General features: G+C 72.3%; 26 protein-coding genes (1 of these 26 running past the window's edge). 16 read left to right on the top strand and 10 right to left on the bottom strand.

The window, feature by feature from the left end; all coding sequences use genetic code 11:
• Both U8525_RS12430 and U8525_RS12425 read right to left on the bottom strand, forming a co-directional pair.
• On the bottom strand, nucleotides 1-631 hold the 5' end (the start) of the coding sequence (locus tag U8525_RS12430; RefSeq protein ID WP_374265100.1) for an FHA domain-containing protein. Its footprint begins 890 nt before the window's first position; only the first 631 of its 1,521 coding nucleotides appear in the window; it begins with the start codon at nucleotides 629-631; its stop codon lies off the left edge, out of view.
• A 2-nt stretch (nucleotides 632-633) separates the two neighbouring features.
• On the bottom strand, nucleotides 634-2,916 hold the full coding sequence (locus U8525_RS12425) for a thioredoxin domain-containing protein (RefSeq protein WP_374265418.1): 2,283 nt from the start codon (nucleotides 2,914-2,916) through the stop codon (nucleotides 634-636).
• A gap of 279 nt (nucleotides 2,917-3,195) precedes the next feature.
• On the opposite strand from U8525_RS12425, the gene U8525_RS12420 reads away from it, so the two are divergent.
• Nucleotides 3,196-3,972, top strand: a complete 777-nt coding sequence (locus U8525_RS12420; protein ID WP_374265098.1) for an RNA ligase family protein — start codon at nucleotides 3,196-3,198, stop codon at nucleotides 3,970-3,972.
• 56 nt (nucleotides 3,973-4,028) lie between these two features.
• On the opposite strand, the gene U8525_RS12415 is transcribed toward U8525_RS12420, so the two are convergent.
• Nucleotides 4,029-6,584: a hypothetical protein gene (locus tag U8525_RS12415; protein ID WP_374265096.1), complete on the bottom strand. Its 2,556-nt coding sequence runs from the start codon at nucleotides 6,582-6,584 to the stop codon at nucleotides 4,029-4,031.
• Nucleotides 6,585-6,839: 255 nt separating this feature from the next.
• Here U8525_RS12415 and U8525_RS12410 point away from each other — a divergent pair, with 255 nt between their 5' ends.
• The 4 genes from U8525_RS12410 (at nucleotide 6,840) to U8525_RS12395 (ending at nucleotide 12,507) form a co-directional block, all read left to right on the top strand.
• The gene (locus U8525_RS12410; RefSeq protein ID WP_374265094.1) at nucleotides 6,840-9,644 is read left to right on the top strand and encodes a tetratricopeptide repeat protein; all 2,805 of its coding nucleotides are present in this window, start codon (nucleotides 6,840-6,842) and stop codon (nucleotides 9,642-9,644) included.
• A gap of 134 nt (nucleotides 9,645-9,778) precedes the next feature.
• The gene (locus U8525_RS12405; protein ID WP_374265416.1) at nucleotides 9,779-11,041 is read left to right on the top strand and encodes a sigma 54-interacting transcriptional regulator; all 1,263 of its coding nucleotides are present in this window, start codon (nucleotides 9,779-9,781) and stop codon (nucleotides 11,039-11,041) included.
• Between the two features lie 58 nt (nucleotides 11,042-11,099).
• Nucleotides 11,100-12,029 carry a hypothetical protein gene (locus tag U8525_RS12400; protein WP_374265092.1) on the top strand — a complete coding sequence of 310 codons (930 nt, stop codon included), beginning with the start codon at nucleotides 11,100-11,102 and terminating at the stop codon, nucleotides 12,027-12,029.
• A gap of 13 nt (nucleotides 12,030-12,042) precedes the next feature.
• Nucleotides 12,043-12,507: a DcrB-related protein gene (locus U8525_RS12395; RefSeq protein WP_374265089.1), complete on the top strand. Its 465-nt coding sequence runs from the start codon at nucleotides 12,043-12,045 to the stop codon at nucleotides 12,505-12,507.
• A 22-nt stretch (nucleotides 12,508-12,529) separates the two neighbouring features.
• Here the strand turns inward: U8525_RS12395 and U8525_RS12390 are convergent, their stop codons facing one another.
• From U8525_RS12390 to U8525_RS12380, 3 genes are all read right to left on the bottom strand, one after another.
• Nucleotides 12,530-13,801 (bottom strand): hypothetical protein, encoded by a 1,272-nt coding sequence (locus U8525_RS12390; RefSeq protein WP_374265086.1) that lies wholly within the window; start codon nucleotides 13,799-13,801, stop codon nucleotides 12,530-12,532.
• A 25-nt stretch (nucleotides 13,802-13,826) separates the two neighbouring features.
• Nucleotides 13,827-14,921 carry a hypothetical protein gene (locus tag U8525_RS12385; protein ID WP_374265085.1) on the bottom strand — a complete coding sequence of 365 codons (1,095 nt, stop codon included), beginning with the start codon at nucleotides 14,919-14,921 and terminating at the stop codon, nucleotides 13,827-13,829.
• A gap of 217 nt (nucleotides 14,922-15,138) precedes the next feature.
• Complete coding sequence (locus U8525_RS12380; protein ID WP_120525713.1) at nucleotides 15,139-15,408, bottom strand: GlsB/YeaQ/YmgE family stress response membrane protein; 270 nt, start codon at nucleotides 15,406-15,408, stop codon at nucleotides 15,139-15,141.
• 237 nt (nucleotides 15,409-15,645) lie between these two features.
• Here U8525_RS12380 and U8525_RS12375 point away from each other — a divergent pair, with 237 nt between their 5' ends.
• From U8525_RS12375 to U8525_RS12360, 4 genes are all read left to right on the top strand, one after another.
• On the top strand, nucleotides 15,646-16,515 hold the full coding sequence (locus U8525_RS12375) for a JmjC domain-containing protein (RefSeq protein ID WP_374265414.1): 870 nt from the start codon (nucleotides 15,646-15,648) through the stop codon (nucleotides 16,513-16,515).
• Nucleotides 16,516-16,889: 374 nt separating this feature from the next.
• Nucleotides 16,890-17,255, top strand: a complete 366-nt coding sequence (locus U8525_RS12370) for a group 1 truncated hemoglobin (RefSeq protein ID WP_374265083.1) — start codon at nucleotides 16,890-16,892, stop codon at nucleotides 17,253-17,255.
• A 20-nt stretch (nucleotides 17,256-17,275) separates the two neighbouring features.
• Nucleotides 17,276-18,271 carry an FAD-binding oxidoreductase gene (locus U8525_RS12365; RefSeq protein WP_374265081.1) on the top strand — a complete coding sequence of 332 codons (996 nt, stop codon included), beginning with the start codon at nucleotides 17,276-17,278 and terminating at the stop codon, nucleotides 18,269-18,271.
• 1 nt (nucleotide 18,272) lies between these two features.
• Nucleotides 18,273-18,725 carry an Rrf2 family transcriptional regulator gene (locus U8525_RS12360; RefSeq protein ID WP_374265079.1) on the top strand — a complete coding sequence of 151 codons (453 nt, stop codon included), beginning with the start codon at nucleotides 18,273-18,275 and terminating at the stop codon, nucleotides 18,723-18,725.
• A gap of 22 nt (nucleotides 18,726-18,747) precedes the next feature.
• Here U8525_RS12360 and U8525_RS12355 read toward each other — a convergent pair whose 3' ends face one another.
• Together U8525_RS12355 and U8525_RS12350 are read right to left on the bottom strand one after the other, a co-directional pair.
• Nucleotides 18,748-19,275: a YbhB/YbcL family Raf kinase inhibitor-like protein gene (locus tag U8525_RS12355; protein ID WP_374265077.1), complete on the bottom strand. Its 528-nt coding sequence runs from the start codon at nucleotides 19,273-19,275 to the stop codon at nucleotides 18,748-18,750.
• 1,091 nt (nucleotides 19,276-20,366) lie between these two features.
• The gene (locus tag U8525_RS12350; RefSeq protein WP_374265075.1) at nucleotides 20,367-24,164 is read right to left on the bottom strand and encodes a carbohydrate binding domain-containing protein; all 3,798 of its coding nucleotides are present in this window, start codon (nucleotides 24,162-24,164) and stop codon (nucleotides 20,367-20,369) included.
• Between the two features lie 180 nt (nucleotides 24,165-24,344).
• Between U8525_RS12350 and U8525_RS12345 the strand changes: the two genes are divergently transcribed.
• The 4 genes from U8525_RS12345 to U8525_RS12330 all read left to right on the top strand — a co-directional run bounded on the left by U8525_RS12345 (nucleotide 24,345) and on the right by U8525_RS12330 (nucleotide 31,148).
• Nucleotides 24,345-27,416, top strand: coding sequence for an aminotransferase class I/II-fold pyridoxal phosphate-dependent enzyme (locus U8525_RS12345; protein WP_374265073.1), 3,072 nt, complete (start codon nucleotides 24,345-24,347; stop codon nucleotides 27,414-27,416).
• A gap of 328 nt (nucleotides 27,417-27,744) precedes the next feature.
• The gene (locus tag U8525_RS12340; RefSeq protein ID WP_374265071.1) at nucleotides 27,745-28,971 is read left to right on the top strand and encodes an acetamidase/formamidase family protein; all 1,227 of its coding nucleotides are present in this window, start codon (nucleotides 27,745-27,747) and stop codon (nucleotides 28,969-28,971) included.
• A gap of 134 nt (nucleotides 28,972-29,105) precedes the next feature.
• Nucleotides 29,106-29,693 carry an SRPBCC family protein gene (locus U8525_RS12335; RefSeq protein WP_374265069.1) on the top strand — a complete coding sequence of 196 codons (588 nt, stop codon included), beginning with the start codon at nucleotides 29,106-29,108 and terminating at the stop codon, nucleotides 29,691-29,693.
• A 249-nt stretch (nucleotides 29,694-29,942) separates the two neighbouring features.
• Nucleotides 29,943-31,148, top strand: coding sequence for an IS110 family transposase (locus U8525_RS12330; protein WP_374265067.1), 1,206 nt, complete (start codon nucleotides 29,943-29,945; stop codon nucleotides 31,146-31,148).
• Nucleotides 31,149-31,165: 17 nt separating this feature from the next.
• On the opposite strand, the gene guaA is transcribed toward U8525_RS12330, so the two are convergent.
• Nucleotides 31,166-32,719, bottom strand: a complete 1,554-nt coding sequence (guaA, locus tag U8525_RS12325) for a glutamine-hydrolyzing GMP synthase (RefSeq protein WP_374265065.1) — start codon at nucleotides 32,717-32,719, stop codon at nucleotides 31,166-31,168.
• Between the two features lie 124 nt (nucleotides 32,720-32,843).
• Between guaA and U8525_RS12320 the strand changes: the two genes are divergently transcribed.
• The gene (locus U8525_RS12320; RefSeq protein WP_374265063.1) at nucleotides 32,844-33,428 is read left to right on the top strand and encodes a hypothetical protein; all 585 of its coding nucleotides are present in this window, start codon (nucleotides 32,844-32,846) and stop codon (nucleotides 33,426-33,428) included.
• A 92-nt stretch (nucleotides 33,429-33,520) separates the two neighbouring features.
• Here U8525_RS12320 and guaB read toward each other — a convergent pair whose 3' ends face one another.
• Nucleotides 33,521-34,978 (bottom strand): IMP dehydrogenase, encoded by a 1,458-nt coding sequence (guaB, locus tag U8525_RS12315; protein ID WP_374265061.1) that lies wholly within the window; start codon nucleotides 34,976-34,978, stop codon nucleotides 33,521-33,523.
• Between the two features lie 165 nt (nucleotides 34,979-35,143).
• On the opposite strand from guaB, the gene U8525_RS12310 reads away from it, so the two are divergent.
• Together U8525_RS12310 and U8525_RS12305 are read left to right on the top strand one after the other, a co-directional pair.
• Complete coding sequence (locus U8525_RS12310; protein ID WP_374265059.1) at nucleotides 35,144-37,357, top strand: TIGR02266 family protein; 2,214 nt, start codon at nucleotides 35,144-35,146, stop codon at nucleotides 37,355-37,357.
• A 136-nt stretch (nucleotides 37,358-37,493) separates the two neighbouring features.
• Nucleotides 37,494-57,671: non-ribosomal peptide synthase/polyketide synthase (locus tag U8525_RS12305; protein WP_374265057.1), on the top strand; the 20,178-nt coding region annotated here is incomplete at its 3' end.

The raw sequence follows: 57,671 nt of genomic DNA, 5'->3' as shown, positions 1-57,671 counted from the left end.
CAGCCGCCTCGTCGTCCGAAGACGCGTCAGCCGCCTCGTCCTCATCCGACGCTTCGTCGTCAGCCGCCTCGTCGTCCGAAGACGCGGCCGCCGCTTCGTCCTCATCCGACGCTTCGTCGCCGGCCTCCTCGCCCTCATCGGAGGACGCATCACCGGCCTCCTCACCCTCATCGGAAGACGCGTCGTCGTCGGAGTCCTCCTCGTCCGACTCCTCCTCGTCATCGGACGCGACCGGCACGTCGCGGGGCTGCACGACCGCATCCACCGAGGTGAGGACCTCCTGCATGCGGGCTCGCGCCTGGGCGGCCTCGTCCACGCGGGCTCGGGCCTTCACGGGCTCGGACGCGGCCACGGCCGGCGCGCCCCCCTTCACGGGTGCGACCGGGGTGGGGGGCACGGCCGGACGGGCGCTGGGCTCCGGAGGCCGGGGCGCTGGTGTCCGCACGGGCTCGCCCGCGCCCGTCACACCGAGCGCCACGGGCGTCGGCGCCACATATCCGTTCTGCCGCGCGAGCATGAACAGGGCCTGCGCCACCAGGGCGTCCCGGTCCACGCCCAGGTCGTGGCTCATCTGCTCCAGCGCCCGCCACAGGGGCTCCGCGACCTCGATGGTTTCACGAATCCGATTCATGACTAGCTGCCCCTCAGATTGCTCTGCCACGGAGAGACGTGATCCGGGTCATTGAGCCAATAGAACATCGCCTGCGTCTCCGCGTACTGCCGCTCCGCGATGGACACCAGGTTCGGGTGCAGGTCGCCCAGCGCGACGCCCTCGAACAGGAAGCCCTGGCCGGGCTTCGTCGCGCTGGCGTCTCCCCGGAACTTGCGGTCCCGGCTCTGCCACAGCCGCTGCGAGGCCTGTCCCACCGCCTGCCCGTAGTCCGCGGGCGGCGCGACGCGCGCGGGCATGCGGAACGTCGTCTCCCCGCACGACCACAGCAGCCACGACAGCGCGCTCCAGTCCCCGCGCAACATCAGCGTCAGGTCCGCGAGCCCCAGCTCCAGGTCGACCGTCTCGTCGACCTCCACCTGCTCGTCCTCGTCCGACTCCAGTTCGTGCTGCTTCAGCTCCACCGGCCCCTCGCCCAGGAGGCCCGACAGGTCCGGCGGCAGCCAGGACACCGAGGCGCCGGGCTTGAACCGCTGAAGGAGCGCGCCGCGGATCGCCTGGAGCCGCGTGGCGTACTTGCGCACCACCTGCTGGATGGCCTCCAGGGGCTGCGCGGGCTTCTCCGGGAGGCCGTCATAGGTGCAGCGCGGCGGCTCCTGGCCCGCCCAGAAGTCGAACCGGGGGAACAGCGCCCGCGCGTACGTGGCGAGGAACGTGGAGGTGTCCGGCTCCACCTCCGCGAGCCCCTCCGCGTCCTTCCGCACCTGCTCCGCCACGCCCAGGTTCAACAGGATGAGGCCGCGGGTGAACAGGTACGCCTCGCGCTCCGGCGCGAGCAGCATCGCCGCGTGCAGGAAGTCCAGCGCCGCGCGAGGCCGATCCGTCTGGTCCAGCAGCACCGCGTAGGCCCGCAGCAGCGTGGCGGCCTCTCCGCCGCGCATGAGCGCGTCCGCCATGGGCGCCCACGCCTGGCCTGCCTCCTCCACCACCTCGTCCGCGACCGCGCGCGCGGAGTCCTGCGTCCGAGGCAGCGTCAGCTCCTCCAGGCCCTCCTTCAGCGGCTGGACGTCCAGGGACGTGGCGCACGCGCGCGCCGTGGCCAGCAGGGCCTCGCGGTAGCGCCGGTCCGCGCGGGCCTCCTTCGCCAGCTCGCGCCAGCCCTCCGCGCTCCGGGCGAGGTTGGAGAACACCGGCGAGCGCGCCAGCGTCCGCTCATCCATCGCCCGGCCCAGGTCGCGCGTGAGCAGCACCGCGCGCTGGGCGTCCAGCAGGGACCACGTGTCACACGCGAGGTCGCCCTCCGCCCGGCCCACCTCGAAGTGGACGCGGAAGTCCGCGTAGGCGCCCTCCGCCCGCGACTCGTAGCGCCCGTGGCGCAGGCCGTCCGCGAACTCGGCCTCCCAGAGGAGCTGGCCCTGCGCGTCCCAGAAGCGGGTGAGGCCGTGGCGCTCGCCGTCCGCGTTGAGCGTCACCTTCGCCCACTGGTCCAGGTCCTCGCGCAGCTCGGCGTCCTCCGGCAGGTGGGCCGGGCGGGTGGGGTAGGGCTCGCCGGTGGAGGGCACCACGCGCTGGCCCTCGCCGTCGTAGTGCAGCACCTGCCGCACGGTGCCGTGCGCGTAGTGCATCACCGTCCGGCGCACGCGCTGGCTCACGCCGCCTTCGTGCATGCGCTCGGTGGTGAAGTGCTCGGAGGCCGTCCAGGTGCGCGGGCCGTGGAGCTGGCCCTGCTCGAAGGTGCCTTCCTGGGACACCGAGCCGTCCTCATGGAAGCGCTTGAAGGGGCCGTGCGGCGTGCCCTGCTTCATGACGCACTCGTTGCAGAGGGTGCCGTCGGCGCGCCAGTACCGCCACGTGCCGTGGGGCCGGCCCTGGGAGTCCTTCGGGCCGAAGGACCACTCCGCGTCGCCGTCGTCCCAGGTGGCGCCCTCGGGGACGCCGGAGGGGCGCCGGCCCGCCTCGGTCTGCTCGCGGTTGGCGGCGCGGCGCTTCTCCTCCGCGACGTCCACGGCCCGCAGCGCGCCCAGGAGCCGGTCCAGCGCTTCGGGGGACAGCGCCTCGGAGACGCGGTGGACCTCCAGTCCGTCCTTGAACGCGACGAGCGTGGGGAAGGTATCGATGTCCAGCGGCTCGGCCACCGCCTCGTGCGCCTCCGCGTCGAGCCGCGCGAAGCGGATGTCCGTGAACCGCGCGGCCGCCTCGGCGAAGACGGGGGCGAACGCATGGCAGGGCTCACACCACGGCGCCCAGAAGTCCACGACGCACATGCCGGGCTTCCGGGTGACTGCCTCGTAATCCTCCGGGGTCAACTCGACCGGGACGCCTGCCAACGGGGACTCCTGCTCAGGGGGAGGGCAGATAAGAGGGGCGGAGGGGACGCGCGTCAACCCGCGCGTCACGGGGAAGCAGGCTCCCGTCGGGGCCGGGCGGGGGGCGGGCGCGCGACGTCGGAGCTGGCGGACCTCCTCTTCGCCGCCGCCGACTCCGCCTCACGGCGACCCGGGCGTCAGGCCCCGGAGAGCCCCTGCGTCGCGCGAGCCTCCCGGGGGCTTCTGCTACGGTCGCCCCTCCTACCCCGAGGCCGCGCCATGACGTTCTCCGTTCGCACCGCCAACCTGCGCACGCTCAACTCGCTGACGAAGTACCCGTCCATCCCCACGTACCACACGCTGGGCGACAAGGGCCGGCTGGCCGAGCCCGCCATCGCGTTCGATGGGCCCGTGGTCGGCACGGAGAAGGTGGACGGCACCAACGCGCGCATCGTGTTCCTGCCGGATGGCACGTACCTGCTGGGCAGCCGCGAGGAGTTCCTCTACGCGAGCGGGGACCTCATCGGGAACCCGGCCCTGGGCATCGTGGAGCACCTGCGCCCGGTGGCGGACGCCCTGCTCGAGAAGCGGCTCGACGCGGGCGGCATCACCGTCGTCTTCGGCGAGGTGTACGGCGGAAACGTCACCGCCCACAGCAAGCAGTACACGGCCGAGAAGCGCGTGGGCTACCGCGTCTTCGACGTGGTGCGCCTCACCGACCCCGAGCCCCCCCTCACCTGGTCCGCGGAGCGGATCGCCGGCTGGCGCGAGTCCGGCGGCCAGCCCTTCGTGACCGAGGACGCGCTCCAGGCCTTCGCCCGCGAGCACGGGCTGGAGACCACGCCGCGCATCCTCGAGCAGGACGGCGCCGCGCTCCCCAAGGACCTGGAGGGCGCGTTCGCCTGGCTGCGCGAGCACGCGCCCGCGACCCGGTGCGCGCTGGACGCCGGGGCCGGCAAGCATCCGGAGGGAGTCGTGGTGCGCACCCGCGACCGGCGCACCATCGCGAAGCTGCGCTACGAGGACTACGAGCGCACCCTGCGCGGGAGGCGCTGAAGTCGAGGAGGCGGCGGTGGCTCCGATTCCACCGCCGCCTCGCTCCAGGCGTCGCTTCAGTCGATCTGCAGCTCGGCGATCTTGTGCGGCTTGTCGCTGATGAGGTCCATGAGCTTCCCGAAGCCGAAGGTCAGCAGGCCGATGCCCGCGCCCACGGCCATGCCCAGGGGGCCGCCAATCGCGCCCACCGCCACCGCGCCGCCCAGGCTGCCCGCGATGCCGACCGCGCCCTTGGCGATCTGGGCCCCGTCGTTCACCTTCGCGCCGTTGACGATGTCCATCACCCCGCCCGCCGCGCCGCCCACCGCGCCCAGCACGTTGGCCGCGCCGCCCGCCGCCTTGAGCGCGGAGAGCGCCTTGCCCCCCAGGCTCGCCGCCGTGCCGGCCACCTTGCCGATGCCGCCCATGCCCTTCACCGAGTCCAGCACCGTGCGGGTGAGGGCGCCGCCCACCTTCGGATCCGCCAGCGTCTTCGCCCAGGGGATGCTCTTCGCCGCGCTGGCCGTGGAGGCGGTCGTGGTGAGCGCCCCCGCGTTCTTGAAGCCCCGGATGGCGTCCGCGAAGGCCTTGCCGCCCGTGTAGAGGTTCGCCGCGCCGTTGGCCGTGTCCGCCACGCCCTTCACGATGTCCGGCATGTTGTTCTCGCGGATGCCTCGCGAGAGCGTCATCCCGCCCGCCACCACGCCCGCCACGCCGCCCAGCGCGCTCGCGCCGCCCTGCGCCGCGTTCAGGCCCTTGGAGAGGGCGTCCCTGCCCAGGAGCTCCGTCGCCTTCGCCGGCAGCCGGCCCGCGTCCTGGCTCAGCCCCTGGAGGACGGTGAGCGCCTTCGCGCCGCCGCTGTTGGCGAACTGGTTCACCGTGTTCGCGGTGGAGATGGACGCCTGCTCCAGCAGGACGCGGCCGAAGTCGTCGTCCTTGAAGGCCTCCGCGTCGGTGACGTCGCGCAGGTCCGCGCCGTCCTTGCCGGACAGCTGCATCCGCTCGCCGTCCTTGCCCACCTCGTGGAGGCCCTTGCGTCCGTCCGCGTCCGTCACCGTGGTGCGCGAGCCCACCAGCTGCGCGCCCTGGTCCGACAGCAGCGACGTGTCCTCCTTGAGCACGTGCTCCGTCCGGCCGTCCTTCGTGCGCTTCGTCTCCAGCGACTCCTGGAGCTCCAGGCCCGGGTCCGTGGCCCTGCGGCTGCTCTGGTAGTGCTGCTCCAGGTCGGAGCCGTCCGGCTCGCGGCTCCGGGAGTCCAGCTTCTCGATGGAGCCGTCCTGGCCGTAGGTGGTGGTGGACTCGCCGCTCACCGGCACGCGCTTGGAGGAGCCCGCGCTCTCGAAGGTCTTGCCCTCGAACCTCTCCTTCACGGTGCTGCCCTCGCGCGTCTTCTCCGTCTTGAGGGTCGCGTCCGGGTAGCCCTCGATGAAGGTCTGCGAGTCCAGCCGGTCCGCGCCCTTCTGCAGGTCCACCGTCCAGCGCTTCGGCGGGCGGCCATCGCCCGTCTTGTCCGCGTCGTAGTCCTCGCCGCCGTGCTGGGAGTACTCGTCGCGGACCCGGGCCATGTCCTCGAACGTGTGCGGCCCTTCCCCCGCGTACTGCGTGTGGCCGTCCAGGGTGCGGTCCACGTAGGACGTGGCCTTCACGTGGTCCTGGGAGAAGCTCTGCACGCGGCTGTACTGCGGCGGGGCCTGCTTGCCGTCCGCGTCCGGCGCGGGGAGGGAGTACGAGTACGTGTCCGAGCGGTCCACCGGCTTGTCGAAGTCGAACGGGCCCTTGAGCTTGTTGTCGATGCTGCCGCCGCCCTTCTGCTGGTAGTACGAGGTGCGGCTGCCCTCGGCGTTGCCGTTCACCTGCGAGTACGCGTCGGTGTGGAGCCGGTCGCCGTCCTCGTGCTTCTCGACGGAGACCTCGTTGCGCGTGTAGGTCAGCCCCGCGTCGCGCACCTGGGAGATGTCGCCGAAGGACTTGAGGTCCGCCGCCTCGTTCCTGTCGCCCTTCCACTCCGCGCGCTCCACCAGCGTGGCGCCGTCCGCCTTCAGCTCCAGCCGGTCGCGCTTGTTGACGCCGTCCTCATAGGTGGCGCTGTCCATCACCACCGCGCCGTCCTTCTTCGTCGCGACGGAGCGCTCGACGAGCTCCCGCTGGCCGTTGACGCGGGTGAGCTCCACCTCGCTGTCGGACACGCGCTTGACGCTGGCGCCCTCGGGGACCTGCGCCTGGCCGTCCGCCATGGCGAAGAGGCGGTCGGCCTCCTGGGTCGTCTTCTCCCGCAGGGCCTGCTGCGCGTCCGCCGTCTCCTGGCGGCTCTCGCCCACCGTCTTCAGGTCCACCGCCTGCTTCGCCTTGTCCTCGCCGGACACCGTCTGGCGCTCGGGCGGGGCCGCGCCCGTCGCCGCCAGGCCCACGCGCAGCTGGGGGACCGCCGCCGGCTTCGCGTCCACGGCGGCCTTCACCGCGGCGCCCACGCCGGACAGGTCCGGACCCGCGGCCGGCTTCTTCGCGTCGAACCCATCCGCCACCACCGCGGGCGCCTTCGCCTCCACGGGCGCGGCCACGGCCGGCTTCCCGGCGACGGCGGGAGGGCTGACGGGAGACAGCGGCTTCCGGAGGGTGGGGGTGTCGAGGACCATGGGGGACTCCAGGAGGGGAGGGCTGCGAGCACCGCGATGGGCTCCCCCATTGCGGCCCGCATGCCAGCCGCCCGTCCTCCGGCGTCCTCCGGATTCCAGGGGGTTGTGTCCCACCCTGTGCGCGGACCCTGGTGACCGCGCTCCCGGCGCTGATGACTGCCGTCACCAGGCAGGCGGCCTGGGGTGACGCGTCGCGGAAGGATGTTCGGAGCGGGCGAGGGCCGGCGTTACACTCGTGGATCAGGTCAGGGCCCCATGACGAAGAGAGACACCGGAAGGCGAAGCACCAGCACCGGCCCCTCGGATTCCGTGCGCTCCGGCGCGGGGACGGGCCGGGGCTCGGGAGGATATGGAACGGGCCCCCGGCCTCGCCGCGCGGAGGACGTCCCGCCCGTGCCCCAGGTGGGCCGCTACCTGCTCCTGCGCAAGCTGGGGCAGGGCGGCATGGGCGTGGTGTACGCCGCCTACGACCCGGACCTGGACCGCAAGGTCGCCCTCAAGCTGCTGCACCCGAGCGCCAACCGGGACAACGAGGAGGCGCGCTCCCGGCTCCTGCGCGAGGCGCAGGCCATGGCGCGCGTCTCCCATCCCAACGTCATCCCCGTCTTCGACGTGGGCATGTGGGGCGACCAGGTCTTCGTCGCCATGGAGCTGGTGGAGGGCGGCACGCTGGGCTCGTGGCTGAAGGAGGCGAAGCCGTCCTGGCGCGAGGTGCTGGAGCGCTACCTCCAGGCGGGCCGGGGCCTCCAGGCCGCGCACGCGGCGGGGCTGGTGCACCGCGACTTCAAGCCCGCCAACGTGCTGGTGAGCCACGCGGGCCGCGTCTACGTGACGGACTTCGGGCTGGCGCGGCAGGTGGGGGACGCGCCGGAGGCCCCGGCCACGCCGGAGGAGGCCCAGCTGCTGGAGTCCTCGGACCGGCGCATGCTGGACACCACGCTCACGGAGGCGGGCCTGCTGGTGGGCACGCCCAACTACATGTCCCCGGAGCAGTTCCGGGGCACGCAGCTGGACGCGCGCACGGACCAGTTCAGCTTCTGCGCGGCGCTCTACGGCGCGCTCTACGGCACGCGCCCCTTCGACCCGGGCAGCATCAAGGCCTACGCGTCCGCCAGCCGCAGCGCGGAGCTGGAGGCGGACGGCACGCAGTCCCTGGGCGGCACGCAGTCGTTGAACGCCGCGCCGGCCAGGGCCCCCGCCATCGCGCCGCCGCCCGCGCTCATCCGCGAGCCCCCGCGCGACGCGAGGGTGCCCGGCTGGGTGCGGCAGGCGGTGCTGCGCGGGCTGTCGCTGGACGCGGACGCGCGCTTCGCCTCGATGCAGGCCCTGCTGGACGCGCTCTCCCAGGAGCAGCGCCACGGGCAGCGCAAGCGCTGGCTGGGCGCCGCGGGCGCCATGGTCACCTCGCTGGCGGTGGCGGGCGGCGTGGCGTGGCAGCAGTCCCAGGTGTGCGTGGACGCCGGCGCGGGGATGGACGCCGTCTGGACGCCGGACGCGAGGGCGCGGGTGGAGTCCGCCTTCCGCGCCACCGGGAAGCCCTTCGCGGAGGGCATGGCCTCCCGCACCCTCCAGGTGCTGGCGCAGTACGCGGACGCGTGGAAGCACCAGCGCGTCCAGGCCTGCGAGGACGCGCGGGTGAGCGGCGTGAAGCCGGAGGAGCAGCTGGACCGGCAGGTGGTGTGCCTGGAGCGCCGTCGCAAGGACCTGCGCGCCACGGTGGACCTGCTCTCCGGCGCGGACGCGGCCATGGTGGAGAAGGCCGTGGACATGGCCCACGCGCTGCCCGCCCTGCACGAGTGCGAGGACGTGGAGTCGCTGGCCGAGCAGCAGCGCCGCCCCTCCGACCCCGCCCTGCGCGACGCGATCGAGAAGCTGGAGGACCAGCTGTCGGAGGTGCGCGCGCAGGTGGACGCGGGCCGCTACCCGGCGGCGCTCGCGGCGGTGAAGGCGCTGGAGGCGCCGGTGGAGAGGACGGGCTACCTGCCGCTCAAGGCGGAGCTGGGGTTCCACCAGGGCTGGCTCCAGGAGCAGACGGGCCAGTCGCCGGAGGCGTCGCGCCTGTTGTCCCGCGCCGTGTTCGACGCGGAGGCCGGCCGGGCGGACCGGCTGAAGGTCGCCATCCTCAACAAGCTCCTCTACGTGGAGGACGGCCAGAAGCACTACGACCCGGCGGCGAACTGGGGCGAGCTGGCGGAGGCCACCCTCCAGCGCCTGGGCGGCGAGCCCGTGCTGGAGGCCGACGTGAAGGTGAACCAGGCCAACCTCGCCATGTCCCAGGGCCACATGGACGAGGCCCGCAAGCGGCTGGAGGAGGCGAGCGCCCTCTACGACAAGGCGCTGCCCTCGGACCACCCCAAGCGCGCCCGGGCGCTCTTCCTCCTGGGGCGGCTGGTGCTGGGCACCGGCGACGCGAAGCAGGCGGTGCCGCTCCTGGAGACGGCGCTCGCGAGGACCGAGGCGGCGGTGGGCCCGGTGCACCCGGACACGGCCCGCCGGCACGGCATGCTGTCCCTGGCCCTGCGCGAGGCCGGGCAGCCCGAGCGCGCCCTGCCGCACGCCCAGGCGGTGGTGGACCTCTACAAGGCCCTCCACGGCGACAGGAGCCCCCAGGTGGCGGAGGCGCTGGACGAGCTGGGCATGTGCCAGCTGGGGATGAAGCGCTACGACGACGCGCTGAAGACCTACGAGCAGGCCGTGGCCCTCAAGCGCGAGCTGCTGCCCGAGGGCGACGAGGGCCTCCAGCCCTCCTACGACGGCGTGGGCCAGGCGCTGCTGGGGCTGGGCCGGGCGCGCGACTCCGTGGCGCCGCTGCAGCTGGCGGTGTCCTTCGCGTCCGCGCCCCCGGATGCGCTGGCCGAGTCCGGCTTCGCGCTGGCGCGGGCGCTGTACCAGACGGGCCAGTCGCCGGAGGCCCGGGGCGAGGCCACCCGCGCCCGGGAGCGCTTCAGCGAGTCCGGCCTGGACGAGCGCGTGGGCGAGGTGGACGCGTGGCTGGAGACCCTGCCCATGGAGTACCCCCGCCCGCCCGCCCGCAAGCCGCCTCGCGGTCGTCGCAGGTAGGAGACACGCGCGGCTGCTGGCGGTGATGGCGGGGCGTGCTACCGTCCCGCCCCGTGTCGCTGCCGCCAGACGAGGACGAGGCGCTCCTGGATGCCACGGCCACCCTGAACCGGGGTCGGGCGGGACAGGTGCGGATGTTGCTCCGGGTGCTTTCCGGCGCGGATGCCGGCAAGTCACACCCGCTCAAGCAGGGGACGTACACCGTGGGCAAGAACCCCACGTGTGACATCGTCCTCTTGGACAAGGCCGTCTCCCGCCAGCACCTGAAGCTGGAGGTGCACGACGAGCACGTCGTCGCCACGGACCTGGGCTCGCACAACGGCTCGTTCGTGGAGGGCCTGCGCTTCACCTCCATGGAGCTGCGCCCCGGCAGCGTCATCACCCTGGGCGCCACCGAGCTGAAGCTGGTGCCGGAGGACTCGCGCGAGCGCTCGCTGCCCCTGTCCTCGCGCGACCGCTTCGGCGCGCTCGTGGGCCAGAGCCGCAAGATGCGCGAGGCCTTCACCGTGCTGGAGCGCCTGGCGCCCGGCGGCGCGGACGTGCTCATCCACGGCGAGACGGGCACCGGCAAGGACCTGTGCGCGGAGGCCATCCACCAGCAGAGCCCGCGCGCCAAGGGCCCCTTCGTCATCGTGGACCTGGCGGGCGTGCCCTCCACCCTCATCGAGTCCGAGCTCTTCGGCCACGTGAAGGGCTCCTTCACCGGCGCCCAGGGCGACCGCGCCGGCGCCTTCGAGCGCGCCCAGAACGGCACCGTCTTCCTGGACGAGATCGGCGAGCTGCCCCTGGAGCTCCAGCCGCGCCTGCTGCGCGTGCTGGAGCGCCGGCAGGTGAAGCGCGTGGGCGGCAACGACTACTTCACGGTGAACGTGCGCGTGGTGGCCGCCTCGCACGTGAACCTGGAGCAGGCCGTCAACCAGGGGAAGTTCCGCCGCGACCTCTTCCACCGGCTCGCCGTGCTGCGCGTGACGCTGCCCGCGCTGCGCGAGCGCCCGGAGGACATCCCGCTGCTCATCGACCACATGCTCAAGCAGATGGGCCGGCCGCCCGGCGCGCTGTCGGACCAGACCCGCGCCCTGCTCATGCAGTACCCCTGGCCCGGCAACGTGCGCGAGCTGCGCAACGTGGTGGAGCAGGTCGTCAACCTGGGCGAGGAGGCCCTGCCGGACCTGGAGGCGCCCCCGGGCGCGGACGGCCGCAAGGGTCCGGATCTGGACCTGCCCTTCAAGGAAGCAAAAGAACACCTCATCGAAGTGTTCGAACGTGACTACCTGAAGAACCTCATCGAGCGCTGCGAAGGCAACATTTCCAGGGCTTCCCGCGAAGCTGATATCGACCGTGTCTATCTCCGGAAGCTCCTGCGCAAGCACGGGCTGGATCCCTCCGGGGAGCCTTAACACGGGGCGGCATCACAGGTAGGATGACATCCCCCTCCCCCCCTCCGGAGCCACGACCGTGAGCGTGAACCTTTCCAACGTTCTTCGAAACTTCCAGCACCTGGCGCAGGTGCAGCCGTCCTCCCAGCCGCAGCAGACCGCTCAGCAGGTGGGGCTGCCGGAGGCGAAGGTCGTCTCGCAGGTGGAGAGCGCGCCCACCGCCGTGCAGGCGGAGCAGGCCACGGACGCCTTCGCGGCGGAGCAGGCGGTCGACCCGGAGTGGGCGAGCCGCTTCCAGCCCGTCGCGGGCGCGTCGGCGGAGGACCTGGGCGTCGACGGGACGCTCGCGAGCGCGCCCAAGGCCCCGGAGCTGGGCGGCTGGGACGCCGCGGGCGCGGACCCGGACGTGGTCCAGCAGACCAACCAGAACAACTGCGGCGCCGCGGTGGCGGTGATGCTGGGCAACGAGCTCGGCAACAGCAAGACCCAGCCCGCGTCCACCAAGGAGAAGATGGACGCGCTGGAGTCGCGCTTCACGCAGGGCCAGGGCACGTCGCCGCATGAGCTGTCCAACATGCTGGCGAACCAGGGCGTGAAGGTGACGCAGACGTCGTCCCAGCTGGACACCAAGGCCCTGGACGAAGCGCTCGCCCGCGGTGGCAAGGGCGCGGTGATGGTGGACTCCAGCCTGGTGGACCCCACGACGAAGCCGGGCGAGACGGGCCGCGCGCACTGGGTCTCCGTCGAGGGCAAGGACGACCAGGGCCGCTACCTCATCAAGGACCCCAGCACCGGCTCCGAGATCCCGGTGGACGCGCAGCGGCTCGCGGACTCCATGGAGATCAGCTGGAACCAGCACCAGGGCGGCGGGCAGATGATCGTCGAGAGCGCCCAGGGCATGTCCGAGGCCCAGGCCGCGCAGGAGGGCGGGCTGAAGGCCGTCACGCTCGGCAACACGGACGGCGGCGGCTCGCGCGCCATGGCCAACTTCGGCCGCGAGTCCTCATAGGGGCTGACGCCGCATGGCGCCCCGCTCCATCCGCCACGGTCCCCTGCGCGTCTCGCTGCCCGCCGGCTGGTTCGACGCCAGCCAGGTCGTGGCGGTGGGGCCGGAGGAGGCGGGCTTCCGCGCGAACCTCGTGGTGTCGCTGGAGCCCGCGGTCCCCGGTGAGTCCTTGGAGCGCTTCGCCGCGCGCATGCTGGAGGGCGTGCGCACGGCGGAGGCCTTCCACCCGGTGTCGGAGCGCAAGGCCACCTTCGGCGCCAACCCCGGCCTGCTGCGCGAGTACACCTTCCGGCTGCGGTCGCTGGCGCTCGCGCAGCTCCAGTTCTACGTGCTGCGCGAAGAGGTGGCCTTCACCTTCACGTACACGCAGCTGGCGCACCGGCTGGAGGCGACGCGCGCCGACGCCGAGTCGCTGCTCGCGTCCGTGACGTTGGAGCCGACGGCGGAGCTGGCGCTGCGGCCCGCCGTCTTCCGCGCCTGACCCAGGGAGCGCGCGGTCCCCTTCAGACGACGAGGTGCTGCACGGCCTGGAGCCGCAGGAGCTGGCGCGCCAGGGCCTGCACCTGCTCCACCTCCTGCTGGCCCATCACCTTGCGCAGCGCGAGCTTCATGTCCGTGGAGGCGCGCAGGAGCAGCGCGCGCAGCTGGGCGTTGCTGAGCAGCGGGTTGAGCTGGCGCAGGTGGCCCACCAGCGCGCCCAGCTGGGGCAGCGTGAGGCCCGCCACCATCACCTGCGTCGCGGTGCCCTCGTCCGGGCTCTGGCCGACGGCCAGCATCCAGGGGGCCAGGAGCACGGAGCGGGTGAAGTCCTTGTCGCAGGGCAGGCCCAGCCGCGCGCACTCCCCCACCACGGGGCCGGTGTCGTGGCCCGCGACGATGGGCTGGATGCGGGCGGACTCGTACTTCTGGAGGACGGCCTCGTACAGCTTGCGGGCCTCCACGCCCTGGGGCGTGCGGGGGAACTCCGCGAAGGCCAGGCCAATCTCCGAGCGCAGCGTGCCCAAGAGCGTGGCGTCGTCCACCGAGCCGGGCTCGCCCAGCACCTGGGCCAGGTAGGCCCGGTCCTCGGGGACCGCGTTCGCGGACGTCCACCACTCGAAGGTGACGGTGCTCACGCTCAGCACCACCGGCAGGGTGACGACGCCCTGGCGGCCGGCGTTGGGGAGGAAGGCGCTCATCTTCCCCTCCACCTCCGTGAGGCCGCGGTGGAGCCGGTTGAGGACGGCGATGCGCAGCTTCGCGCGGCCCTCCAGCGCCAGCTTCGCGGCGTCCGACGACTGGCCGTCCGCCGCGGTGCGCTCGCGGGAGGAGTCCGACGCGGCGGGCTGGCGCGCGAGCTGCGGCGGCACGCCCACCTGCGGCGCCACCGGCGGTGGCGGCTGGGGGAGCGCCGGCGCCGTCTGGGGCGTCTGGGCCGCGAGCGCGGGGGGCTGCTCCAGGGTGCTCAGGGGGGCGGCGCCGGTCGACGTGCCGGGCTCCATCCCCGCCTGCTGCTGGGCGGCCCCGGCGCCGCCGCCTTCATTGCGCTCCGTCCCGCCGGAGCGCCCGAAGTCCATGCCGTCCTGGGGGCCTGACTGCTCCAGGCCCCCCTTGGCGGAGGCTCCCTTCGCGGAGCCTCCCTTGACCGCGACGCCTCCCTTTCCGGTGCCGCCCTTCCCGGTGGCCTTGCCCGATGACTTGCCTTCACCGGACTGCGCCTTCTCCTCCTTCTCCTGCGCGGGGCTCTGCAGGGGCAGGCCCGGGCGGGGGAGACCAGACGGGAGGCGGACACTCATGGATGGGGGCCTCGGGTGAGGGGAATCAGGCTAGGTCCTTCAGGTGGACGACGAGGTTGCTGGTGTTGCTGCCCAGCGTGCTCGCGTCATCCGTGGGGATGACGTAGCCCTGATCCGCGCCCACGTGCTTGCGGAAGAAGTCTACCACTTCCGGATCCTGCACGTTGGAGGTGGTGCTCTTCTTGATGCCGTACGCCGAGCCGTCCGCTCCCTTGGCCTTCACGGAGTCCGGCGCGGAGTCGAGCAGGTTCTCCATCGTGCCCGACAGGCGGCCGCCGCCGTCCGGCTGGATGGTCATGGCGGTGTTGTGGCCCTCGATGTAGCTGACGTCGTAGTAGGTGTTCCCGAACCCGCCGTCGAACTTCACTTCACCGAGCGTCGCGTTCTTGCCGTCGCCGTTGTCGCTGCGGAAGTTGCCGGACCAGTTGTCCGGGAACTGCACCGTCTTGCTCTCACCGGGCTTCAGCGTGACGGAGTCGATGGCCTTCTCGCCCGCGTTGGGGGTGAAGTTCACCGTCATCGGCTTGTCGCCGTCGTTGTTGAGGGTGATGGTGTTCTTGCCCTTCGCCGCGCCCTGGGCGCCCACCGACTGGGGACCGGAGACCGGCGCCTCCTGCTTGGGGGCCGCCGGGGCCGGGGCGCCCTGCGCCGCGGGAGCGGCGGCGTCAGCGGCGGCCGGGGCCGCGGCCTGCTCGACGGCGGGGGCCTGCTGCGCGCCACTGGCGCCCGCGCCCGTCGCAGCACCCGCGCCCGTCGCAGCACCCGCGCCCGCGTTGCCCGCCGCGCCGGTGCCGCCCGCCGCGCCCTCGATGCCAGGAGCGGCGCCCTGCTGCGCGCCGGCGCCGTTCATCCCGCCGAGCATGTCCACCAACTGCTTCAGCATCTGGACCATCTCGGCCAGCTGCGCCATGGGGTTGGCCGCCTTGCCCACGCCCGCCGCGCCGTCGAAGCCATCCGCCTGGAACATCCCCTGGAGCGAACCCGGGCCGTTCTTGCCCTTCACCGCGTCCGCCGTCACCGCCGAGGGGCGCGCCACCGCGCTGGAGAGCTCCGGAGCGGACGTGCGGGGCGAGAAGGAGGAGCTGGCAACGGACGACTTCGACAGGGGGGAGAGCGCCATGGCGGGGTTCCTCGAGGTTGGATGGGCCGGCGGGTCAGCCGGCCGGTTCAGCGATGCAGGGGGCTAGAGCACGGCGCGTGCCATGCCCCCTGCATCGTCCAAGTCCTCGGAATGACTGGCGGCAGCGCCACCAGCGCGCCCACAAAGGGCCGCCGCCCTGATGACTGCCGTCAGGCCCCTGGTGTCTGGCGTCATCAGGCGCGGCGGGGCCCCAGGCTCAGACCCTTCGGACCGTGCTCGAGTGGATGAGCCGGAGTATCAGCAGCAGCACCACCGCTCCGATGAACGCCACGAAGATGGTGCCCGCGAGTCCGCCGAACGGGGCCCCCGTGCCGAGCGCCCGGAGGATGAAGCCTCCCAGGAACGCGCCCACCACGCCCACGACGATGTCGCCAATCAGGCCGTAGCCACCGCCGACCACCGCGGACGCGAGCCATCCGGCGATGAGGCCAATCACCGCCCACAACAGGATTGCTTCCAGCGCCATGTCTTCTCCTCCCGTCGAGGTGAGGGTTGAAACATGGGCATGATTCCCGACCACGCCCGCCCCACCCCGGAGGGCGACAGCAGGGCGGGCAGGCGGCCTGCGCCGGCCAGCGGGGAGCGGGGCAGAATGCCCCATGAGGCCACGGGGCAGAAACGCCCCATTTTGACGGCTGCGCCAGCGCTCTGGTGCCATGGGGGCTCACCTGTCGCCACGTGCGGCAAGGAGCTCCCAGCCGTGATGCGCATCTTCGAGTCCGTCGGGTCGCCGTTGCAGTTCGACCGTGAGTCCTTCCGGTGCCGCCACACGCTCCTGGGGCATCCCGCGCTGGAGCTGGAGAACCTGGCGGGCGTGGTGCAGCGGCTGCCCTCGGAGAACGTGTTCTTCAGCTCCGGCCTGCTGCCCAAGGACGCGGACTTCGACCGCGCGCACGTGGACTACCGCACCGGCCTGTCGCTGAAGGACACCGTGGAGAACATGATGACGAGCAGCTCGTACATCATGCTGCGCGCGCCGGAGCAGGACCCCAGCTTCCACGAGCTGTACCGCGCGCTCCTGTCGGAGGTGGAGGACCTGATGCGCGCGCAGGGCGTGGGCACGCGCGCCGTGGATCCGATGCTCTACCTCTTCATCGCGTCCCCCGGCAGCGTCACGCCCTTCCACCTGGATCGCTACTCCACGCTGCTGATGCAGTTCCGGGGGAGCAAGGCGGTGCACGTCTCCAAGGCGTGGGACGAGCAGGTGGTCCCCGCGCCGGAGCTGGAGTCCTTCGTCGCGCGCTCCGGCTCCAAGGTGAGCTATCGCGAGACCTTCGACGCGACGGCGACGCGCTACGCCTTCGGGCCCGGGGACGCGCTGCACATCCCCTTCGTGGCGCCGCACTACGTGAAGAACGGCACGGAGGATGTCTCCGTGTCGCTGTCCATCATCTTCAACACCCGCGAGACGGCCCGGCACCTGCGCGCGCTGCGCGCCAACCACGTGCTGCGCAAGCACCTGGGGCCCCTGGGGTACCGCCCCACGCCGGTGAACCGCTCCCTGGCCCTGGACCACATGAAGAGCGGCATGGAGCGCGTGGTGCGCCGCGCGCGGAGCCTGCTGCCCGCCTGATGGCTCACGTCCACGGGCAGGGCGTAGACCTCCCGTCCCACGTGCGGCCGCGAGGGGACGCCGTCCGCGTCGAAGAGGCGGAGGAGTCCTTGAGGCGGGGCGCCGTCCCCCAGCGGCGCGGGCACGACGGCGCCCGGTGGCGACTCCAGCTCCACGGAGGGCCCGCTGCGAGGCCGGTGGCGCTCCTCGTGAGGCCACGGCCCGCGCCCGCCAGGCGGGTGCGCCACGGCCCACCAGGACGTCGCGCATGAGGCGATGGCACATGCGCGAGAAGTTATCCCGATGTGCCGCGCCCCGGCGTGTTGACGGGTCGCTCGTAAAAGATGCATTGAGAATGCATCTTTTGGGGCGTGGGCCCAGAAGGGAGCGAGGTCATGGCGAGCGTGTACGAGCAGATCGGTGGAGCGCCGGCGATGGCGGCGGCGGTGGAGGTCTTCTACCGGAAGGTGCTGGGCGACGACCGCATCAGCCACTTCTTCGAGGACGTGGACATGGAGCGCCAGTCGGCGAAGCAGAAGGCGTTCCTGACGATGGTGTGCGGAGGGCCGTCGGCCTACTCGGGCAAGGACATGCGCGCGGGGCACAAGCACCTGGTGGAGCGCGGGCTGAACGCGTCGCACTTCGACGCGGTGGTGGGGCACCTGAAGGAGACGCTGGAGGAACTGGGCGTGCCCGCGGCGCTGGTGGGGCAGGTGCTGACCATCGCCGAGAGCGCGCGGGCGGACGTCCTGAATCGCTGAAGCGACACTGGAGGCACGTCATGGCGAAGGTACGGCATGAAGCCGAGTGGTATCCGCTGGAGCCCGGCGAGACGGTGCTGGACGGCCTGCTGCGCCAGGGCGTGCAAGTGCCGCACGCGTGCCGGGCGGGGGCCTGCCAGTCCTGTCTGATGCGGGCCGTGTCGGGCCCGGTGCCGGAAGCGGCGCAGGTGGGGCTCAAGGACACGCTGCGCGCGCGCGGCTACTTCCTCGCGTGCACGTGCCGGCCCCAGGAGGGCGTGGCGCTGGAGGTGGCGGGGGCGTCGGAGCTGCGCGTCCCCGCGCGCGTGGTGGCCACGGAGGCGCTCAGCGGCGACGTGTCCGCGGTGCGGCTGGAGGTGGAGGCGCCGCTCGACTACCGGGCGGGGCAGTACGTCACGGTGGTGCGCGAGGACGGGCTCGCGCGCAGCTACTCGCTGGCGAGCCTGCCTCGCGAGGGCCAGCTGGAGCTGCACGTCCGGCTCGTGCCGGGGGGCGCCATGAGCGGCTGGCTCGTCCGCGACGTCCGGCCCGGCGCGCGGGTGCACGTGCAGGGGCCGGCCGGGGATTGTTTCTACGTCCCCGGCCAGCCGGAGTCGCCGCTGCTGCTGGCGGGGACGGGCACGGGGCTCGCGCCGCTGTACGGAATCCTGCGGGACGCGCTGGAGTCGGGGCACGCCGGGCCCATCCACCTGTTCCACGGCGCGCTGGAGCCGGGCGGGCTGTACCACGTGGGCGCGCTCCGGGCCCTGGCGGCGCGCCACCCGAACCTCCACTACCGCCCCGTCGTGCTGGCGGGAGGCGGCGGGGACGTGGAGGAGGGGGCGCTGGAGGCGAAGGTGCTCACCTGCCTCCCCAAGCGGCCCGTGGGCTGGCGAGCGTTCCTCTGCGGCAATCCCGAAGCGGTGCTATCCCTGCGCAAGAAGCTCTTTCTCGCGGGGTTCTCGCTGAAGGACATCCACGCGGATGCCTTCCTGCCGAGCACGTCGAGAGGAGGGCCTGTCGCCGGAGCCGCCTGATTTGCGCCTGACCCTTCACGCCGACTATTCGCTGCGCGTCCTCATGTACCTGGCGGTGCGTCCGGGGCGGCCTGCGTCCACGCAGGAGATCGCGGACTCCTACGGCATCTCCAAGCACCACCTGGTGCGCGTGGTGCAGACGCTGGCGCAGCAGGGCGACGTGGAGGTGAGGCCGGGGCGCTCGGGCGGCGTGTTGCTGGGCCGGCCCCCGGCGGACATCCGGCTGGGCCGCGTGGTGCGCGCGGCCGAGCCGGACTTCCACCTGGTGGAGTGCTTCGACCGCGAGCGCAACACCTGCCCCATCGCGCCGGCCTGCGGCCTCCAGGGCGTGCTGGCGGAGGCGCGGAACGCGTTCCTCGCCACGCTGGACCGGTACACGCTGGAGGACCTGCTGCGCCGCTCCAAGCCCGGCCTGTCGGACCTGCTGCTGACGCCGGCCGCGCCGGAGGGGTGAGCCTCCGGCGCGACGGCGTGGCTCACCGCCCGTAGGTGCCCACGAGCGTGGCGCGCGCGAGCGTGTGGGTGAAGAGGTTGAAGCCCAGCAGCGCGGGTGAGGCGTCCTTCGGGATGTCGAGCGACTCCACGTCCACGGCGTGCACGACGATGAAGTAGCGGTGCGCGCCATGTCCCGGTGGCGGCGCGGCGCCGACGAAGCCAGGGGTGCCGCCGTCGTTGCGGAGCTGGAAGGCGCCCGAGGGCAGCTGCTCGCCGTCCGGCGAGCCCGCGCCCGGGGGCAGGCTGGTGGTGGTGCGGGGCAGGTTGACCACCGCCCAGTGCCAGAAGCCGCTCGCGGTGGGCGCGTCCGGGTCGTAGACCGTGACGGCGAAGCTCTTCGTGTCCTCCGGGAAGCCGCTCCACGCCAGCTGCGGCGACACGTCCTGGCCGCCCGCGCCGAAGATGCCGCTGAGCTGCGCGGTGGCCAGCGTCTGTCCATCGCGCACGTCGGTGCTGGTGACGGTGAACGAAGGCACCCGGGGGAGAGCGTCGTAGGGGTTGGTCTTCATGAGGGGCTCCGGTGAGAGGGAGGGCGGGAGGCTAACGCCCTGCTCCCCGAGCGGGCGTGTTTTCGTCCGTGCCGGACGCGGCAGCGGGCGTCTCCGAGGCCGTGCCCTCCGTCGGGGCCTGGGCATGGGGGCCTGCCCCGAACCTCAACGGCAGTCCCGGCCCATTCGCGCACGGTCCGGCGGGCCCGGCCTCCAGGCCCGCCGCGAGGTGCGTTCATCTGTTCAGCGCGAGGAGTCGCTTACGGTCGCACGGGCTGGCGGATTGGCGGCGGCCCCATCAGCGAGGAGGCGGCCTAGCCTGCCGGCTCCGAAGAGATTGAATCTGCCGCTCAACACTGCTGGGACGTCTGAGAAGGAGTGTCCCAATGAGATGAGATGGCAGCTGCCTTTCACTCATCGATAGAAGTAACTCTTGCTCCATCGAATCAAAAAGTGTGAGTTCGCGAGTGTATTGTCCAAGGGGCTCACCGGTATTCTTGCGGGCGGGATGCAACCGCTTGACGACCTGCGCCAGTCGTTCCTTCAATGCGGACGGAAGCCTCGCGATGGCTTCTTCTTCCGAAGAGACCTGGGAGCGGGCGCCGGGGCCTGGTGCCCTGTAGTCCAAGAAGCTGCTTCTCAGTTCATCGGCTCGGGACTGGATGGACTGCTCGAAGTTCAAGCAGAACTGCTCCAACTCCCGATGTGACCGGGCGTCGTTGCTGTCGATAGCGGTGTGAATGAGGTCGTGAACCCGTGAATCTGGGCACACCAGCAGATTCTCCCGGACGTTATGGGTAGGACGTCTGTCTCGGTGGTGAACGTGGAGCTTGCTCGGAAGACGGATTCCCAGTGACAGCTCTACAACCAGCCGATGCTCGAGGACCCAGCCATGGTTGTTGCTGGGATGGAAAGGCAGGTAGACCTCCCGGTAGCCTTTCGGATTGGTTCTCGTTTCGTAGATGGCAGGCATGGTCAGGATGAATCCTGACAGAGTTTGGGTCTGGAAGGCAGCCATTGGGGGAGGGGCCGAGCGCCACGTCAATCAGGTCCAACACGACACCTCGCGGCGGGCCCGGCTTCCAGGCCCGCCGCGAGGTGCGTTCATCTGTTCAGCGCCACGTGTCGTTCACGGCCGTGGTGCCCGTGGCCAGCGTCGCCAGGGTGCGGTTGGCGCCGTTCTCCCAGGTGACGTTGTTGGCGGCGTCCTTCTTGATGAACTTGTACTCAATCGCCGTGGAGCCCGGCAGGCCGACGGCCGCGCTCCACGTGGGGTAGTTGGCCGGGGACAGCAGGATGGCGTTGGCCGGGCTCCAATTCCCCAGCGCGGCGACGTTGCCCACCACGTACACGTTCTGGCCCATCACCGTGCTCGCCGTGACGTTGAACGTGACCGTGGCCCCGCTGGTGGACGTGGTGACGGAGAGCGCGGTGGACTGCGCGGACGTGTTGCCCGCCGCGTCGCGCGCCTTCACCGTGTAGCTGTAGGCCGTGTTGGAGGACAGCCCGCTGTCGGTGTAGCTGGTGGACGTGGGCGTCCCCACCTGGGTGCCATCGCGGAGCACCAGGTAGCCCGTCACGCCCACGTTGTCCGTGGACGCGATCCAGCTCAGCGACACCGTCGTCGCGGACTTCGACGGAGACGTCAGGCCCGTAGGCACCGACGGCGCCGCGGTGTCGCTCACCGGCGCGCCCGCCGTGATGACGCCTGCGTTGAAGGTGGAGGTCCCCGTGGGGAGCAGGTAGTTGCCGCCGTTGTTGTTGTCCCACGTGCCGCTGCCGTTGTTGAAGACAGCCTCCAACTGCTGCACGGCGCCCAGGTTCACCGTGTACTTCGCGTAGCCCGCCACCTCCGCGTCCGGCATGGGCACACCCGGCGGCGTCGTCCACGCGCCGCCCGCGGGCCGGTAGTGGAGGTATGGCGTGGCGAAGCCCTTCTTGTAATAGACCGTCGCCGTGTACCCCAGGCCGGTGGTGACGGAGAGCGCGCTGCTCGCCACGGACGTATTCCCCGCCGCGTCGCGCGCCTTCACGGCGTAGCTGTACGTCGTGCTCGAGGACCGCCCCGTGTCCGTGTACGTCGTCGCCGTGGGCGCCGCCACCTGGATGCCATCGCGGAACACCAGGTAGTCACTCACGCCGTAGTTGTCCGTGGCGGCCGTCCAGCTCAGCACCACCGACGAGCTGGTGACACTCGAAGCGGAGAGCCCCGAGGGCGCGGAAGGCGCCGTGGTGTCCGGGGGCAGGGTGGTGACGGAGAGCGCGCTGCTCGCCGCGGACGTGTTGCCGGCCGCGTCCCTCGCCTTCACCGTGTAGCCATAGGCCGTGCCCGCCGTGAGCCCGCTGTCCGTGTAGCGCGTCGTGGCGGGCGAGCCCACCTGCGCGCCATCGCGGAACACCTGATAGCCCGTCACCCCGACGTCGTCCGTGGAGGCCGTCCACGTCAGCGTCACGGAGCGGTCCGTGCGTGTCGCCGCGAGCCCCGTGGGAACGGACGGCGCCGTGGTGTCCACGCGGAGGAACGGATGGGTGCCCGTCACCGAGCCGTTGAGGTCCTCGATGTACTTGCCGCCCTCCAGCCGGTACCGGCCCGCGCCCACGTACACGGATTGGATCTCGCTGCGGGTGACGTTGCCGCGCGCGTCGGTGGCCTCGATGTAGTAGTCGAGCAGCTGGTCGCGATAGGCCCCCAGGTACACGGAGTAGAGGTCGCCAATCTCTTGCGCGGCCACCTTCTGCATCACCGGCAGGGACGCCGGCTGCCACGCCACGCCGTTCATCACCGGGCGCAGCTCGCGGCGCTGGAGCGGGTAGTCCACCCAGGCGCCCACGCGCGACGGGTCGATGCCGGGCACGCCCGCCGCCTTCAGCGCCACCGGGTCGTAGACGCGGGGCGTGTTGTCCAGCGGGTCGATGCGCTTCGCCGTGTGCACGCGCACCCGCGCCTTGATGCTGGTGATGCCGCTGACGTCGAACGCATAGGTATACAGCGCGAAGGTGTTGTCGAAGTGGTGCAGCGTCCACCCCTCCGACTTGTCCGTGTTGGCGCTGCCCGGGTTGTACGGCCAGCGCTGCGGCCACCAGATGGACGGGCCCGTGCGGTCCTGCGCCAGCCGGTCCTGCACGTAGGGCTTGGAGAAGTAGAGCGACTGGTTGAAGGACAGCGTGGGCTTCACGTTGTCGTCCACGTTCTCGTCGTAGTAGCCGAAGCCGGAGTCCATGGCCGGCAGGAGGAAGTACCAGGCCAGCTCCGCGGGGTTCGCCCCGCCCGCCCAGTCATTCGCCGCGTCGCCCTTCACCGGGAAGGACAGCATCCACGGGTTCAGCTGGTTGCCCGCGTGCGTGACCTGCGAATCCAGCGCCGTGGAGGGCTCCCAGTGGTGGGGGGGCGCGTCCAGCCAGAGCTGCTCGGCCGTCTTGGCGTAGTTGAGCGCGGCCTGGAGCAGCGCGAAGTTGCGCTCCAGGTAGTGCCAGCCGTGCTCCAGCGACACCGTCATGCCTTCCTGCACGCCGCTCAGGTTCGTCTTGGGCGCCAGGTTGAGGCCGGTGGCGGAGTTGAAGGCGGGGAACTGCCCCTTCCAGATGCCGAACGGCAGCCGCCAGTGGTGCCACTGCGGGTCGGACGACGAGTCGCGCGTGTCCACCCACGAACCGTCCTGCACGTGCACCACGTCCGTGGTCGCGGGCGTGTGGGCGGCCAGGTACTCGTCGATGCCGAGGCACTGCACGCCGCTGGAGCAGGTGACGGCGCGGCCGTTGAGCCACGTGTCGAGCGACCCCGCGCGCCCTCCGGAGTTGTCACCGTCGTGCGCGAGCACGAAGAACTGCTTCTGGGACGTGAGCCCCTCGAACTCACGCAGGCCCACCACGTCCACGGTGGCCTGGCCCTCCCAACCCTCCAGCCAGGAGCCGTTCTGGTTGACGGGGATGCCCACGACGCGCGACTCGGCGCCCGTGGACGGATCCACGTAGCGCACCCAGTGCGGCGTGGAGGCGAAGGGGTACTTGTTGCGGATGACCTGCTGCTCGTGCGCCATGGCCTCGCTCACCCACGCGCCCACGGCGCTGGTGTTCTGGAGGTCCGCGCGGTTGGGCGGCGACACCAGCGTGTCCGAGCCCGGGTCGTCGAGGAACGGGTAGTCCCGCAGCGTGCGGGAGAGGTGGTTGTCACCGATGACGGACCACTTCACGCCCAGCTTCGCCAGCGTGGGGATGAGCCGCTCGCTGAAGCCCAGCTCCGTGGGGAAGAAGCCCTTGGAGGACGTGAAGGCGCTGCCCAGGAAGTAGGACTGGGACAGCGTGGCGTTCTGGTAGATGAGGTCCTTGAGGAAGTAGTCCGGCCCCACCAGCGGCCCCATGGAGTGGTGGCCCGTGAAGTGGATGAGGTCCAGCGTGCGGTTGCCCGCGGGCGTGCGCAGCGTGGTGTAGCGCTCCCTCCAGGTCGCGCCCCAGCTGGCGTTGTCATAGCCGGACACATTGCGGAGGGTGACCAGGTCGTTGACGTTGTTCACCACCGCGCCGGACATGGTGACGTGAACCTGCCCCGTGGCGGCATTCGTCCTCATGTCCGCGGCGACGTCCGGCGGCCAGGACTGATACGCGCCCACCTTCGCGTGGTGCGAGTAGTACGTCACCAGGTCGTCGTGCGGCATGGGCGCGCCCGACGGCAGGAAATAGGTGTAATTGGACGGGGGTGACTGCTTTAGCTGGATGACCTGCCCGTCATACGCGTAGCGGATGGGGCCACCCACCGGCGTCGCGTTGTATTGGGTCAGGTCGTAGTACGCCCAGAAGTTGGGCATGTGATTGTGATACACGTGCGCGGCGGCGATCTGCGCCCGCGCCGGCTGCGCGTGTATCAAGATGACGGCGAACACCGCGAGCAAGGCCAGCTGCGACTGTCTTTTCATGGGGCGTCCTCACCGGACGAGAGGGGCCGTCCGGTGGGCGCTGTGCTTACTGGCGTTTGACTCAGGATTTCCCATGTAAACTCGGAATGACAATCTGTAAATCGGTACTGCATTGCGTCAGTCTTTCAGGACAGGCGGTCGTTGACAGAGGGGAAGCGGGCCCGGACAGTCGGGCGCGCCATGGCGACCTACCCCGCGTCACCCCGTGAAGCCTTTGTCCAGTTGCGTACGCTTTCCGAGGCGCTGTCCCGGCCGGACGAGCGCCCGCGCGCGCTGGTGGAGCTGCGTGAGCTGGCGGAGCTGGCGCGCGACCAGCCGGAGGGCGCGCCGCTGCGGCTGGCGTCGGTGGTGGTGGCGGTGGGCGCGTCCCAGGAGCGGCTGGAGCTGCTGATCCTGCCGTCCATCTTCGCGCCCGAGGCGTGGGCGTTCACGTTCCTGGAGGGGCTCTTGAAGGTCCCCCTGGACGAGTACGCCGGCAAGCGGCTGGTGGAGGTGGGCTCCGGCTCCGGGTGGATCTGCGTCGCGCTGGCGAAGTTCACGGGGCTCCAGCACATCCGGGGGCTGGACCTGAACCCGCAGGCCCCGGCGGTGGGGCTGTGCAACGCGTGGCTCAACGGCGACGAGCAGCTGGTGTCGCGGCTGTCGTTCGGGGAGAGCGACCTGCTGCTGAGCCAGCCCCAGACGCCCGCGTGGGACTTCATCGTCGGGTGCATTCCGCAGGTGCTGCGCGGTGACGAGCTGCCCGCGGAGCTGGCGCAGGCGGATGCGCAGGCGCTGTTGGACCTGTCCAACTACACCTCGCTGCAGAACGTCTACGAGGACCACTTCGGCCTGGGGCTCATCGCGCGGCTGCTCAACGAGGCGCCGGAGCGGCTGCTGCCGGGAGGGCGGCTGCTCCTGAACCTGGCGGGCCGTCCGGGCCGCGCCATCATCGCGCGGATGTTCACCCGGCGCGGCTTCACCACCCGCGTGCGGGTGGCGCGGCGGGTGATGCAGGCGGCGGACACGGACATCCGCCCGCTGGTGTCGCTGGAGCAGCGCACCGGGCGCGAGTTCGAGTTCTTCATGGAGGCCCACAGCCCCGAGCCCCTGCGCGCGGCGACGGCGCTGGGCTGGCTCCAGGCGGGACACCCCATCTGGCACGAGGTGGCGGTGTGGGAGGCGCAGCTGTCGCTGCCCAGGGAGACGCTGGCCCTGCGCGCCGCGCTGCGCTCGCTGGGCATCGCGGCGCTCCAGGAGGAGCTGGACCTGGGGGCGGTGTCCGCGGAGCAGCTGGGCTTCGTCACGGCGCTCGCGGAGCGGCTGTCGCAGGCGCCGTACCTGCCCTACGCGCACGAGGCCGGAGACGCGCCCTTCCGCAAGCTGGTGGCGCGCTACCTGGACCGGCACTTCGGCCTGCGGCTGTCGGAGGACTCGGTGTTCGTGGCGCCCGAGCGGGAGCAGGCCGTCTATTCCTTCCTGCTCGCCACGTGCGACCCCGGGGACGCGGTGCTGGTGTCGCGCAGCCTGCATCCGCTCTATGCCCGCGCGCTGGACAAGGCGGGGGTGCGCGCCACCGTGACGCACGACGCGCTGGGGGAGATCCGCCGCCTGCTGACCGCCTTCGACGTGAAGGCGGTGTTCCTGACGGTGGAGCCGGGCGAGCGCACCAACCTGGCGGTGCTGCGCGACATCGTGGCGGAGGCGGCGCGGCGGGGCATCTGGGTGGTGCTGGACGAGAGCGCCTTCTTCAACATCACCGGCGAGGTGGAGCCGCGCACCCTCTTCGAGTTCCTCGCGCGGACGCCGCACGCGCCCAACCTGGTCATCCTGTACGGGCTCATCAAGAACGCGGTGTGGCCGGACCTGGAGCTGACGCTGCTGCTGCCCGTGCCGGAGCCGCTGCGCGCGGACCTGGAGGTGGCGGCCGAGGTGACGTACTCGCGCATCAGCCTCCTGGCGGAGTGGTTCTACGAGCGCACCTTCTCCGAACTGCTCGCCTTCCGCATGGCCTTCGCGGAGCCGGAGCCGCCCTCGCCGCACCGGGCGCCGGAGGTGCCGTTGCCGCGCTCGCAGCGCATCGCGAGGCTGGGGGCGCTGCCGGCGTTCGCGCCGAAGTTCTTCCGCGAGGACAACCCGGAGCTCGTGCGTCTGGACTACGGCGAGAACGAGGGCCCGCTGCCGCTGCCGCTGGTGGAGGGGCTCATCGCGGCGGGCGTCGCGCCGCGCGCGGAAGGCGTGCAGACGGGGCTGTCGGAGGCGGTGGCGGCCTTCCTGCTGGAGACGCGAGGCGCCCGCTACTCCCCCGAGGACGTCGTGGTGGCGCCCGGTGTCTGGCCGCTCATGCACCACCTGGGCGTGGCGCTGCGCCAGCGGTTGGGGCGCATGCCGCGCGTGTTCCTGGTGACGCCCTGTTACGGGGTGCTCGCGCCCACGTTCCTCGCGGCGGGGTGCGAGGTGGAGTCCGGGCCCCTGGGCGCGCTCTTGTCGCGCCGGTCGCGCGGCGGGACGCCGGACGCGGTGGTGTTGTCGCAGCCGGCGAACCCCACGGGGCACTACCTGTCGCACGAGGAGCTGATGGCGCTGGCGACGTTCGTGGTGGAGCAGCGCTGCCTCTGGGTGTCGGATGAGATCTTCGGCCTGGTGAACCTCACGAACCCCACGGCGGAGACGGTGCACAGCCCGGTGACGCTGGAGGGCGCGGTGCCAGGCATCGGGGCGCGGACGGTGCTGCTGGGAGGGCTGTCGAAGGAGTTCGCGGCCGGGGGCCTGCGGGTGGGGTGGGTGGCCACGAAGGACCGGGCGCTGGTGGCGGCGCTGAGAGACAGCGCACCGGGCGTGCTGCACACGCCCACCGCGCGCGCGGCGGCGTACCTGTACGCGGCCCATGCTCGTGGGCCGGATGGACAGCTGCTCTACGCCGCGCGGCACAAGGCGCTGCGGAGCTATCTGGCGCGGATGCGGCGCGACCTGGCGGAGAAGCGGGCGCTGGTGGCGGAGACGCTGCCCGAGGACGGCCGCGCGGAGGCCACGGAGGTCGGCGGCCTGTTCCTGGCGCCGAGGATGACAGCGTGGCTGGGGCGTTCGGTGGACGGAGTGAAGCTCACTCCGGACAACCTGCCGCGCATCATCTACGAGCACACCCACGTGGTGCTCAACGGCGGCGCATGGTGCGGCGACCCGGAGCGCGTGCGCGCGGTGTTCTCGATTCCCCGCGAAAAGCTGGTGAAGGCCCGCGATCGGTTGCGGAGCTTCAGCCAGCGGCTGCGGTGACGGAACCGCGAGGCGCCAAACGATGACCGAGGCAGCCGGGGCGGCACGAGTAAAACCTGTCCGACAGTCGGACAGGTTTTGACGGTTCGCCTTCGGCGGGGGCCTCCGCGGAGGCTTCTCATGTTCTCAACCCTCTGGATGGGGCTCATGGCGGGGGGCTGGGGACGGATGAAGGACGCCCTTGGCGAGCTGCGAGCCCGCAGCCACCGGCTGAGGTGACGCGGAGCTGGCGCGTTCCTCTACACTGCGCTGGCCCATGATCCGCTCCCTCGCCGTCCTCCTCTGCTGTCTGCCTGCCGGTGCACTCGCGGCCTCCGAGTCCTGGCTCATGACGACCGACCTGTGGGGCAACCCCGCCTACCAGTTCCTCACGCTGGAGCGCGACGGCAAGCGCCTCTCCGGCGTGCTGGACGGAGACGCGCTCAAGGGGGAACGCACGGGCAACACCCTCCACTTCGTCGTCACGGACTCGCGCCAGCAGACCTATGTCTTCGACGGCAAGGTGAGCGGTGCCTCGCTGCGCGGCACCGCGGACTACCCCGACAGCAACAACCCGAAGGCTCGGGTGTCCCACGCCTTCACGGCCCGGTTGCTTCCCGCTCGACCCGAGGGCCCTCCGCGCGTCCATGACTTCACGCCCACCTCGTGGTCCAACGAGTTCACCGCGCACCGCGCGCCGGTGCTGACCCTCTGGCCGGGCGACACCGTGCGGACCTCGACGCTCGACTCCGGCGGCATGGACTCGAAGGGCGTCACCCGCGCCCTCTTCGGCAACCCGCAGACAGGCCCCTTCTTCATCGCCACCGCGAACCCCGGCGACACGCTGGCCATCCGCATCCGCCGCCTCAAGCTGAACCGCTCGTTCGCGGACAGCCTGGACAGCATCGTGGGCCGCGCCCTCACGACGGGGCTCGCCGCGAAGGCGACGGAGCTGGGCAAGCCCGTGCGCTGGAAGCTCGACCCCGAGCGCGGCGTCGCGACACCGGAGCACCCGACGGAACGCCTGAAGGCCTTCACCGTGCCGCTGCGCCCCATGCTGGGCGGTCTGGCCGTGGCGCCCGGCTTCGGCGCCGCGCCCCTGTCCACCGGCGACACCGGCCGCTACGGCGGCAACATGGACTTCAACGAGGTCGTGGAGGGCAACACCGTCTACCTGCCCGTGGCTCAGCCCGGAGCACTCCTGTACGTGGGCGACGCCCACGCCGCGCAGGGCGACGGCGAGACGTCCCAGTACGCGCTGGAGACCTCCATGGACGTCGAGCTCACCGTGGACGTCCTGCACGGCAAGCCGTCCCCGTCCACACCTCGCGTGGAGTCGCCCACGCACCTGATGACGCTGGGGCAGGGCGGTTCGCTGGACGACGCCCTCCGCTCCGCGACCCAGGGCATGGCGCAGTGGCTGGAGCAGGACTACGGACTCACGCTGTCGGAGAGCGCGCAGGTGCTGGGCAGCTCCGTGCAGTACGTCGTCGCGAACCTCGCGGGACGCAGCGTGGGAGTCGCCGCGAAGCTGGACAAGGCCCGGCTCCAGGCCCTCCGGCCCGCCGTGAAGTGAGCTGTGTTCCCGAGGGGCTCGGGCTCGGAAAAGCGGGCGGAAATGCCGTGTCGATTTCGCGACCCCTCGTTCGACGTGGAGATGAACCCTCCCGCTCACCCGGGAGCACTTCTTCCGCCGAGCAGGAGCCTTCCATGGCCAGCAAGATCGCAATCGCCGCCCTCGTCCTCGTCGTCGCCCTGGGCGCCTTCATCGCCACCCGCCCGGACCACTTCCGCATCGAGCGCAACGCGCTCGTGGCCGCGCCCCCGGCCACCGTCTTCGCGCTGATCAACGACCTGCACCGGCTCGACACGTGGAACCCGTTCCGCTCCGAGCCCGCGCCCGGGGTGACCAGGACGTTCGACGGTCCCCATGAAGGGCCGGGCGCCAGCTTCGCCTACGCCGGCGGTGAGGCCGGGGATGGCCGCATGACCATCGTGGAGAGCCAGCCGGACGCGCGCGTCGTCCTCAAGCTGGAGTTCTTCAAGCCCTTCGAAGCCACGAACCAGGCCACCTTCACCCTCACGCCGGAGCGCGGCGGCACCCGCGTGAGCTGGGCGATGGAGGGCGAGAACACCCTGATGGGCAAGGCGATGTCGCTCGTCGTGAACATGGACACGATGCTCGGCAAGGAATTCGAGCGGGGCCTCGCGAACCTGGACGCCGTCGCGCGCGGCGGCGCCCCGGCCTCCTCCGCGAGCGTCCAGGCCGAAGCGGCCACGCCCGCACCGGCGCTCTGAGGCCGCACCTTGTATGAACTCCACCAGCCTGACGGTTCCGGTATAGAGCGGGGCCGGAAGGTACCGGGAGAGGGTCGCCGTGTTCGCCTTGGGGCTACGTCCTCGGGACTGAGATTGGCGCCCTCGACCGGTGTTTCAGGCTCGAACGGCATCCAGGGGGACGGCGGAGCGTCGTCGCCTCGCATTCACAAGGGCGGGCAGAAACACCGGCTCCGAGGCTCCCTGCGTACCCCAGTGGAGAGGGGACGGATGCGGTTTGCAGGAATCGACATCGGCAGTCAGACGCATGTGGTGGCGGTGGTGGACGAGGCGGGGCAGGTGCTGCTCAAGCCCCAGTCGGTGAATGAGGACGCCGAGGGCTACCAGGCCTTGGTGCAGGTGCTGGGCAGTCCTCAGGACGTGCTGGTGGCCCTGGAGGCCACCGGGCACTACTGGAAGAACCTCTTCGCCCACCTGGCTGCCGCGGGCTTCCAACTGGCCCTTCTCAATCCGGTGCGCACCCGGCGGTTTGCCGCCGAGGACCTGGCGCGCACCAAGACGGACAGCATCGACGCCTTGGGCATCGCTCGCTTCGCCCAGCAGAAGCGCCCTCATGCCACTGCGCTGCCTGCGGCCGCCACCGAGGAGTTGCGCGAGTTGGTGCGGCTGCGCGAGCGACTGGTGCAGGATTTCGGCGACCGGGTGCGCCAGTTGCACCGGCTGGTGGACCTGGGCTTCCCCGAATTCACCCGCCACGTGAAGGACCTGGGCAGCGAGCTGGCGTGCGCGTTGCTGGAGAAGTACCCCACGGCCGAGGCCTTCCGCGCCGCGCGCATGCGAGAGGTGGCTTACCTGCGTTACGACGGCCGGCACTTCGTCGGCCGCGAGCTGGCCGAGGCCCTGCTGCAAGCGGCCAGGGTGAGTGTCGGGGCCCACCATGGCGAGGCCTGGCGCGTCCAGGTGCGCTACGCGTGCGAGGACCTGGGCGTACTGCGCCGGCGCCTGAAAGACCTGGAGCGCGACATCGAGAAGAAGCTCGAGGCCCATGACGTCGGCAAGCTGCTGACCACCATTGACGGCATCGGCCCTCTCACCGCCGCCCGGCTGATTGCCGAGGTGGGCAACCCCGCCGACTTCCGCGATGCCAAGGCGCTGGCCGCCTACGTCGGCGTGGTGCCGGGGCTGGCCCATTCGGGCAAGCGCACGCCCTCGCGCGCGGGCCTCAGCCCCTACGGCAATGCCCGGCTACGCCATGCCCTCTGGATGCCGACGCTGACCGCGGTGCGCAAGAACCCCTGGCTGCGCCGCTTCTACGAGGGCCTGCGAGCACGTGGAAAGCTGCCCAAGCAGGCCCTCGTCGCCGCCATGCGCAAGCTGCTCGCCGCCGTCTACTCCGTCGCCAAGCGTCGCAAGCCCTTCACCCCGCTGCTGCCGACAGCCCCCTCCCCGAACCCCTCCCCATGCGCAAACGGTTGACTGAGACTCACGGCATCTCACTCCCACTCGATGGTGGCGGGCGGCTTGGAGGAGATGTCGTAGACGACGCGGTTGATGCCGCGCACCTCGTTGGTGATGCGCGAGGAGATCTTCTCCAGCAGGGGGAACGGCAGGCGCGCCCAGTCCGCCGTCATGCCGTCCACGCTGGTGACGGCGCGCAGCACGCAGGTGGACTCGTAGGTGCGCTCGTCGCCCATCACGCCCACGCTCTGCACCGGCAGCAGCACGGCGAAGGCCTGCCAGACCTCCTTGTACAGGCCGGCCTGATGGATCTCCTCCTGCACGATGGCGTCCGCGCGGCGCACCAGGTCCAGGCGCTGCTCCGTCACTTCGCCCAGCACGCGGATGGCCAGGCCCGGGCCCGGGAAGGGCTGGCGGGAGACCATCTCGTCCGGCAGGCCCAGCTCGCGGCCCAGGGCGCGGACCTCGTCCTTGAACAGCTCGCGCAGGGGCTCCACCAGCTTGAGCTTCATCTGCTCCGGCAGGCCGCCCACGTTGTGGTGGCTCTTGATGGTGACGGAGGGGCCCTTCCACGACACGGACTCGATGACGTCCGGGTACAGCGTCCCCTGCGCCAGGAAGCCCGCGTCCTGCACGTCGCGTGAGGCCTCCTCGAACACGGCGATGAACTCCCGGCCGATGATCTTCCGCTTCTGCTCCGGATCCGTCACGCCGGCCAGCTTCGCCAGGAAGCGCTCCCGCGCGTCCACCGTCTTCAGCGGCACGTGGAAGCGGTCCACGAAGAGCGCCTCCACCTGCGCCCGCTCGTTCTGACGCAGCACGCCGTTGTCCACGAAGATGCACTGGAGCCGGGGCCCGATGGCCCGGTGCAGCAGGAGCGCCGCCACGGAGCTGTCCACGCCGCCGGACAGGCCGCAGATGACGCGGCCCTCGGCGCCCACCTGCTTGCGGATGCTCTCCACCGCCTCGTCGATGAAGCCCTTCATCGTCCACGACCCGGAGACCTTGCAGTCGTTGAAGAGGAAGGCGCGCAGCATGGCCTTGCCCTGCGGCGTGTGGACGACCTCCGGGTGGAACTGGAAGCCATACCAGGGGTGCGTCGCGTGGGCCGCCGCCGCGAAGGGCGAGTTGCCGCTGCGGCCGATGGCCTCGAAGCCCGGGGGCAGCGCGTCCACCCGGTCGCCGTGGCTCATCCACACCTGCACCTGGTCCCCCGGGCGGAACTCCGCGAAGGGGCCCCGGGCGGAGAGGACCTCCACCGCCGCGCTGCCGAACTCGCGGTGGGCGCTCCGGTCGATGCGGCCGCCCAGCAGCTTGGCGAGGAGTTGGAGCCCATAGCAGATGCCCAGCACCGGGACGCCGGCCTCGAAGACGTAGGGGTCACAGCGCGGGGAGCCGGGCGCCTCCACGGACGCCGGCCCTCCGGAGAGGATGATCCCCCTGGGGGCGAACTGGCGGAGGTCGGCGGCGGGGAGGTCCGGGCGGTGGATCTCGCAGTAGACGCCCAGCTCGCGCACCCGGCGGGCGATGAGCTGGGTGTACTGGCTCCCGAAATCAAGGATCAGGATCTTCTCGGAGTGCAGGTCCACCGGCGATTCTCCCAGGGGGCGTCGTTGACGGGTGGGGGCCCTTATCGCTACAAACTTCGGGAAATCAACGCTGAAAGGCCGTCAATTGTTCGTGCGCCGCCTGTCCGCTTCCACTGCAGCAGCCATGCTCCTCCTGTCCTCCGCGGGGTGCGTGAAGGAGATCACCTCCGACGAGCGTCTGGAGCGTGACACCCGCAGCGTCGCGGTGAAGGACGCGCCCGGGGTCGAGGCGCTGTCCAAGCTCACCTGCGATGACACCTCCGCGCCCCTCAACAAGGCGCGCGACGTGAACCGCCCGGAGTCCGATCGACTGGTGGACTACGTCAACCTGTACTCGTCCCTGAAGGACCGGACCCACACCTTCGAGGAGGCCATGGCCCGCAACCCGGACCTGAGCTACCGCGAGGGCAGCCAGGGCCTGGTCAACGCCAAGGACACCTGCATCCAGCAGACCGCGGACGTCCGGGTGGAGTTCGAGACCTACCTGCGCGAGCTGGTGAGCGTGCCCACGGTGCAGGAGATCAAGGGTGGCAACACCGTCACGGTGGCCCGCCTGGACTTCAGCACCCTGAGGAAGGCCATCGAGGCGCTGGACCCGGACGACCGCGAGTCGCTCCTCCAGAGCGTGAACGCGGCGGAGAAGCGCGTGTCCGCCACGTCCCTCCCCGCCGAGGACGCGTCCTCCGGCGGCAAGCGCCGCGGCAAGTAGCCCCCGGCTTCCCCTCCCCCGGCGCGCTCGCCGGGGGAGCTGTTCCCCACCCCGTGGCCCCTGCTGAGCAGGGGCCCGGGACGCCGGTGGCGCTACTCCATCCGGTAGTTGGGCGCTTCCTCGGTGATGATGACGTCGTGCACGTGGCTCTCCTTGAGCCCGGCGGACGTGATGCGCACGAAGTTGGCCTTCGTGCGCAGCTCCTCGATGGTGGCGCACCCCACGTAGCCCATGCCGCTGCGGATGCCGCCCAGCATCTGGTGCACGTTCATGGAGAGCGTGCCCTTGTACGGGACGCGGCCCTCGATTCCCTCGGGCACCAGCTTCACGGCCTCCACGTCGGACTGGAAGTAGCGGTCCTTGGCGCCCTGCTTCATGGCGCCCAGGCTGCCCATGCCCCGGTAGCTCTTGTAGCTGCGGCCCTGGTACAGGATGACGTCGCCGGGGGCCTCCTCGGTGCCGGCGAACAGCGAGCCGATCATCACGGAGCTGGCGCCCGCGGCGAGCGCCTTCACGATGTCGCCCGAGTACTTGATGCCGCCGTCGGAGATGATGGGGATGCCGTGCTTGTCCGCCTCGCGGGCGCAGTCATCCACCGCCGTCACCTGGGGCACGCCCACGCCGGCCACCACGCGGGTGGTGCAGATGGAGCCCGGGCCGATGCCCACCTTCACCGCGTCCACGCCCGCTTCAATCAAGGCGCGCGTGCCCTCCGCGGTGGCCACGTTGCCGGCGACGAGGTCGAAGCCCTTGAAGTTCTTGCGCGTGTCGCGCACGCCCTCGATGACGCCCTTCGAGTGGCCGTGCGCGGTGTCCACCACGATGATGTCCACGCCCGCCTTCACCAGCGCGTCGATGCGGGCCTCGCGGTCCGGCGACACGCCCACGGCGGCGGCGCAGAGCAGGCGGCCCTTGGCGTCCTTGGCGGCGTACGGGTGGGTGCGGCGCTTCTCGATGTCCTTGATGGTGACGAGGCCCTTGAGCTCGTAGGCCTCGTTGACGACGAGGAGCTTCTCGATGCGGTGCTCGTGCAGGAGCTTCTGGGCGTCGTCCTGGGTGATGCCCTCGCGGCCGGTGACGAGCTTCGTCGTCATCACGTCCTCGACCTTCTGGGAGAAGTTCTTCTCGAAGCGCACGTCGCGGCTGGTGAGGATGCCCACCAGGCGCTTGCCCTGCACCACGGGCACGCCGGACACGCCGTGCTGCTTCATCAGCTCCAGCGCGCGGGAGAGCGGCGCCTTCGGGTCGATGGTGATGGGGTCCACCACCATGCCGCTCTCGAACTTCTTGACCTTGAGGACCTCCAGGGCCTGCTGCTCGGGCGTCATGTTCTTGTGGATGACGCCGATGCCGCCCTCCTGGGCCATGGCGATGGCGGTGCGCGCCTCCGTCACGGTGTCCATGGCGGCGGACAGGAGGGGCACGTTCAGGCGGATGTTGCGGGTGAGGCGGGTGGTGAGGTCGGCATCACGCGGGGTGACGGCGCTCTCACCGGGCAGCAGGAGCACGTCGTCGAAGGTGAGGGCCAGCCGGATATCGGGGTTCAACATGGGGGCTCCCGGAGGCCCCGCGGGGCACCAGCGCCCGGCGGGTGCGTGTCCATACGGTTTGCGCGGCTGCCGCGCAATGGAAGAAGGTTTTTTGCCGCCCGTTCCCAGGCACTTCAGGTGATACTCCGCGTCCCACACTCAACCCCTTGGGACTGGGACCGGGCCTTGGCGGATTTGAATCAAGCGGGGGCGGTCGGGCTGGTGGTGAAGCTGCCCTTCGCCACCCCCGAGGAGTTCCTCGCGAAATACGGGGGCAACATCACCCGGGGCGGCATCTATTTGCGCGCCAAGGCCGTGCGCCCTCCGGGCACGGCCGTCACCCTGGACCTCCGCCTGGCGAGCGGCGATCGGCTCCTCTACACGGCGGCCATCGTCCACTTCGTCACCGGGCAGCAGGGCCAGGGCATCTCCGGCATGGGCCTGAAGTTCGGGGAGGCGGACGCGGCGACGCGCCGGTTCCTGGACGCCGCGGTGGCCATCCTGCCCCACGCCCAGTCGGACGTGCCGCCCGTGCCCAACGGCGTGGGGCCGGTGGACTACACGGTCCCCGCCCCCGCGGCGGCCCCCGCCCTGCCCCCGGCCGCGGACGCGGGCGCCGCCCCTCGGGTGGAGGCCCCGGCCGCGCCCGCCCTGGAGATGGTGACGGACGCCGCGCTGGAGCTGAACACGGCGGAGCCGCCCCGGACGGGGCCGGTGATTGGCATCGACCTGGGGACGACGAACTCGTGCGCCGCGTTCGTGCGGGGCAACAAGCCCGGGGTGCTGCCCAGCCGCGAGGGCCACAACACGGTGCCCTCCATCCTGGCGTTCAACCAGCGCGGCAAGCTGGTGGTGGGCCACCCCGCGAAGGGGCAGATGCTCACCAACCCGCGCCAGACGGTGTACGGCGCCAAGCGGCTGGTGGGCCGGCCCTACGCGTCGCCCATCGTCGAGCACATCAAGGGCCGCTTCCACTACGAGATCGCCGCGGGCCAGAACGGCGAGGCGGCGGTGCGCCTGGGCGACCGCATCTATTCGCTCCAGCAGATCTCCGCGCTGATCCTCCGCGAGGTGCGCGAGGTGGCGCAGAACCAGCTGGGCCAGCAGCTCTCGCGGGCGGTCATCACGGTGCCCGCCTACTACAACGACAACCAGCGGCACGCGGTGCGCGAGGCGGGCAGGCTCGCGGGCCTGTACGTGGAGCGCATCCTCAACGAGCCCACGGCGGCGGCGCTGGCGTACGGCTACGGCAAGAAGCTGAACCAGCGCGTGCTGGTGTACGACCTGGGCGGCGGCACGTTCGACGCGTCGGTGCTGGAGCTGCACGACACCGTCTACGAGGTGATCTCCACCGGCGGCGACACGTTCCTGGGCGGCATCGACTTCGACAACGCCATCGTGGAGTACCTCCTGGAGGAGTTCCAGCGGCAGACGGGCCGCGCCTTCCAGGGGGACCGGGTGGCCCTGCAGCGCATCAACGACGCGGCGGAGCGGGCCAAGTGCGCCCTGTCCGAGCGCTCCGAGATGCGGGTGCACGTGGCCTTCATCACGATGATCGACAACAAGCCGTACGACCTGGACGTCACGCTCACCCGGCAGAAGTTGATCGCGCTGACGGAGGGGCTGGTGGACCGCACGGTCCGGGTCTGCGAGGAGGTGCTACAGGCCAAGGGGCTGAAGCCGCAGGACATCGACGAGGTGATCCTGGTCGGTGGGCAGAGCCGCTTCCCCCTGGTGCACGAGAAGATCACGAAGTTCTTCGGGCGGCCGCCCAGCAAGGGCGTGCACCCGGACGAGGCCGTGGCGCTGGGCGCGGCGCTCCTGGCGCACAGCCTGGGGCAGTTGGAGGGCGTGGTGCTCATCGACGTGCTGCCCATGGCCATTGGCGTGGGGCTGCCGGGTGGGCGCTTCAAGCCGGTGCTGGAGCGCAACGTGTCGCTGCCGGCGGCCAAGAGCTACACGCTCTCCACGCACCGGGACGAGCAGACGGAGCTGGAGCTCACCGTCTTCCAGGGCGACTCCGAGCGCGCGCAGGACAATGAGTACCTGGGCACGCTGCGGCTCGCGGGCCTGCCGAAGAAGGCCCGGGGCGCGGTGCAGGTGACGGTGACCTTCGAGGTGAACAACGAGTCGCTGCTGAAGGTGACGGCTCGGGAGGGCACCACGGGGCGCGAGGTGGTCAGCACCTTCACGACCCGCGACACGCCGGAGGCGGTGAAGGCGCGGCTGGCGCAGGAGGAGGCCGCTCCGGCACCGGTGCCGCCGGGGGGGGCGGCGCCCGCGGGGCGCAAGGTGGTGATGTCCGCGCCGGTCGTTCCGGAGGCGACGCCGGAGGCCTCCGTCGTGTCGAAGCAGAAGGGCTTCATGGGGTGGTTGAAGGGGCTGTTCGGCCGCGCGTGACGGCGCGGCGGGTCCCTGCTCCGTGAGCAGGCTTGCGTCATGGGACTCCCGGGATTCCTCACCGGGAGTGCCTCGGGACAGGGCAGCCGGGCTGCTATGAAGTGCCGGCGTTCTTTCGACCCCTGGACGGCTCCCCGTGCACGACCTTTCGCGAACCCTCCCCGGCGTCCTGCTGAAGCTTGTCCAGGGGCCCTCGGCCCGCGCGCCGCTCTACACGTTCCTGGGAGATGACGGCGAGGAGGCCGTCTGGAGCGCGTTCGAGCTGGACGTGCGCGCGAGGCGCATCGCGGCGGCGCTGCGGGAGCGGGGCACGGTGGGGGAGCGCGTGCTGCTGCTCTACCCGCCGGGGCTGGACTACATCGCGGGCTTCTTCGGCTGTCTCTACGCGGGCGCGGTGGCGGTGCCGGCGTATCCGCCGGACCCGATGCGGCTGGAGCGCACCCTGCCCCGCTTGCGCGCCATCATCCAGGACGCTCGGGCGTCGGTGGTGCTCACCACGGCCGGCATCCTGGAGCTGTCGGACTTCGTCTTCGAGCAGGCGCCGGACTTCCGCGCGCTGCACTGGATGGCGACGGACGCGCTGCCGGAGGGCGGCGAGCGGGACCTGGTGGCGCCGGAGGGCCTGGGGGCGGAGTCGCTCGCGTTTCTCCAGTACACGTCCGGAAGCACGGGCACGCCGAAGGGCGTGATGCTCACGCACGGCAACCTCTTGCACAACCTGTCGCTGATCCACGGCGCCTTCGGGGCGCGCGCGGACAGCGTGGGCGTCATCTGGCTGCCGCCGTACCACGACATGGGACTCATCGGCGGCATCCTGGAGCCGCTGTTTGGAGGCTTCCCGGTGACGCTGCTGTCGCCGATGACGTTCCTCAAGCGGCCCATGGCGTGGCTGGAGGCGGTGTCGCGCCACGGGGGCACCATCAGCGGCGGGCCGAACTTCGCGTTCGACCTGTGCGTGAAGAAGAGCACGCCGGAGGAGCGGCGGGCGTTGGACCTGAGCCGGTGGGAGGTCGCCTTCTGCGGCGCGGAGCCGATTCGTCCCGAGACGCTGGAGCGCTTCGTGGAGGCGTTTGGCCCCAGCGGCTTCCGGCGAGAGGCCTTCTACCCCTGCTACGGGCTGGCGGAAGGGACGCTCATCGTCTCCGGAGGCGAGAAGTCGGCGCCGCCGGTGTCGCTGACGCTGTCGGGCGCGGCGCTGGAGCGGCACCGGGCGGAGGAGGTGGACGCGGCGGAGCCCGGGGCGCGGACGCTGGTGGGGTGTGGCCGGACGCTGGCGGAGCAGCGAATCGCCATCGTGGACCCGGAGACGCTGGAGCGACGCGTGACCGGGGCGGTGGGCGAGGTCTGGGTGTCGGGGCCGAGTGTCGCCCAGGGGTATTGGGGCCGGGAGGAAGCGACGCGCGAGACGTTCCAGGCGCGCATCGCGGGTGAGGACGGGGGGCCGTACCTGCGCACGGGGGACCTGGGATTCCTGCGGCCGGAGGGCGAGCTGTACGTCACCGGGCGGCGCAAGGACCTGCTCATCCTGCGAGGGCGCAACCACTACCCGCAGGACCTGGAGGCGACGGTGGAGGGCGCGCACCCGGCGCTGAGGCCCGGGGGCGGCGCGGTGTTCTCGGTGGAGGTGGGGGGCGAGGAGCGCGCGGTCATCGTGCAGGAAATCGACGTGCGCAAGCTGGGGGACCTGCGCAAGAAGTTCGACGTGGCGGAAGCAGCGGTGGGGGCCGTCCGCCAGCGGCTCGCGGAGTCGCACGAGGTGCAGGCGCACGCGGTGGTGCTCATCGAGCCGGGCAGCCTGCCGAAGACGTCCAGCGGGAAGGTGCAGCGGCACGCGAGCCGTGCGGCCTTCCTCGCGGGGACGTTGCAGGAGGTGATGACGTGGCGGCAGGAGGAGCCCGGTGGCGTGGCTCCCCTCCCCTCGACCGCGGCGTCGGAGGACTCCCTTCGTTCAGCGTCGACGTCCGAAGGACCTCTCGCCCCGGCTCAAGCGCTCCATCCTTCGCCTTCGAGCGGTGGTGCTGATGAATCTGCGGGAGTCCCTTCTTCGAGGGCGGTCGAGGCGGCGACGGGGACCGGCGTGTCCGACGCTTCGCCATCCGAGGCCCTTCCCGTGACTCCGTCCGCGAAGCCGGACGCGGAGGCGCTGGTGGCCTGGCTGCGCGACCTCGTGGCCCGACACGCGCGGATGCGCCGCGAGGAGCTCGACGTCGATGCTCCGGTGACGCGCCATGGGCTGGACTCGCTGGGCGCGGTGGAGCTGGCCCACGAGGTGAGCACGGGCACCGGCCTCACGGTGCCCATGGAGTGGCTCCTCCAGGGGCCGAGCATCACGTCCCTCGCGCGGCGGTTGCTCACGCTCCGGACGGCGTCAGGCCCGTCGACCAGCACGCTGCGGCGCCGGGACGTGACGGGCGACCGGGCGGCGTCCTTCGCGCAGGCACGCCTGTGGTTCCTGGACCGGTACGCGCCGGGCGACGTGACGTACAACCTGCCCGCCGCCGTGCGCCTGGAGGGCGAGCTGGACGTGTCCGCGCTGGAGGGCTGCCTCCAGATGCTCGCGGCGCGCCACGACGCGCTGAGGACGTCCTTCCGCGAAAGGGACGGCCGGCCGCTCCAGGTCATCTCCCCAGACGCGATGCTGCCGCTGGCGCGCGTGTCGCTGGAGTCCGTGCCGCCGGAGCTCCGCGAGGCGGAAGCCTCACGGCTGGCCCACGAAGAGGCCCGCCGCCCGTTCGATCTGGCGCGAGGCCCGCTGGTGCGCGCCACGCTGCTGACGCTGGATGCGCGCACGCACGTGCTGGTGCTCGTCATGCACCACATCGTGTCGGACGGCACGTCCATGGCGGTGCTGGTGCGTGAGGTGTCCGCCCTCTACGCGAGTCTGCGCGAGGGCCGGCGAGCGCAGCTCCCCGCCCTGCCGTTGACCTACGCCGACTACGCGGAGTGGCAGCGGGAGTGGCTGGACGGCGCCGCGCTCGCGGCCCAGCTGGACTCCTGGCGCACGCAGCTCGCGGCCGCGCCCCGGTTGCTCGAGCTGGCGACGGATCGGCCGCGCCCCGCCGAGCGGGGGACGCAGGGGGCTCGGGTGCCGGTGGTGCTCGACTCGCGACTGGCCGAAGCGGTCCGGACGCTGGCGGTGCGCGAGGGCGTCACCCCCTTCATGGTGCTGCTCGCGGGCTTCCAGGCGGTGCTCGCGCGCCGGGCGGGACAGGACGACATCAGCGTGGGCACGGCCATCGCGGGCCGGGGACGCGCGGAGCTCCAGCGCCTGGTGGGCCTCTTCGTCAACACGCTGGTGATGCGCACGCGGCTGTCCGGCGCGCCCACCTTCCGTGAGCTGCTGGGCCGCGTGCGCGCGACGGCGATGGGCGCGTACGCGCACCAGGACGTGCCCTTCGAGAAGCTGGTGGAGGCGCTCCAGCCCACGCGCGAGTGCGGGCACACGCCCCTCTTCCAGGTGATGTTCATCCTCCAGGGCGCGCAGGTGGAGGCCCCGGTGCTGCCAGGCCTCGAGTCACGGCTGGTGGACGTGCACCCCGGCACGGCGATGTTCGACCTCACGCTGTCGCTCGCCGAGTCCGCGCGGGGCTTCGAGGGCTGGCTGGAGTACGCCACCGACCTCTTCGACGCGGACACCGTGGCGCGCATCGCCGGCCACCTGCGGGTGCTGCTGGAGGCCGCGGTCTCCGACCCTTCGCGCAAGGTGGACGCGCTGCCGTGGCTGGACGCCCTGGAGGCGGAGCACCTGCTCGCGCTGTCGCGGGGCCCCGAGGTCGAGTTCCCGGCGGACGCCACCATCTCCTCACGCTTCGCGGCGCAGGTGGCCCGGACCCCCGATGCCGTCGCGCTCGTCGCGGGAGCGCACCGGCTCACGTACCGGGAGCTGCGCGCCCGGGCCCGTGCCCTGGCGCACACCCTGCGGCAGCGCGGTGTGGGGCAGGAGTCCGTGGTGGGCCTGTGCGTGGACCGCTCGGTGGAGCTGGCGGTGGGGATGCTCGGCATCCTGGAGGCGGGGGCGGCCTACCTCCCGTTGGATCCGGCGTATCCAGCGCAGCGGCTCGCCGCGATGTGGGCGGACTCGGGGGCGAAGGTCCTGGTCGGGCCTCGCCGCCTGGAGGACGTGCTCGCGGTGCCGGCCGAGCACCGGCTCTTCCTCGACGACGTGGACCCTTCGGTGGGCGCGGACTTCGTGCGGTCCGCGAGCGACGCGCGGACGCTCGCGTACGTGCTCTACACGTCGGGTTCGACGGGGCGGCCCAAGGGCGTGGGCGTGCCGCAGCGGACGGTGATGAACTTCCTCCGCGCGATGGACGCGCACGTCTCGCCGAGCCCCGGCACGTGGCTGGCGATGACGAGCATCTCCTTCGACATCTCCGTGCTGGAGCTGCTCTGGTCCTGGACGCGCGGCTTCCAGGTGGTGCTCGTGCCGACGGGCCTGGAGCCCGCCGCGCTCGCGGAGGCGCTGGAGCATCACGCCGTCACCCACTTCCAGTGCACGCCCTCGTATGCCCGCGCGCTCGTGGAGGAGCCTCGCGCGCTGCGTGCGCTGGGCGGACTGCGCCAGCTGCTCGTGGGCGGTGAGGCGCTCCCGGGAGGACTGGCCGCGCGGCTGCGGGCCCACGTCCCGGCCTTGCTCAACATGTACGGCCCCACCGAGACGACCGTCTGGTCGTCCATGCATCGCGTGGAGGCGGACACCGAGGGCACGGTGCCGCTGGGCCGGCCGCTGGCGAACACCGGACTGCACGTCCTGGACGCCGGGCTGCGGCCGGTGCCGGCCGGGGTCCCCGGGGAGCTGTTCATCGGGGGCGAGGGCGTGGTGCGCGGCTACCTGGGCCGGCCGGACCTCACGGCGGCGCGCTTCGTGCCGGATCCGTTCCGCGAGGTGCCGGGCGCGCGGCTGTACCGCACGGGGGACCGGGTGCGCTGGCGCGCGGACGGGACGCTGGAGTTCCTGGGCCGCGTCGATCACCAGGTGAAGCTGCGCGGCTTCCGCATCGAACCCGGTGAGCTGGAGGCCGCGCTCCGCACGCACCCCGAGGTCCGCGAGGCCGTGGTCGCCGTGCGCGAGGAGGTGCCCGGTGAACAGCGCCTCGTAGCCTACGTCGCCCCCGCCTCCGTGGAGGCCGGGGCCCTGCGCGAGCACCTGCGCTCGCGCCTCCCCGAGTACATGGTGCCCTCGGCGTTCGTGGGACTGGACGCCCTGCCCCTCACGCCCAACGGCAAGGTGGACCGAGGGGCCCTGCCCGCTCCCGTAGCAACGCCGACCGTCACCGTGGACGCGGGCCCCCTGACGCCGCTCCAGGAGAAGCTGGCCGCGCTGTTCCAGGACGTGCTGCACGTGGAGCGCGTGGGCGCGCACGATGACTTCTTCGCGCTCGGTGGACATTCGCTGCTGGCCACCCAGCTCGTCACCCGCGTGGCGGCCCGCTTCGGCGTGGACCTGCCCGTGCGCGCGCTGTTCGACGCGCCCACGGTCGCGCGGCTCGCGGAGCGCATCGAGGCGCTCCCCTCCCGGCATCCCGCCGACCCCATCCCCACCGTGGCGCGGGGCGGGGCGCTGCCGCTGTCGTTCGCGCAGCAGCGCATGTGGTTCCTGGATCGGCTGGAGCCGGGGCAGGCGCGCTACAACATCTCCCTGGCCCTGCGGCTCTCCGGTCCCCTGGACGTGGAGGTGCTGCGCCGCGCGTTCGCGGAGCTCGTCCGCCGGCACGAACCGCTGAGAACCACGTTCGAGGAGCGCGACGGCCAGCCGCTCCAGCGCATCCACGCGCCGCCGTCGGAGTGGTCCCTGCCGGTGGAGCCGCTTCCGGCGGGCGATGCCCTGCGCCAGCGCCTGCGTGAGGAGGCGGCCCGGCCCTTCGACCTGGGCACCGGCCCGCTGATGCGCACGCGGCTGTTCCAGGTGTCCGAGCAGGAGCACGTGCTGCTCCTCTGCATGCACCACATCGTCTCCGACGGGTGGTCCATGGGCGTGCTCGCCCACGAGGTGGGCTCCCTCTACACGGCGTTCAGCGAGGGCCGACCCTCGCCGCTTCCGGCGCTGGAGGTGCAGGCCGCCGACTTCGCCGTGTGGCAGCGCCAGCAGGGGGAGACGGCGGCGGCGCGGGCCCACCTGGACGCGCTGCGGACGTCGCTCAAGGACCTGCCCGCGCTGGCGCTGCCCGCCGAGCAGGGCCTCCCCTCGGCGCGGACCGCTCGCGGCGGAAGCCATGTCTTCACGCTGCCGGCCTCGCTGGTGCGTGCGCTGGAGCAGGTGGGGCGCGGCCGGGACGCGACGCTCTTCATGGTGCTGCTGGCCGGATACGAGGCGCTGCTCGCGCGCTACTCCGGACAGGACGACTTCGCCGTGGGCAGCCCCGTGGCCCACCGCACGCGGCCGGAGCTGGAGCCGCTCATCGGCGTGTTCCTCAACACGCTGGTGCTGCGGGCCCGCCTGGACGGCGCGCCTCGCTTCACGGACCTGCTGGACCGCGTCCGTGAGTCCGCCCTGTCCGCGTATGCCTGGCAGGACGTCCCGTTCGAGCGGCTGGTGGAGTCCCTGGCCCCGGAGCGGGGCGAGGGCCGCGCGTCGCTGTTCCAGGTGATGTTCGCGCTGCACAACGCGCCCGTGCAGCCTCCCGCCCTGCACGGCGTCCGCGTGGCGCTGCTGCCCACCGAGGTGGACACGTCGCGCTTCGACCTCAGCCTGTCGATGCTGGCGCGTGACGGGGGCCTGGACGGGACGCTGGAGTACAGCCGCGACCTCTTCACGCCGACCACCGCCGCGCGGCTCGCGGACCACCTCCGCGTGCTGCTGGAGGCCGTGGCGGCAGACGCGACCGTCGCCGTCCATCGGCTGCCGCTGATGGACACCGCCGAGCGCGCTCGGGTGCTCGTGGACTGGAGCACCACCGGCGCCGCGCCCTTCGTGCAGGACACCCTCCCCCGGCTCTTCGAGGCCCAGGCCCGGCGCGCGCCGGAGTCCGTGGCCGTGGAGCACGAGGGCCGGACGCTCACCTATGGGGAGCTGGAGGCGCGGGCGAACCAGCTCGCGCGGCACCTGCTGTCCCTGGGCCTGCGGCCAGAGGGCCGCGTGGGCCTGTGCCTGGAGCGGGGGCTGGAGCTCGTGGTGGGCATGCTCGGCATCCTCAAGGCCGGCGGCTGCTACGTGCCGTTGGATCCGGCCTATCCGGCGCGGCGGCTGACCTTCATGTGCCAGGACGCGAGCCTGTCCGCGATGGTGACGGTGCGACCGCTGCTGTCCGTCGTGCCGGAGCCGTCCTGGCCCACGGTGTGCCTGGATACGGACGCGGACGCGCTCTCCCGCCAGGACACCGCCGCGCCCGCCTCCGGATGGCCGGAGCAGCTGGCCTACGTGCTCTACACGTCGGGCTCCACGGGGACGCCGAAGGGCGCGGGCGTGGAGCACCGCTCCATCGTCCACCTGGTTCGCGACACGAACTACGTGCACCTGACGCCGGCGGACGTCGTCGCCCAGGTCTCCACGCCGTCGTTCGACGCGGCCACGTTCGAGATCTGGGGCGCGCTGCTCAACGGCGCCCGGCTGGTCATCCTGCCCCGTGACGTCACGCTGTCTCCGCCGCACCTCGCCCGGAAGCTGCGCGAGGTGGGCGCCACCACCGCGCTGCTCACCACCGCACTCTTCCACGAGGTGGCGCGCGAGGAGCCGGGAGCGCTGGCGGCCCTCCGCCACGCGTTCTTCGGCGGCGACCGGGCGGATCCGCGCGCGGTGCGCAGCGTGCTCGCGGCGGGGCCGCAGGGGCGGCTCGTCAACCTGTACGGCCCCACCGAGGCCACCGTCTGCGCGACCTTCCACGCCGTGGACGCGCTGCCGGCGGACGCCACCGTTCTCCCCATCGGCCGGCCCGTGGCCCGCGCGCGGCTGTACGTGCTGGATGCGTCCGGCGAGCCCGTGGCGCCGGGCGCTCCGGGGGAGCTCTTCATCGGCGGCGAGGGTGTGGGCCGCGGCTATCCCAGCCTCCCCGCCGCCACCGCCGAGCGCTTCGTGCCGGACGCCTTCAGCGGCGCTCCGGGCGCGCGGCTGTACCGCACGGGAGACCGGGCCCGGTGGCGGGCGGACGGGACGCTCGACTTCCTCGGCCGCGTGGACACGCAGGTGAAGCTGCGGGGCTTCCGCATCGAGCCCGGAGAGATTGAAGCCGCGCTGCACGCGCATCCGTCCGTGCGCGAGGCGCTGGTCGTGGTGCGCGACGAGCGGCTCGTCGCCTACGTCGTGGGCTCGCCCGTGGCCGAGCCGGCCGTGCTGCGCGCCTTCCTCTCCGAACGGCTGCCCGCGCACCTGGTCCCCTTCGCCTTCGTGCCCCTGGGCGCGCTGCCGCTGACGCCCGGAGGCAAGCTGGACCGAGGGGCCCTGCCCGCGCCGGAGCAGGCCGCGCCGGCTCCGGGCCCCACCGTCCCGGAACACCTGACCCCCTTCCAGCGTCGCGTCGCCGGCCTGTTCCGCGACGTGCTGCGCGTGGAACGCGTGGGGCTGCACGACGACTTCTTCGCCCTGGGCGGGCACTCGCTGCTGGCGACGCAGCTGCTCTCCCGCCTGCGCGCCACGTTCCAGGTGGAGGTGCCCCTGCGGGGCCTCTTCACCGCGTCCACCGTGGCCCGCGTCACCGAGCTGGTGGAGGAGCAGCTCCTGCTCCGTGCCGAGGCGCCACGCGCGTCCGGCCCGCGCCCCGTGCCGCGCGAGGGCGCCCTGCCCTTGTCCTTCTCGCAGCAGCGGCTGTGGGTCCTGGAGCAGCTCCAGCCCGGCGCGACGCCCTACGTGCTGATCGGGGCCGTCCGGTTGGAGGGCGCGCTGGACGCGGAGGCGCTGCGCCGGGCGCTGGCGCTGCTGGTGGAGCGCCACGAGGCCCTGCGCACCACCTTCGCGCTGAAGCACGACGAGCCCGTCCAGGTCATCCGCCCCGCCCTTGAGTGGGCGCTGCCGGTGACGGAGCTGGAGGCGCGGTCCTCCGCCGCCCGCGACGAGGCCGTGCAGCGGCTGGCCCTGGAGGAAGCGGGCCAGCCGTTCGACCTGGGCGCGGGTCCGCTGCTGCGCTCGCGGCTGCTGCGGTTCGAGCCCACGCACCACGTGCTGCTGCTGGCCATGCACCACATCGTGTCCGACGGCTGGTCCGTGGGCGTGATGGTGCGCGAGGTGGCGGCGGCCTACGCGGCCTTCGCCTCCGGCACGGCGCCCGTCCTTCCGCCGCTCCCGCTCCAGTACGCCGACTTCGCCGCGTGGCAGCGCGGCAGGCTCCAGGGAGACGTGCTCTCGGCGGAGGTGGCGTGGTGGAGACAGCGGCTCGCGGACGCGCCGCGGATCCTGGACCTGCCGACGGACCATCCCCGCCCGGTGGTGCGTTCGCCTCGCGGCGCGCTGCTCCCCCTGCACCTGCCTCGGGAGCTGGCCGATCGCCTGGAGGCGCTCGCGCGGCGGGAGGTCGCTACGCCGTTCATGGCGCTGCTCGCCGTGTGGCACTTGCTGCTGTCGCGCTACAGCCGGCAGGAGGACCTGCTGGTCGGCGCGCCCATCGCGGGCCGCACCCATGGCGACGTGGAGGGCCTGGTCGGCTTCTTCGTCAACACGCTGGTGCTGCGTGCGCGCGTCCACCCGGAGGCGTCCTTCCGCGCGCTGCTGGGACAGGTGCGGGACACGACGCTCGCGGCCTATGAGCACCAGGACCTGCCCTTCGAGAAGCTGGTGGAGGAGCTCCAGGTGCCGCGCGACCTGGGCCGCACGCCGCTGGTGCAGGCCGTCTTCGCGCTCCAGAACGCTCCGGCCGGGAGGTTCGAGGCGCCGGCGCTGGGGATGGAGCTGCTGGAGGTGGATGCGGGCACGGCGCACTTCGACCTGAGCCTGGTGCTCACGGAGACGCCGGACGGGCTGCGCGGCTCCATCGAGTACAGCACCGACCTGTTCGAGCGCGACACCGTGGCCCGGCTCGCCGGCCACCTGCGCGTATTGCTCGAGGCCGCGGTCACCAGCCCGGACGAGCCGGTCTCCCGGCTGCCGTGGCTCACGCCAGAGGAGCGCCAGGAGGTGCTCGTCGCCTGGAATGACACCGCCCGTCCCTACCCCTCCGACAGCACCCTCGCGGAGCGCTTCGCGCTCCAGGTCGCGCGGCGGCCAGAGGCCATCGCGGTGGAGGGCGGGGAGGAGCGGCTGACGTACTCGCAGCTCGACGCCCGGGCGAACCAGCTCGCGCACTTCCTGCGGGCCCGGGGCGTGGGCCCGGACGTGCCCGTGGCGCTGTGCATGGAGCGCTCCGTGGAGTTCGTCGTCACGGTGCTCGCCATCGTCAAGGCGGGCGGCGCCTATGTCCCGATGGACGCGGCATACCCCGCGCAGCGGCTGGCGCTCATGCTGGAGGACGCCCGGCCCCGGATGCTGCTCACCACGCGCGTGCTGCGTGACCGGTTGCAGGTGCCCGACGCCGCCCTGCCCTGCATCTTCGTGGATGCGCTGGTGCTCGACGACCAGCCCGTCACCGCGCCGGAGACCGGCGCGGGGCCGCGCGACCTGGCCTACGTCATCTTCACCTCCGGCAGCAGTGGACGGCCCAAGGGCGTGGGCATCGAGCATCGCGGCCTGCTGCGCACGCTGCACTCGGCGCCGTACATGGACTACGGCATGCACGACGCGGTGCTGCTCTTCGCGCCCGTGTCCTTCGACGCCTCCGTGCTGGAGCTGTGGCTTCCGCTGGTGCATGGCGGCCGGCTCGTCGTCTTCCCGAGCCACGTGCCCGCGACGGACCTGGACACGCTGGCCCACGTGGTGGAGCACCACGGCGTCACGTTCGGCCACATGTCCTCCGGCCTCTTCTCGCAGTTGATGGAGCACCGGCCGGACATCCTCGGCGGGCTGCACGGGCTGCACACGGGCGGCGACATCGTCTCCGCGCCGCACGTGCGCCGGGCGGCGGAGTCGCTGGGCATCCCGTTCACCAACGGCTACGGCCCCAGCGAGTGCTCCGTGGTCGCCACCACCTTCACGGTGGAGCGGCCGGAGCAGGTGGGCGCGTCGGTGTCCATCGGCGCGCCCATCGCCAACACGTCCGTGTACGTGCTGGACGCGCGGATGCACCCGGTGCCGGTGGGCGTGCCGGGCGAGCTGTTCCTCGGCGGCGACGGCGTGGGCCGGGGCTACGTGTCGAGGCCGGACCTCACGGCGGAGCGCTTCGTGCCGGACGCGCTGGGCGCGACGCCGGGGGCCCGCCTGTACCGCACGGGCGACATGGCCCGCTGGCGACCGGATGGCACGCTGGAGTTCCTGGGCCGCCAGGACACGCAGGTGAAGGTGCGCGGCTTCCGCGTCGAGCTGGCGGAGGTGGAGGCCGCCCTGCGCGACCTGCCCGCCGTGCAGGATGCCGCGGTGGTGGTGCGCGAGGACGTGCCCGGGGACAAGCGGCTCGTCGCCTACGCGATGCCCCGCCCGGGACACGCGCTGGAGGGCCCGGCGCTGCGCGCGGCGCTGCGGCAGCGGCTGCCGGAGTTCATGGTGCCGTCGGTGTTCGTGTCGCTGGACACCCTGCCCCTCAACCCCAGCGGCAAGGTGGACCGCAAGGCCCTGCCCGCCCCGGACGCCGCCTCCACCGGGCGTCAGGGCCGCTTCGTGGAGCCCACGCACCCCCTGGAGCAGCGGCTGGCGCACGTCTTCGCGCGCGAGCTGGGCGCGGACCGCGTGGGCGCGAGGGATCACCTCTTCGAGGACCTGGGCGCCACGTCGCTGACCGTGGTGCGGCTGGCCACGCGCCTGCGGGAGGAGCTTCAGCGCGAGGTGCCCGTCGTGTGGCTGTTCGAGCACCCCACGCTCGAAGGGCTCGTCCAGCGGTTGGAGCATGAGTCCCAGGGCCCGGGCAGCCGCCCCCCCCCGGCCGTGGCTCCGGGGCACCGTCCGCGCGAGGCGCCGAGGGCCGGCGCGTCCGGCGGCATCGCCATCATCGGCATGGCGGGCCGCTTCCCCGGCGCGATGACGGTGGCGGAGTTCTGGCGCAACCTGCGCGAGGGCGTGGAGTCCCTCACGCGCTTCTCACAGGAGGAGCTGGAGCACCTGCCCGGCCTGCCGGAGGGGCTGGAGCTGTGGCAGCACCCGGCGTTCGTTCCAGCGGGGGGCGTCATCGACGGCGTGGACCGGTTCGACCACGCCTTCTTCGACATGTCGCTGCGCGAGGCGCAGTTCACGGATCCGCAGCAGCGGCTGTTCCTCCAGACGGCGTGGGCCGCGCTGGAGGACGCGGGCGTGGACCCGGAGCGGTTCCCGGGGGCCATCTCGCTGTACGCGGGCGCCACGGGCTCCGGGTACGCGGAGGCCGTGCGTCAGGCGATGCCGCTGGACGCGGCGTCCTTCATGGAGCTGCACGGCACCGCCACGCACGAGAGCCTGGCGACGAAGACGTCGTTCAAGCTCGGGCTCACGGGCGAGAGCACGCTGGTCTACACCGCGTGCTCCACGGGCCTCGTCGCCGTGCACATGGCCTGTCAGAGCCTGCGCACGGGCCAGTCGGACGTGGCGCTCGCGGGGGCCACGCGGCTGGCGGTGCCGCAGCGCACGGGCTACGTGGCGCAGGAGGGGCTCATCTTCTCTCCGGACGGCCACTGCCGCGCGTTCGACGCGAAGGCCCAGGGCACGCTCGCGGGCAACGGCGTGGGCGCGGTGGTGCTCAAGCGCCTGGAGGACGCGCTCCGGGATGGGGACTCCATCTACGCGGTCATCCGGGGCTCGGCGCTGAACAACGACGGCTGGCACAAGTCCGGCTTCACCGCGCCCAGCGTTCAGGGGCAGGCCGCGGTGGTGGCGCAGGCCCTGGCCAACGCGGGCGTGGCACCGGAGGCCGTGGGCTACGTGGAGGCCCATGGCACCGCGACGCCCCTGGGCGACCCGATCGAGGTGGCGGCGCTGACTCGCGCGTACGGCCTGGGGCCAGAGCACAGGGGCCGCATCGCGCTGGCGTCGCTGAAGACCAACGTGGGCCACCTGGACACGGCCGCGGGGCTGGCGGGCTTGATGAAGGCCGCGCTCGCGCTGCACCACGGGGAGATTCCGCCCAGCCTCCACTTCGAGCACCCCAACCCGCAGATCGACTTCGACGCGGGCCCGTTCTTCGTCAACACCACCTTGCGGCCGTGGCCGCGGAGCGAGACGCCTCGCTTCGCCGCGGTCAGCTCCTTCGGCATTGGTGGCACCAATGCCCACGCCATCCTCGAGGAAGCTCCCATGCGGCAGAGCGGATCCACCACGCGTTCCCACCAGCTCATCGTGCTGTCCGCGCGCTCACCGGAGGCGCTGGAGGCGGCGGCGCGGCAGCTCGACGGACATGTGACGGACGGAATGGACGCGCGGATGCTGGCGGACCTGGCGTTCACGCACGCCGTGGGCCGCAGGCGGTTCGAGTACCGCCACGCCCTGGTGGTGAAGGACGCGGCGGACCTGGTGCGCCAGCTGCGCAAGCCGGTGGCGGCGGTGAAGACCGACAAGCGCGGGCCCCGCGTGGCGTTCGTGTTCTCCGGGCAGGGAGCGCAGCGGGTCGCCATGGGGCGCGAGCTCTCGGAGGCCTCGCCCCTGTTCCGCGCGCACCTGGAGAGGTGCCTCGCGCTGCTGGAGGCGCCGCTGCGGGCGCGGGTGTCGAGGCTGCTGTCGCCCGGGGCCGGCGCGGAGGCGGACGCCATGGCGTCGCTCGCGGAGACGCGCGTGGCGTTGCCCGCGCTGTTCAGCGTGCAGGTGTCGCTGGCGCGGCTGTGGCAGGACCTGGGGGTGCAGCCCTACGCGGTGCTGGGGCACAGCTTCGGGGAGTACGCGGCGGCGTGTGTCGCGGGCGCGCTGTCCCTGGAGGACGCGATGCGCCTCACCGTGGCGCGCGGCGAGCTGATGCACCGGATGCCACCGGGGGCGATGCTCGCGGTGGCGCTGCCCTCGGCGCGGGTTCAACCCCTGCTATCGGGCCGGCTGGAGCTGGCGGCGGTGAACACCCCGGATCGCTGCGTGGTCTCCGGTCCCGTGGAAGAGGTGGAGCGCCTGGAGGCCGAGCTGAAGGCCCAGAAGGCCGGGGCGGTGCGCATGCCCGCGCCGCACGCGTTCCACTCGGCGGACGTGGAGCCGCTGATGCCGGAGCTGGCGCGCGTGGTGGGCGCGCTGCGGTGGTCGGAGCCGAAGGCGCGGTACGTGTCCAGCCTCACGGGCACGGTGGCGCGACCCGGGCAGCTCGCGGAGCCGCGCTACTGGACCGAGCAGATGCGCAGGCCGGTGCACTTCACCCGCGCGGTGGAGACGCTCCAGGAGGAGGGCTGCGCGGTACTGCTGGAGGTCGGGCCCGGTCAGGACGTGACGCCGCTCGTGCGCGCGAACCTGGTGGGGGGAGAGGACGGCGCCCCTCGCGTGCGAGGGCTCGCGTCGCTGCGCCTGGGCGGAGCGACGACGGAGCAGCAGGGCTGGCTCCAGGCCGTGGGCGAGCTGTGGGCCTCGGGGGTGATCGTGGACTGGAGCGCGTTCTACGCGCACGAACAGCGCCTGCGGCTGCACCTGCCCACGTATGCCTTCCAGGAGAAGACGGTCTGGGTGGAGCCGAAGGCGCAGGCTGCCGTCTCCGGGCCTGTCCTCCGTCCCACGCCCCCGCTCCCGCCGCCTCCGGCCATCGCCGTGGCGGCCCCGGTCATTTCCCCGGCGCCCGCGCTCCCCGAGCCGGCCACCCCGGAGGTGCCCGTCACCGAGGCCCCATCGCCCGCGCAGCCCGTCCGCGACGACGCTCCGCGCGGCGAGGTGGAGGCGCGCGTGGCCGCGCTGTGGCGCGAGCGCCTGGGCCTGGAGTTCGTGGGCCGCCATGACAACTTCCTGGAGATTGGCGGCAACTCCCTGACGGCCGCCCAGCTCCTCAACCAGGTGCGCGACACCTTCGGCGTGAACCTCCCGCTCGCCGCGCTCTTCGAAGCGCCCACCGTCGCGGGCATCGCGGAGCGCCTCGTGCCCCTGCTGCGTCAGGCGCCGCGGGCCCCCGTCTCGACGGAGCTTCCCCTGGTGCCCCTGCCGCGCACCGGCGAGCTGCCCCTGTCCTTCGTGCAGGAGCGCGTCTGGCGCCTGGAGCAGCACCTGCCCGGCCGGTCCACGTACAACCTCCCGTTCGTCCTGCGCCTCGAAGGCGACGTCAACGCGGAGGTGCTGGAGCGAGGCATCCAGGAGATCGTCCAGCGCCACGAAGCGCTGCGCACGACCTACGACGCCGTGGATGGCCGTCCCGTGCAGCGCTTCCACGCGCAGATGCGCGTCCCGCTCACCCGCGTGGAGCTGGGGGGCCCCATGGAGGCCCGCGAAGCCGAGGCCCTGCGGCTCGCGCGCGAGGACGCCTCGAAGGCGTTCGACCTCGTCCACGGCCCCGTGCTGCGCACCACGCTCATCCGCCTGGACGCGAAGGTGCACCTGCTCCTGGGCTGCCTCCACCACATCGTCGGCGACACGCTCTCCATCGCCCTCTTCGTCCAGGAGCTGGGCCAGCTCTACGACGCCTTCCTCCAGGGCCGTCCTTCCCCCCTGCCCCCGCTGCCCCTCCAGTACGCGGACTTCGGCGCGTGGCAGCGCAACAGCATCGCGGGCAACCACCTGCCTGAACAGGACCAGGGCTGGCGTCAGCGCCTGGCCGGCATGCCGCGCAGGCTCGACCTGCCCACGGATCGTCCGCGTCCCGCCGACAGCCCGCTGACCTCCGAGCGCATGACGCTGGAGTTCTCGCCCGGGCTCTCCCGCGAGCTCATGGCCTTCAGCCGTCGCGAGGGCTTCACCGGCTACATGACCGTGCTCGCCGCGTGGCAGACGGTCCTGCACCGGTACAGCGGCCAGACGGACATCATCGTCGGCACGCCCATCGCCAACCGCACGCGGCCGGAGCTGCTGCCGCTCATCGGCTACGTGGCGCACTCGGCGGCGTTCCGGACGCGCTTCACGGAAGGCCTCACCTTCCGCGACCTGCTCGTCCAGGTGCGCGACGAGGTCACCGACGCGCAGACGCGTCCCGACGTCCCCTTCGAGTACCTGGTGGAGGCCCTCATCCCGGGCAGGGACATCGGCCGGGGCCGGATGACGGACTCCGTGTTCGTCTACCACACGGGCGCGGCCGCGGGCGCCACGACGCTGGAGCTCATCGGCATCCGCGGCTCGCTGGTGGAGGTGCCGGACACGCCCGTGCAGTGGGGGGCCACCCTGTCGGACCTCACGCTCCTCGTCTCCGAGGCCCCGGGCCGCGTCCACGGCGTCCTGGAGTACGCGACGGAGCTGTTCGACGCCGTCACCGTGGCGCGGCTCGTGGAGCACTTCCAGGTGCTGCTCGGCGCCGCGCTCGCCCGGCCCGAGACGCCCGTCTCGCACCTGCCCCTGGCCACGGAGGCCGAGCGCCGCGCCTGGCCCGCCCCCCGGGTGCCCCCGGGCTTCACCTCCGTGCCGGCCCTCCTCGCGGAGCGCCGCGCGCGCCACCCGGACGCGGTCGCCATCTCCCGTGGGGAGACGCACTGGACCTGGACGGAGCTGGGCGCCCGCGCGGATGCCCTGGCCTCGCGCCTGAAGGCCCTGGGCGTGACGGCCGGGACGCCGGTGGCCGTGTGCCTGCGCTCGTCGCCGGAGAAGCTGGCCGCGCTGTGGGCGGTGCTGGCCGCCGGGGGCGCGGGCATCGCGCTGGGCCCGGCCGACCTGGGACACCTGCCCGTCTACGCGCCGGAGGGCGCCCGCGTGCCGGTGCTCGTTACCACGCGCGCGATGGTGGCCTCCGTGCGGGTGGAGTCCTCGCAGGTCGTCTACGTGGAGGACGTGGACGCGTCCGGCGCGTCGCGTGTCGCCGGCGAGGACGCGCGCGCGCTGGCGTGGCTGCTGCCCACGGGCTCCGGGCAGCCCGCGTGGGCGCTGGGCCACCGGGAGCTGGCGGGGTTCTTCACCGGCCTGGACGCGCGGCTGTCTCCGCCGGATGGCGGCGCATGGCTGTCCGCGAGCGAGGCGGCCGCGGACCGGCCGGAGCTGGAGGCCCTGTGGGCGCTCACTCGCGGCCTGCGCGTGGTGTACCCGCCGGAGCGCATCACCGCGCGGCTGGTGAGCCTGGGCGGGGGTGGCCCCCGCGCGAAGGCCATGGACCTGAGCCTCATCTACTTCGCCAACGACGAGGACACGCTCCAGGGGCCGAAGTACGAGCTGTTGATGGAGGGCGCGAGGTTCGCGGACGCGAACGGCTTCTCCGCGGTGTGGACGCCGGAGCGGCACTTCCACTCCTTCGGCGGTCTGTACCCGCAGCCCGCGGTGGTCTCCGCCGCGGTCGCGGCCGTGACGAAGCACCTGCACCTGCGCTCCGGCAGCGTGGTGCTGCCCCTGCATGATCCGCTGCTCATCGCGGAGCAGTGGTCCGTGGTGGACAACCTGTCCCAGGGCCGCGTGGGCCTGTCCGTGGCCACGGGCTGGCACACGCAGGACTTCACCTTCGCGCCGGCGAACTTCGAGAAGCGCCGGGACCTCCTCCTGGAGAAGCTCTCCACGCTGCGCGCGCTGTGGCGCGGCGAGCGCCTCAAGCGCCCCGCGGGCGCCGGCACCACGGCGGAGATCGGCCTGCGCCCGAAGCCGGTGCAGAAGGAGCTGCCGGTGTGGCTCACCGCCGCGGCCAACCCGGAGACGTTCCGCATGGCGGGCGAGCTGGGCGCGGGCGTGCTGACGGGCCTGCTGTCGCACTCGCTGGAGGAGCTGAAGCCGAAGGTGGCGCTGTACCGCGAGGCGTGGCGCCGCAACGGCCACCCCGGCCGGGGCCACGTGACGTGCATGCTGCACACGTACCTGGGCGACGACGACCAGGAGGTGCTGCGCCAGGTGCGCCAGCCGCTGCTGTCGTACTTCCGCAGCTCGGTGGACATCCTCACGTCGCTGCTGCTCACCCAGGGCTACCAGGGCGACATCCAGAAGCTGTCCCCGCAGGACATCGACGCGTTGCTGGAGCACACCTTCGAGAACCACGCCCGGACGACGGGCCTCGTGGGCACGGTGGACGGCGCGATGCAGCGGCTGCGCGACGTGCGCGCGGCGGACGTGGACGAGGTGGCGGCGCTCATCGACTTCGGCCTGGAGACGCCGGTGGTGCTGGACGGCCTGCGCCGGCTGGCCGTGGTGCGCGAGCGCATGGCCGAGGAGGCCGCCGCCCGTCAGGAGCAGGTGCTGGTCGAGGCCGAGGCGGGCGTGGAGGGGCTGCTGGAGCTGGCGCGGCAGTCCGGCGCGGCGCTGCTGCACACGTCGGCCCGCCTGGCGCGCACGCTGAGCGAGCTGCCGCAGGCGCGCGAGTCCCTGGCCCACGTGGGCGCGCTGGTGCTGGAGGGCGCGTCGGTGGAGCTGGGCGCGGCGCTGCACCGGGCCGCGGGCGTGGAGGTGTGGCTGTCCGGTGACGCCCAGGAAGGGGTGCTCCTGCCGCGCACGCCGCGCGAGCGCATCCCCGCCGACCTGGAGACCTGGGTGCTGGACGCGGCCGGCCAGCCCGTGCCCGCGGGCGTGGTGGGTGAGCTGGCCCTCGCCGGCGCGGGGCTCCCCACCGCGCTGTGGCGCGCGGGTGATGAAGAGCACCGCCGCCTCGTGCCGCACCCGCGCGAGTCCGCCGCCCGGCTGTACCGCACCGGCCGCCATGCGCGCATGCGCGCGGATGGCCGGGTGGAGCCGGTGGCCACGCCTTCCCGCCTCCCTCCTCCGCCCGTGGCGCGCCCCGCCGTGGAGGCCCCGAAGGCCGCCGCGCCGGTGGTCAACGCGGGCCCTCCGCCCATCCCGCGCGTGGGCCGGGGCCAGCCGCTGCCGCTGTCCTTCGCGCAGCAGCGCCTCTGGTACCTCCAGCAGTTGGAGCCGACCAGCGGCGCGTACAACAACGCGGCCCTCTTCCGCCTCGTCGGAGCGCTGGACGAAGCCGCGCTCCAGGCCGCGCTGGACGCGCTGGTGACACGGCACGAGGTGCTGCGCACGACGTACTCATTGGACGGCGATCGCGCGGTGCAGGTCATCCACCCGTCGCGCGGCCTGCCGCTCCAGGGCCGGGACGTCGAGGGCGAGACGCCCGAGGCCCGCGAGGCGGAGATGCAGCGCTTCTGCCGGGCCCACGCGCTGCGGCCCTTCGACCTGGAGCAGGAGGTGCTGCGCGCGACGCTGCTGCGCCTGGAGCCCCAGGTGCATGTGCTGGCGCTCGTCTTCCACCACGCGGTGTCCGACGCGTGGTGCAACATGGTCGTCGCGCATGAGCTGACGGCGAACTACGCCGCGTTCCGTGCGGGCCAGCCGTCGCCCCTGCCGCCGCTGCCGGTGCAGTACGCGGACTACGCCGTGTGGCAGCGCGGCTGGCTGGAAGGCGGCGTGATGGAGGCGCAGGTCGCCTGGTGGAAGCAACAGCTCCTCGGTGCGCCCGCGCTGGAGTTGCCCACGGACCGGCCGCGCCCCGCCGTCCAGTCCTTCGAGGGCGCGCGGCACCGCTTCGCGTTCCCCGCGGACGTGTCCGCGCCGCTGATGGCGCTGGGCCGCAAGCACGGCGCCACGTCGTTCATGGTGATGATGGCGCTCTTCCAGACGCTGCTGTCGCGCTACTCGGGCCAGGAGGACTTCGTGGTGGGCACGCCCATCGCGGGGCGCACGCGGCCGGAGGTGGAGTGGCTGATGGGGTGCTTCATCAACACCCTGCCCATGCGCTCCAGGCTGTCCGGCCAGCCGTCCTTCGTGGAGCTGCTGGGCCGCGTGCGGACCCAGGCCCTGGAGGGCTACGCGCGCCAGGACGCCCCGTTCGAGCGCGTCCTGGAGACGCTCGAACTTCCGCGCGACCTGAGCCGCACGCCGGTCTTCCAGGTGAGCCTCAACGTCGTCAACACGCCGGAGGCGCGGGCCACGCTGCCGTCCCTGGAGCTGAGCCCGGTGGACGTCCCCACCGACACGGCCAAGTTCGACCTGGCCCTGGAGGTCCTGGAGCGCCGCACGGAGCTCTCCTGCCACCTGGAGTACGCCACCGCCCTCTTCGACGAAGCCACCATCGCGCGCATGGCGGAGCACCTGGTGGTGCTCGCGCGGGAGGTCATCGCGGCGCCGGAGGCTCCGCTCGCGACGCTCTCGCTGCTCACGCCGACCGCGCGTGAGCAGGTGCTGCGCGGCTGGAACGACACGCGCGCGGACTTCCCCCGGGGCGCCACGCTCCATCAGCTCTTCGAGTCCCAGGCCGAACGCGCGCCCGAGGCCATCGCGCTCCAGTTCGAGGACCAGCGCCTCACCTACGCGCAGCTCGATGCCCGCGCGAACCAGCTCGCGCATCACCTGCGTGCGCGCGGCGCGGGCCCGGAGACGCTCGTGGGC

The sequence above is a fragment of the Corallococcus sp. RDP092CA genome (assembly GCF_041903675.1).
Lineage (GTDB): Bacteria > Myxococcota > Myxococcia > Myxococcales > Myxococcaceae > Corallococcus.
The sequence above is the reverse complement of the archived record's forward strand: the minus strand, read 5'-3'. Positions and strand labels throughout refer to the sequence as shown.

Bases quoted from the DNA above. Each gene is read 5' to 3' on its own strand.
- U8525_RS12420 (WP_374265098.1), top strand. From the start codon at position 3,196: ATGACGTTCTCCGTTCGCACCGCCAACCTGCGCACGCTCAACTCGCTG.
- U8525_RS12415 (WP_374265096.1), bottom strand. From the start codon at position 6,584: ATGGTCCTCGACACCCCCACCCTCCGGAAGCCGCTGTCTCCCGTCAGC.
- U8525_RS12410 (WP_374265094.1), top strand. From the start codon at position 6,840: ATGACGAAGAGAGACACCGGAAGGCGAAGCACCAGCACCGGCCCCTCG.
- U8525_RS12405 (WP_374265416.1), top strand. From the start codon at position 9,779: ATGTTGCTCCGGGTGCTTTCCGGCGCGGATGCCGGCAAGTCACACCCG.
- U8525_RS12395 (WP_374265089.1), top strand. From the start codon at position 12,043: ATGGCGCCCCGCTCCATCCGCCACGGTCCCCTGCGCGTCTCGCTGCCC.
- U8525_RS12390 (WP_374265086.1), bottom strand. From the start codon at position 13,801: ATGAGTGTCCGCCTCCCGTCTGGTCTCCCCCGCCCGGGCCTGCCCCTG.
- U8525_RS12385 (WP_374265085.1), bottom strand. From the start codon at position 14,921: ATGGCGCTCTCCCCCCTGTCGAAGTCGTCCGTTGCCAGCTCCTCCTTC.
- U8525_RS12380 (WP_120525713.1), bottom strand. From the start codon at position 15,408: ATGGCGCTGGAAGCAATCCTGTTGTGGGCGGTGATTGGCCTCATCGCC.
- U8525_RS12375 (WP_374265414.1), top strand. From the start codon at position 15,646: ATGCGCATCTTCGAGTCCGTCGGGTCGCCGTTGCAGTTCGACCGTGAG.
- U8525_RS12370 (WP_374265083.1), top strand. From the start codon at position 16,890: ATGGCGAGCGTGTACGAGCAGATCGGTGGAGCGCCGGCGATGGCGGCG.
- U8525_RS12365 (WP_374265081.1), top strand. From the start codon at position 17,276: ATGGCGAAGGTACGGCATGAAGCCGAGTGGTATCCGCTGGAGCCCGGC.
- U8525_RS12355 (WP_374265077.1), bottom strand. From the start codon at position 19,275: ATGAAGACCAACCCCTACGACGCTCTCCCCCGGGTGCCTTCGTTCACC.
- U8525_RS12350 (WP_374265075.1), bottom strand. From the start codon at position 24,164: ATGAAAAGACAGTCGCAGCTGGCCTTGCTCGCGGTGTTCGCCGTCATC.
- U8525_RS12345 (WP_374265073.1), top strand. From the start codon at position 24,345: ATGGCGACCTACCCCGCGTCACCCCGTGAAGCCTTTGTCCAGTTGCGT.
- U8525_RS12340 (WP_374265071.1), top strand. From the start codon at position 27,745: ATGACGACCGACCTGTGGGGCAACCCCGCCTACCAGTTCCTCACGCTG.
- U8525_RS12335 (WP_374265069.1), top strand. From the start codon at position 29,106: ATGGCCAGCAAGATCGCAATCGCCGCCCTCGTCCTCGTCGTCGCCCTG.
- U8525_RS12330 (WP_374265067.1), top strand. From the start codon at position 29,943: ATGCGGTTTGCAGGAATCGACATCGGCAGTCAGACGCATGTGGTGGCG.
- U8525_RS12320 (WP_374265063.1), top strand. From the start codon at position 32,844: ATGCTCCTCCTGTCCTCCGCGGGGTGCGTGAAGGAGATCACCTCCGAC.
- guaB (WP_374265061.1), bottom strand. From the start codon at position 34,978: ATGTTGAACCCCGATATCCGGCTGGCCCTCACCTTCGACGACGTGCTC.